This window comes from Achromobacter sp. ACM02 (genome assembly GCF_014851605.1).
Taxonomy (GTDB): Bacteria; Pseudomonadota; Gammaproteobacteria; order Burkholderiales; family Burkholderiaceae_B; genus Achromobacter; species Achromobacter aegrifaciens.
The window spans coordinates 454,640-512,310 of the sequence record NZ_JACUZY010000004.1 but is presented as its reverse complement, the minus strand read 5'-3'; the positions used below and the strand labels follow the sequence as shown (position 1 = coordinate 512,310).

Sequence of the window (57,671 nt, the reverse complement as noted above, 5' to 3'; positions counted from 1 at the left end):
AAGAGCAGTGCATGACGATGCCATCGCGATCGTAGGCCTTGGCGGGGCGCGGACGCTGCTCGCCGAAGTACAGCTCGCCGTAGACGTCGTCTTCGATCAACGCCACGTCGTGGCTTGCAAGCAACCGCACCAGCGCTTCCTTCTTGTCGTCGGGCATCAGGCTGCCCAGCGGGTTCTGGAAGGTGGTCATGAGCCAGCAGGCTTTGGGGCGGTGGCGCAGGATGGCCTGCTCCAGCGCCCGCAGGTCTATGCCTTCGCGCGGATGCGTGGCCACTTCGATGGCGTGCAGGTGGTTGCGCTCCAGCGATTGCAGCGCGGCGTAGAAGGTGGGGGATTCCACGATGACCGCGTCGCCGGGCTCGGTGACCGCCGCCAGGCTAAGGTTCAGCGCGTCCAGCGCGCCGTTGGTGATGATGATGTCGTCCACCGGCACCGACATGCCGTCGGCCAGGTAGCGCAGCGCGATGGCGCGGCGCAGCGCCGCGTCGCCCGGACTGAGGTCGTCGATCGAGCCCCAGGGGTCCAGGCGCTGCACCGTGGCCGCCATGAACTTCGCCAGGCGTCCGTAGGGCAGCAGCGACGGGTTGGGAAAGGCCGAGCCAAAGGGCAGCATGTCGCGGCGCAGGGTGGCGTTGAGCACCTGCAGCACGTTGTCGCTGACGTCCACCGGATGGCGTCCGGCGCTGGCGCTGGACAATCCGTCCAGCTCCGGCAGCGTGGCGTGCGGCGCGCGCAGCACGTAATAGCCGGAGCGGTCGCGCGCCCGGATCAGGCCGCGGGCTTCCAGCAGGTAGTAGGCCTTGAACACCGTCGACGGGCTGACCCCGCGGCTGGCGCTGGTCTGCCGTACCGAGGGCAGGCGGTCGCCCGCCTGCAGCAGGCCCGATCGGATCGAGGCGGTGATTTCTTCTGTCAGCCGTTCATAGCGCTTCATGGGCGGGTCCGTTTGTTTGGAGCGGGTTCAGGTCGACATGCCGATGGATCTCATCACCAGGCGCAGCGCATAGGCCGCCACGCCCAGGGCCGCGACACTGCATGCCCAGATCATCGCCAGCCAGAGCAGGCGGCTGCGCCATGAGGGCAGGGAGGATTGGGAGCCGTTCATCAGTGGAACTCCTCGCCAAGGCGCACCTTGCCCCGGAACACGTAGTACGACCAGGCGGTGTACATGAGAATAATCGGAATGATCGCCAGCGCTCCCACCAGCGCGAAGCCCAGGCTTTGCGGCGGCGCGGATGCGGTCCAGATGGACACGTCAGGCGGGATGATGGCGGGCCAGATGCTGATGCCCAGGCCGCTGTACCCCAGGAACAGCAGCGCCAGCGACAGCACGAAGGGGCCGGCGTTGGGCATGCCCTTGACGCGGCGGATGAGATCGAAGCCGGTCACGGCGACCAGCAGCGGCACGGGCAGGAACCAGAACATGTTGGGCAGGCTGAACCAGCGCTGCGCGATCTGCGGCTGCGCCAGCGGCGTCCAGACGCTGAGCGCCGCGATCACGGCCAGCAGCAGCAGCGTGAGCGGACGGGCGATGTCGCACATGTGGCGATGCAGGCGGCCTTCGGTCTTCATGATGAGCCAGGTGCAGCCGAGCAGCGCGTAAGCCACCACCAGCCCCGCCCCGGTGAAGAGCGAGAACGGGCTGATCCAGTCCCAGGCGCCGCCTTGATAGGCGCGGTCCACGACCGGGATGCCTTCGATGTAGGCGCCCAGCGTCACGCCCTGGAAGAACGTGGCGCACACGGAACCGAGCACAAAGGCGCGGTCCCACAGCGGGCGGTGATGCTCGTCCGCCTTGAAGCGGAATTCGAACGCCACGCCGCGGAAGATCAGGCCCAGCAGCATGAATACCAGCGGCAGGTGCAGCGCGCTCAGGATCACCGAGTAGGCCAGCGGGAACGCGGCCATCAGGCCGGCGCCGCCCAGCACCAGCCAGGTCTCGTTGCCGTCCCACACGGGCGCCACGGTGTTGACCATGACGTCGCGTTCCTCGCGATCGGAGATCAGCGGAAAGAGGATGCCGATGCCCAGATCGAAGCCATCCATGATCACGTACATCATCACCCCGAACAGGATGATGACGGCCCATACCAGTGCAAGGTCGATGCCCATGGCCTCAGACTCCCGAATGCTTGCGTTGCGCGGGCTCGATGCCCGCCAGGGTGGAGGCGGCCGACAGCGGCCGCGAGGGCTGGCGCGGTTCTCCCGGGCCGCCCGACAGCGGCGCGTGGCCGGGGGCGGGGCTGGGGCCCATGCGGATCAGGCGCAGCATGTACGAGACGCCGGCGCCGAACACCAGCAGGTACACCACCACGAACAGCGCCAGCGTCAGCGTCAGTTCGCCCAGTCCGTGCGGCGTGGCCGCGTCGGCGGTGCGCATGACGCCGTACACCACCCAGGGCTGGCGGCCGATTTCCGTCACGTACCAGCCGGCCAGGATGGCGATCAGCCCGGAAGGTCCCATCCACAGCGCAAACCGGTGCAACCAGCGCGATTCGTACAGCCGGCCACGCCAGCGCGACCACGCGGCCCAGAGGGCGAGCGCGATCATCAGCATGCCCAGGCCCGCCATCACGCGGAACGACCAGAACACGGCCGTGGCATTGGGACGGTCTTCGGGCGGATAGGACTTCAGACCCGGGAACTGGCCGTCCCAGCTATGCGTGAGGATCAGGCTGCCCAGGCGCGGAATGTTGACCGCGTAGCGCGTTTCCTCGCGCTCCATGTCGGGGATGCCGAACAGTGTCAGCGGCACGCCAGCGCCAGGCTCGTTTTCCCAATGGCCTTCGATGGCCGCGATCTTGGCGGGCTGGTGCTTGAGCGTGTTCAGGCCATGGAAGTCGCCCACCACGGCTTGCAGCGGGGCCACCAGCAGCAGCATGCCCATGGCCATCGCGAACATCTTCTTCACGGCGGGGCTGCGGTCGCCGCGCAACATGTGCCAGGCGCCGGATGCGCCCACCATCAGCGCGGTCGCCAGGAACGCGGCGATGCCCATGTGCGCCAGGCGGTAGGGGAAGGACGGATTGAAGATCACGGCCAGCCAGTCCGCGGGCACCACGCGGCCGTCCAGGATTTCGTAGCCGGCGGGCGTCTGCATCCAGCTGTTGGAGGCCAGGATCCAGGTGGCGGACACCAGCGTGCCCAGCGCCACCATCACGGTCGAGAAGAAATGCAGGCCCGGCCCGACGCGCGACCAGCCGAACAGCATCACGCCCAGGAAGCCGGCTTCCAGGAAGAAGGCGGTCAGCACTTCATAGGCCAGCAAGGGCCCGGTCACGCTGCCGGCGAAATCGGAGAAGAAGCTCCAGTTGGTGCCGAACTGATACGCCATCACGAGGCCGGACACCACGCCCATCCCGAAGTTGACGGCAAAGATCTTGGTCCAGAAATGGTAGAGGTCGCGGTAGACGGTGTTGCGCGTGCGCAGCCACAGGCCTTCCAGCACGGCGAGATAGCTGGCCAGGCCGATGGTGATGGCGGGGAAGATGATGTGAAACGAGATGGTGAAGCCGAACTGTATTCGGGCAAGCAATAGCGCGTCGCTATCCATGGCGGTATTCCTGACTTCTTCGCCAGCGCGCCTCAACCGCCACAAGACGGCGTGCGCTGACGGGTGTTTGACCTACACCGTGAAGTTAGAGCCGCAGCCTGGATCAGTACAGATTCAGAGAATGAATAAAAAAGCGGATCAGTTTGGATGGATTGCCGGAAGAAAATGCGCTTTTCATAGGGAAAGCATCTGTGCTGCAAGTCTTGCGAAGACGATGAAGTTACAAAAAAAGCAGCACAGAAAAGGCGGGTGCGTCCCCTGATACGCTGGTTTTGAGTGCGCAGCCCGCCAGGCCGGCGCCTAGGATGCGCAGGCGCGCGCCGCTTCGTCGATCAGGCCGGCCACCTCGGCGGCGCGCGACGCAAGCGATGCGTGGCTGGCGTCCAGCGTGATGGTCTTGCGGGTGTTCAGGCGCGCGGCCATGCGCGTCTGGTTTTCGGGGGCGATCATCCGGTCCTGGCTGGATATCTGGTACCAGGACGGCTTGCTGCGCCATGCGGGGACGGACACGGTTTCGCCGAAGGCGCTGGCCAGGGGCGCCTTTTGCGTGACGGCCATGACCAGGCCCTCGTCGGCGGACAGGTCCTGGCAGAAGCTCTCATGGAACTTGTCGGCGCGCAGCCAGAGGTAGCCGTCGCTGTCGGGCGCCAGGTTGGGCGCAGCCGCGGGCAGCATTTCCTGAGTGATGCCGCCCGGGCTTTCTCCCGCGTCCGGGGCGAAGGCGGCGATGTACACCAGGCCGGCCACGTTGGGCTGGTTGCCGGCTTCGGTAATGACCGCGCCGCCGTACGAATGGCCCACCAGCAGCACGGGGCCCTTCTGCTGCGCGATCATTTTGCGCGTGCGTTCGGCGTCGCCGGCCAGGGAGGCCAGCGGCATGTCGACGGCGTGCAGGTCTTGATAGCCCTTGCGCGCCAGTTCCAGGATGACGCGGCTCCAGTGGGCGGCGCCGCCCCAGAAACCGTGCACAAGAATGATGCTGGGTTTGCTGCTCATGATGCGGCTCCTTCCTCGGGATGGAGCAACGATCATGCGCCGGCCAGGACGGCGCCGCCACAACTATTTGCGGCGGCGCCAGTGCCGTTACAGCGGACGCGGGGCAGGCGTGACGGCGGCCGGACGCTGGGCGCGCTGGCTCAGCCACACGCTGGCGACCACGATCACCATGCCGGCGATCTGCGCGGCGCTCAGCTGCTGGCCCAGCATGCCCCAGCCCAGCAGCACGGCGGTGATGGGGCTGAGAAAGCCGAGCGAGGAGACCACCGCGGGCTCCAGCCGCGCCACGCCCCGGAACCAGAGCACATAGGTCAGCGCCGCGCCAATCAAACCCAGGTAGGCGATGCCGGCCACGTTAAGCGCCGTGAGCGGCGGCAGGGCGGGCTCGGCGGCGAAGGCCAGCGGCGCCAGCAGGATGCCGCCCGCCGTCAGCTGCCACGATGTGAAGGTGAGCGCGGATACCGGCGGCTGCCAGCGCCGGCTGAGTACCGTGCCCAGGGCCATCGAGGCGGCGCTGATCAATCCGGCCGCAATGCCTACCGGGTCCAGCGCGGCCTTGGGCGTCAGCACCAGCAGCGCCACTCCGCCCAGGCCGCCCAGCGCCGCCAGCACCGACAGGCCGCGTACGGGTGTGCCCAGCAGGCTGCGTGCCAGCAGTATCACCACCAGCGGCTGGACCGCGCCCAGCGTGGCGGCCACGCCGCCCGGCAGGCGGTAGGCCGCCACGAACAGCAGAGCCCAGAAAACGGAAAAGTTCAGCGCGCCCAGGATGAAGGCGCGCAGCCACCAGATGCCTTGCGGCAGTTGGCGCACGATCAGCAGCAGCAGGAAGCCGGCCGGCAGCGCGCGCAGCATGGCGACCGTCAGCGGATAGTCCTGCGGCAGCATCAGGGTGGTGACGACGTAGGTGCTGCCCCAGATGGCGGGCGCCAGGGCAGTCAACAGCAGATCGGAACCGCGGTTCATTGTCATGCTCCGGCTAGCTCAGGCAAGTTCAAGCACGTCGTGGACGGGGCGGCGCGGCTTCTGCGGCCAATTGCCGTCCTGCGCGTAGCCCATGGCGACCAGCATGACCGGCACCTCCTCCTGGCGCAAGCCGAAGGCCTGGGTCACGCCGGCGGCGTCAAAGCCGGTCATCGGGCTGGCGGCCAGGCCTTGGGCCTGTCCTGCCAGCATCAGGGTGGAGGCGCCGAAGGTGGCGCTGCGCACGGCCTCGTCGCGCTGCGTCTGCGGCGAGTCGGCATAGAGGCGGCTGGCCGCGGCTTCCCAGGATGGCACCATGGCCGCGGGCATGAAGCCCGCGTCCACGGACGGTTGCAGGCGGTCGGCCATCCAGGCGGCCTGGGGCAGCACGCCCAGCACGATGAAGGTCACCGCCGATTCGCTCACCTTGGGCTGGTTCCACGCCAACTCGCGCAGCCGGCGCTTGCCCTCCTGGCTGCGCACGGCGATGAAGCGCCAGTTCTGCAGATTGAAGGCGGTAGGCGCGCGGGTGGCCCAGGAGACCAGGGTACGGATGATGTCGTCGTCCACGTCGCGGGCGGGATCGAAGAAGTTGGCGGAAACGCGTTGCGCGATTGCGTCGGTCAGGGCGTGGTTCATGGCTGCCATCCTTGGGATTTGCTGAGATTGCCGGCTCGCCAGATGCGCGCCGTCTCCATGTCCACAGGCTAATTGAATCCTTGTTTGGCGATAATATCCAATTCAATGGCAATATCATTCACCAATAGTGAATAATGTATGGATCATCTGACGGCGCTGAGGGTGTTCAGGCAAGTGGTGGAGCGGGGCGGCTTCGCAGCCGCGTCGCGGCAGATGGGCCTGTCGCCCGCCGCGGTCAGCAAGAACATCGCCGAACTGGAAACCCACCTGGCGGCGCGCCTGCTCAACCGCACCACCCGCCGCATGAGCCTGACCGAAGCCGGCGCGCGCTACTACGAACAGGTGGCGCGCATCCTGGACGACCTGAGCGAAGCCGAGCAATCGCTGGGGCCCTTGCAGCAGGCGCCGTCGGGCACCTTGCGGGTCAGCGCGCCCATGTCGCTGAGCCTGGTCCGGCTGTCCGCCGCCATGCCGCGCTTCCTGGAGCGCTATCCGCAGGTATCGCTGGACCTCAACCTGGAGGACCGCCGCATCGACATCGTCAAGGAAGGCTACGACCTGGCTATCCGCGGCACCGACCGGCTGGAGGATTCCAGCCTGGTGGCGCGCAAGCTGATGACGCTGGACCACGTGCTCTGCGGCGCGCCGGCCTACTTCGAGCGCCATGGCGTGCCGGCCTCGCCGCTGGCGCTGCGCAACATGGAGCGCGTGCAGTTCACCTTGTCTGGCCACGCGGACGAATGGACCTTCAAGCGCGCGGGCGAGACCGAACGCGTGCCGGTGCGGGGCCGCTACAGGGTGAGTTCCAGCCTGGCGGTGCGCGATGCGCTGCGCGCCGGTTTTGGCGTCAGCCTGGTGCCGCGCGTGTACGTGCAGCAGGACCTGGACAGCGGCGCGCTGCAGGCGGTGCTGCAGGATTGGAAACCCGACGAGACCTACGTGTATGCGGTGTATCCCTCGCGCCGCCACATGGTGGCCAAGGTGCGCGCCTTCGTCGACTTCCTGCTGGAAGAACTGGGCGCGCCGCGGGAATGAGCCGCGGCGGCCCCTAGCCGCATCAATACATGTGCTGGCCGCCGTTCATGGCGACATTGCTACCGGTCATGAACGCCGCGGCATCGCTGCAGATGAAGGCGACCAGCGCGCCGATCTCTTCCGGGCGGCCGAGCCGGCCCAGCGGGATCTGCGGCAGGATCTTCTCCTTCAACACCTCTTCGGGCACGGCCTCCACCATGCGCGTCGCCAGGTAGCCCGGCGATACGGTGTTCACCGTCACGCCTTTCCTGGCCAGCTCCAGCGCCAGGGATTTGGTGAAGCCGTGGATGCCGGCCTTGGAGGCCGCATAGTTGGTCTGGCCAAACGACCCCTTGCTGCCGTTGACGGACGAGATGTTGACGATGCGGCCCCAGCCCCGGTCGGCCATGGCGCCGCATAGCGGCTGCGTCATGTTGAACATGGAGTCCAGGTTGCCGCGCAGCACGTCCGTCCAGTTTTCGTGACTCATCTTGCGCAGGCTGGCATCGCGGGTAATGCCGGCGTTATTGATCAGGATGTCGATCTGGCGGCCGTCTTCCTCCAGGCGCCGCGCCAGCGCCTGGCACGAGTCGTAATCGGCCACGTCCACCCTGTACATGGCGTAGCGGCGGCCCTGGGCCGCCTCCGCGTCCACCCACGCCCGCGCGGCGTCTTCGCTGGAGTGGTAGGTGATGATGACCTGGTGGCCGGCATCGTGCAGGGCGCGCGCGATGGCTTGTCCGAGGCAGCCGGCCCCGCCTGTGACGAGCGCAGTGCGTTCAGCCGTCATGATGGGATCCCGGTTGGCTTGCGTCGCGCATGGCCGAGCACGCCGACGCCATCTGGTTCGACAGCGTCTTCCAGATCTGCGCCATGGGGGTGTCTTCGATGCCCATGGCGCCGCCGGTGGCCTGCTTCAGCCAGCCTCGCATTGCTTCGCTCATGCCGGCGGCCAGGGTGGCCTGTTCTTCGAGCAGCGCGTGGGTGATGGCCTGGCTGGCTTCAAGCTGGCTTTGCCATTGCTTGCGCGTCATTTCGCCCAGCGCGGGCGCGATCTCTTGCCAGTTGCCGGATTGTTGCAAGGGCGCCAGTGCGGCCAGGTATTGTTCCGCGTTGCCGCCGGCCAGCCGGCGGCCCAGTTCAACCCAGCGCTGCTGGCTTTCCTGCGCAAGCTGCGCCATGCGCTGGCAATAGGCGGCATTGGCGCTGGCAAGGCCCTGAGGCGTGGAGGCAGTGGTTTTCTTCATCATCCGTCCTTTTAAGAGAGTGGTAAGGGGTAACGAACACACAGGCCTCAAGCCATCTGGCTGAGGGTCTTGCGAAAGCGCGCCAGCGAGAACGCGAACAGGACCGAGCCTATGAGCGCCAGCGCCAGGAAGGGTTGCCACACGACGCTCAAGCCCGCGCCGCGGTAGAGAATGGCCTGGCCGAGTTCCACGAAGTGGGTGGTGGGAGCGGCCAGCATGATGTCCTGCACGAACTGCGGCATGCTTTCGCGCGGCGTGGTGCCGCCCGACAGCATTTGCAGGGGCAGCAGCACTAGTACAAGCAACATGCCGAACTGCGGCATGCTGCGCGCAAGCGTGGCCATGAATATGCCCATAGAGGTCGTCGCGAACAGGTGCAGCGCCGCCCCGACCAGGAACAGCGCCACCGATCCTTCGATCGGCACTTGCAGCAAGCCGCGTACCACGAAAGTCAACGATAGCCCAGCAGATGCCAACACCACCAGCCCCATCGACCAGACCTTCGCGACCATGATCTCGGTCGGCGTCACCGGCATGACCAGCAGGTGCTCGATGGTGCCGTGCTCGCGTTCGCGGATCAGCGCGGCGCCGGTCAGGATGATGGACAGCATGGTGACGTTGTTGATGATCTCCATCAGCGCGCCGAACCAGGCCTGGGTCAGATTGGGGTTGAAGCGCATGCGCACCGCCAGCTCCACCGGCAGTTCGGTGGGCGCGCGGTAGCGTTTGACGAACTCGTTGATCTCGTCGCTGATTATCTGCTGGATGTAGCTGCTGCCCGTGAACGCCTGGCTCATGCGGGTCGCGTCCACGTTGAGCTGGATTTCAGCGGGCCGGCCGGCCAGCACGTCGCGCTGGAAATTGGGCGGGATGTTGACCGAGAAGGTGTAGCGCCCCGCGTCCATGCCGGCATCGGCCTCGGCCGAAGTCGTTACTTCCGGCGGTGTGAAGTGCGGGGGATAGAAGGCCGACGTGATGCGCGCGGACAGGGGCGAGACGTCCTCGTCGACCACGGCGATGGGAGCGTTGTGCAAGGTTTCCGGCACGGCCGTGGCGGCGGTGTAGATCATCAGCGTGAACGACACGAGGATCAGGATCAGCATCATCGGGTCGCGCGCCAGGCTCCACAGCTCCTTCACGCCCAGGCGGTAGATATTGGCCAGGTGCCGCATCTCAGGTCTCCTGTTTCTTCAACAGCAGCGCCGAGGCGCCCAGGATGACGGGAATGGCGATCAGCAGCGGCCAGAACGAGCCTTGCAGGTTGGAGAAGTCCAGGGCCTTGCTGAAGACGCCGCGGCTGATGGTCAGCATGTGCGTGGCGGGGTAGACCTGTCCGATCAGGCGGCCGGCGCCTTCCAGCGACGACACCGGGTTGAGCAGGCCGGCGAACTGCACCGCGGGCACCAGGGTGCCTATCATGGTGAAGAACAGCGCCGCGATCTGGCTGCGGGTGAACGTGGAGGCCAACAGGCCGATGGCGGTGGCCACCACGTTGTAGATCAGCGCGGCGGCAAGCAGGGTCAGGAAGCTGCCGGTGATGGGCACGCCGAACAGCGTCACGGCCAGCAGCGTCATCAGCAGGAAATTCAGCATGGCCAGCGCCACGTAGGGCGCCTGCTTGCCCAGCAGGAATTCCAGCCGTGTCACGGGCGTGACGTACAGATTGATGATGGAACCCAGCTCCTTTTCGCGCACCACCGCCAGCGCCGTCAGCATCGCCGGCATCATCAGGAGCAGCAGCGGGATCACGGCGGGCACCATGGCGGGGAGGCTGCGCACATCCGGGTTGTAGCGGAAGCGCGTCTCTATGCTGACCGGCAGGGTCGCGTCCGAGCCCAGGCGTTCGCGCGCCTGCTGCATCAGCCAGCCCTGGTGCATGCCCAGCACATAGCCGCGGATGGTCTCGGCGCGCTGCGGCATGGCGCCGTCGATCCAGACGCCGATCTGCGCGCCGTTGCCGCGCTCCGCGTCGCGCGCAAAGCCTTGCGGTATCTCGATGGCCAGCGACAGCTCGCCGCTGCGCATGCGCGCGTCCATCTCCTCGTAGCTGGAAATGGGCGGATGTTCGATGAAGTAGCGCGAGCCCGCCAGGTTCAGACTGTAGTTGTGGCTCAGGCCGGTCTGGTCGCGGTCCATGACCGCATAGCGCAGGTCCTCCACGTCCATGCTGATGCCAAAGCCCATCACGAACATCAGCAAGAGCGAACCGGCCAGGGCCAGCGTGGCGCGCACCGGGTCGCGGCGCAGTTCCAGCGATTCGCGCCACATGTAGCTCAGCATGCGCTGCAGGCTGAAGCCGCGGTGTTCCGGCGTTTCGGCGGAGGCGGACGCCAAGGGGGGAGCGGCTTGCGCGTCAGCGTCTTCTGGTTTGGTGCCGGCGCCCGCGTCGATCAGGTAGGCGATGAAGGCTTCCTCCAGCGTCTGCGCGCCGCGCATGCGCGTGATCTCGTCGGGCGACGCGCTGACCAGCACCTTGCCCGCATGCATCAGCGACATGCGGTCGCAGCGCTGGGCCTCGTTCATGAAGTGCGTGGAAATGAAGATGGTGACCTGGTCCTGGCGCGCCAGCGCGATCAGCAGGCGCCAGAAGTTGTCTCGCGCGACGGGGTCCACGCCCGAGGTCGGTTCATCCAGGATCAGCAGTTCGGGCTTGTGCACCATGGCCACCGCCAGCGACAGGCGCTGGCGCACGCCCATGGGCAGATTCTCGGGCAAGGTGTCCAGCACTTCGCCCAGGTCGAAGCGCTGCACCATCTCGTCCACGCGCGCCGGAATCTCGGCCTCCGGAACGTGGAACAGGCGCGCGTGCAGCACCAGGTTCTGCATTACGGTCAGCTCGCCATACAGCGAGAACGCCTGCGACATGTAGCCCACGCGGCGGCGGGTATCGATGTTGCGCGGATCGACCTCGGCGCCAAATAGCCAGGCCTGTCCTTCGCTTGCCGGCAGCAGGCCGGTCAGCATTTTCATGGTGGTGGACTTGCCGCAGCCGTTGGAACCCAGGAAACCGAAGATCTCGCCCTTGCGGATGCGGAAGTTGACGTGGTCCACGGCGACGAAATCGCCGAAGCGCATGGTCAGGTCGCGCGCCTCGATGGCGATCTCGGCGTCTTGGTCGATGGCCAGCGGCACGATCTCCACCGGCTTGTGGCCGCGCTTCTTTTCTTCCGGCAGCAAGGAGATGAAGGCGGCTTCCAGCGAGTCCGCGCCGGTGCGCTGCTGCAGTTCGGCGGGCGTGCCGGTGGCCAGCACACGGCCTTCGTCCATGGCGATCAGCCAGTCGAAGCGCTGCGCCTCGTCCATGTAGGCCGTGGCCACGATCACGCTCATGCCGCTGCGCTCGCGGCGGATCTCGTTGATCAGGTCCCAGAACTGCGCGCGCGCCAGCGGATCCACGCCGGTGGTGGGCTCGTCCAGGATCAGCAGGTCGGGGTCGTGGATCAGGGCGCAGCACAGACCCAGCTTCTGCTTCATGCCGCCGGACAGCTTGCCGGCCGGGCGCGACAGGAAGGCCGACATGCCGGTGCTGCGCGTCAGGCTGTCGATGCGGCGGCGGCGCTCGGCTTCGTCATGGCCGAACAGGCGGCCGAAGAACTGCAGGTTCTCTTCGACCGACAGGGTGGGATAGAGATTCTTGCCCAGGCCCTGCGGCATATAGGCGATGCGCGGGCACACGTCGTCGCGGTGCCGGCGGCTGGCCATGTCGCCATCCAGCACGTCCACCTTGCCTTCCTGCACCGCGCGCGAACCCGCGATCAGGGCCAGCAGGCTGGACTTGCCGACGCCGTCCGGGCCGATCAGCCCGACCATGCGGCCGGCGGGAATGTCCAGGGTGATGCCGTCCAGCGCCACCGTCTTGCCGTAGCGCAGGCTGACGCCGGACAGCGTCACCACGGGCGCGGTGTCCGGGGAGGTCATCAGGGCACCTTGACTTCAAGATTGGCGGGCCATTGCGCGTCGGCATCGAGCTTCAGCCAGGCCACGCCCGGCAGGCCCGTCTTGACCTGCTTCAAGTGCCGCTGCAGCAGCTCGGGGCTGATCTGGGCCTTGACGCGGAACATCAGCTTCTGCCGTTCGCTGGCGGTCTCCACCGTCTTGGGCGTGAACTGCGCGGTGCTGGCCACGAAGGAGACCTTGGCGGGGATGACGTATTGCGGCGCGGCGTCGAGGATGATGCGTACGTCCTGACCCAGCGCCACGCGGCCGGCCGCCTGCTCGGGCAGGAAGAACGTCATGTAGACATCGGCCAGGTCCACCATGTTCAGCACCTTGCCGCCCGCGCCCAGCACTTCGCCAGGCTGTGCCACGCGGTACTGCACACGGCCGTCGCGCGGGGCGCGCAGCTCGCTGTCGGCTATGTCGGCCTCGATGCGGGCGATGGTGGCCTGTGCGGCGGTGACGGCGGATTGCGCGCCGACCTCGGCGGCGCGCGCGGCGTCGATGGCGGCCTGCGCGGCCTTCACCTGCGCACGCGCGGCATGCACCGAGGCCTGTGCGCTGCGCACGCGGGCGCGGTCGTCGTCCAGTTCCTGGATGGACGAGGCGCCTTCCTTGGACAGCGTCTCAGAGCGGGCCAGGCGGCGGCGCGCGGCGTCCAGCTCGCTTTCGCGTTGCACCACCACGGCCTCTGCAGCCAGCTTGTCGCTCTCGCGTTGCGCGACCTGCGCGCTGGCGCTGGCCGCGCCGTTGACGGCCTGCTGATGCTGGGCGCGCGCTTCCTCGCGCTGCGCCTGCAAAGTGTCGATCTGCATGCGCGCCAGCGGCTGGCCCGCGGTGACGAAATCGCCTTCGACCGCCAGCACTTCCTGCACCCGGCCGGCCAGCTTGGCAGCCACGTCGATTTCGGTGGCTTCGATGCGGCCGTTGCCGCTGATGAATCCCTCGCCCGGGCCGCTGTCGGACAGCAACCGCCAGCCGTAGTAGCCGCCGGCGGCAACCGCCAGGGCGATCAGGACAGGGACCAGTTTTCGGGTGGGCAGGCGCATCGGGGATCCTTGATTATTGGTTTATAGGGGGGCTGGCGGTTGGCGCGGAGGCGGTCTGCGCCGCGGGCGGCGCTTGCGTGCCGCCGCCCAGCGCCGCATACAGCCGCACGCGGCTGGACAGCAGGGCGCGGCGCGTCTGCGCGAGCTTCTGCTGGGCCGCCAGCAGATCGCGCTGCGCGTCCAGCACCTCCAGATAGGGCGAGGCGCCATGGTCGTAGCGCAGTTGGGCGAGGCGGGCGCGTTCGCTCTGCGCCGCCACGGTGGCGCGCAGCACGTCCACCTGTTCCGCCAGCCAGTAGCGCGCGGACAGCGCGTCGGACACGTCCTTGAAGGCGGTCTGTATGGTCTGTTCGTAGGCGGCCACGGCCTGGTCGCGGCGCGCTTCGGTCAGGTCCAGGTTGGCCGAGCGCCGGCCGCCGTCGAAGATCGGCAGGCTGATGCTGGGCGCGAAGTTCCAGGCGCGGCTGCCGCCCGAGAACAGGCCGTCCAACTCGCTGCTGGCGGTGCCGAACGCGCCGGTCAGGGTGATGGTCGGCAGGAAGGCGGCGCGGGCCGCGCCGATGTTGGCGTTGGCGGCCTGGAGCTGATGTTCGGCGGCGACGATGTCGGGGCGGTTGACCAGCAGGTCCGAGGGCAGGCCCGCCGGCAACTCGCGCATGACGGCGTTGTCGTCCAGGCGCGTGGGCAGCTTGGGCAGGTTCAGCGGCGCGCCCGCCAGCAGCTCCAGCGCGCTGGCCTGGGCGGCGCGGGTCTGTTCCAGGTCCGCGCCCAGCGCCTTGGCCTGCTGCCACAGCGTTTCGACCTGGGTCAGGTCCAGTTTGGAGATTGCGCCTTCCTCGAAGCGGCGGCGGAAGATGCGCAGCGACTCTTCGCGCGAGGCGATGGTCTCGCGGGTCAGCGCCAGGCGCTCGTCCAGTTCGCGCAAGGACAGGTAGCTGTCCGCCACTTCGGCGACCAGGCTCAGCGTCGCGGCCCGCGCGGCCGCATCAGAGGCCAGGTAATTCTGCAAGGCGGCGTCCTTCAGGCTGCGCACGCGGCCCCAGAAGTCCAGCTCCCAGCTGGCCATGCCCAGGCCCACCTGGTATTGGCTGGAGACCAGCGGCTGTCCCGTGAGGTTCAGGTCGCCCGGTACACGGGCGCGGGAGCCATCCGCTTGCACGCCTATGGTGGGGAACTGGTCGGCGCGCTGGATGCCATACAACGCGCGCGCTTCTTCCACGCGCAGCAGGGCGCGGCGCAGGTCGCGGTTGTTGTCCAGAGCGGTGGATATCAGCGTCTGCAGCGCTGGATCGGGGAAGTAGGTCCGCCAGCCGATTTCGGCGGCGGCTGCGGCGTTGGCCGCGGTCGCTTCGGGCCCTGGGGCTGTATAGGCGGCAGGCACGGGCAGCGCGGGGCGTTCGTAGTCGGGCGCCATGGACACGCAACCGCTGGCCAGCAGCGTCAGCAGGGCTGCGGGAACGAGGCGCGTGGCGATCGTGGCCGGAAACGGGCGGAGTGTCATGCGGGGTCTCTCCAGCGCGGGGGCCGGGCGCGTCCCTGGGCAGGCTTGTGACGCCGCCTTCGGGGCGGACCCGATACCGGGTTCATGCTTGCAGATATTGTGCAGTGCGGCGGCTACGCATTCCTTGATCAGAATCAAAGTAGCGACTGACTGGTCGGTTTTTAATGAATTGCACATATACAGGGAGCAGAAGGATGGTCATGCAGCGCCGTCGTCTTCCTCCGGTGGTGCGGATCGGGCAGATTCTCGATGCCGCGCTCCAGGAGTTCTCGCAGGCGGGCTATGCCGGCGCCAGGATGGATGACATCGCGCTGCGGGCTGGCCTGTCCAAGGGTGGGCTCTATGCGCATTTCGACAGCAAGGAAGCGGTCTTCGAAGCCCTGCTGACGCGCCACCTCAGCCCCTCGCGGCTCGACATCGAGGCGGTGGTGGATGGCGCCCAGTCGCCGCGCCATCTGGCCGAACGCATCGTCAATCATCTCTACGTCAGCCTTGGAAACGCGGCCATGATCAGCACCATGCGGCTGCTGCTGGCCGAAAGCGGGCGCGTGCCCCACCTGGCCGCGCGCTGGCGGCAGGAGACCGCGCAGGCGCATCAAACCGACATCGCGCGGCTGCTGGAGCGCGCGCGCGACCGCGGCCTGTGCGCCGATTGCGTCGCGCTCAAGCATCCCTGGCTGCTGCTGTCGCCCATCGTTCATACCCTGGTCATGTCAGCGCTGATGGGACCTGACGAGCGCATCGACCTGCCCGAGCGGCGGCAGGCGCATGTGGCGCTGATCTGCGAGCTTCTGCGCCAGAGCCCTGCGTGACGGAGGGCCCCGGAGTTCCTTGACGCTGCGCCCGGCTTGGTGTCCTATCCAGAGTTGGTCGCGCGGCGGCCATGCACGACCTACGCGGCGAGGTGACATGGCGACATCGGGAGTGACTGGCGACACACCGTCCTGGCGTTATCTGCCAGTGGCCCTGGCTTTGGTGCTTCCCATCCTGGCCTGTGTTGGCTGGACATGGCTGCAAGCGCACAACGCACAGCGGCTCGAAGGCGAGACCGCCGCGCGCATCGTGCGCGCCCAGGCCGAGAGCATCCTCATCCAATCCCAGGACATGCTGGGGCGGGTGGCGGAACAGGCGGGCAAGCCTTGTGACGAGGTGCTGCCCATGCTGCAGCGCTGGGGCACCTTGAATCCGTATTTTCGTTCCCTGGTCCTGGTACGTAACCAGCGCGTCTACTGCTCATCGGCGGTAGGCGCCGTGGACGCCTCGCTCGACGATTTCAGCAAGTGGAAAATCAACATCGTGTCGGACCACTGGCAGATCTCGGTGGCCGGCACGCCCTTGGCGCCGGAGCGGCCGGCCATCCTCATAGGCAAGTCCGGCGCCGACGGCCATGGCGGCATCGTGGTGGTGGATGGCCGCTACGTGCAGGACCTGGTGAATGCCGTGGCCACCATGGACGACCTGCAGCTGGAATTGGTCGTGGGCAGGAACGGCGCGCCGATACGCAGCGATTCCTGGGGCGGCGCGGCGGCGCGCGCGGTGCCGCTGCGCGACGAGGACGATGCCACCGCGACGGGCCTGAGAGTCAACGTCCTGGCGCCGCCAGAGACCCTGGTGCGCGCGTGGTCGCGGTCCATGACGACGTATCTGCCGGTGGCGCTGCTGCTCGGGCTGGGCCTGGCCGTGGCCACGCACCGGCTGCAGGTCAGCAGGCGTTCGTTCAAGGAACGCCTGCGCCGCGCCATGCGGGCTGGCGAGTTCCTGGTGCACTACCAGCCCGTGTACGGGCAGGCCACGGGCCGCTGCGAGGGCGTGGAGGCGCTGATGCGCTGGGAGAGGCCGGGCATCGGGCCGGTGCGCCCGGACGTCTTCATCGCCGAGGCCGAGGCCGAAGGCATGATCATTCCGCTGACCCAGCATCTGCTCACGCTGATCGAACGTGACATGCGGACCTGGCCCACGCCGCCGGATTTCCACATCGGCGTGAACATCGCGGCCGAACACTTATCCAGCGTGGAGCTGCTGCCCGACGTCCAGGCCTTCGCGGCCAAGATCGCGGCGCGGCATCCGCTGGTGGTGCTGGAGATCACCGAGCGCAGCCTGATCATGGACAACGGGCAGGCACGGCGCAACATCGATGCCTTGCGCGCCCAGGGCCTGCGCGTGGCGATCGACGACTTCGGCACCGGCCACTGTTCGTTGTCGTACCTGCAGAAATTTCCGGTGGACTACCTGAAAGTCGACCAGGGCTTCGTGCAGGCCATCGGGCCCGCGGGCGAGGAAGCGCCAGTGCTGGACGCCATCATCACGCTGGCGCACCGTCTGGGGCTGTCGGTCGTGGCGGAAGGCGTGGAAACGCCATATCAGTTCGACTATCTGAAGGCGCGCGGCGTGGCGTTCATCCAGGGCTATCTGTTTGCGCGGCCGATGCCCTCGGCCGAGTTCGTGCGCTGGTACGCCGGGCATGAACCGCCCGGCGACGCGTAGTCTTCAGGCGGCTTTGCCGTTGGGGGCGGCCTTGGCGAAGAACAGGTCGGTGATGCTCTGGCTGTCCATGGGCTCGCCGTTGATGGCGCGGGCCAGCAGCTCGGCGCCCAGCAGTTGCACGGAGAACACCAGGTCGGGATTCACCCGGCGGATCTTCTCCAGGTGCTTGCTGGTGTTGACCAGCGCGACCGTCTTGGCGCCGTTTTCGCCGCAAGCTTCTTTCGCGGCCAGCACGATGAAGGCGTTCTCGGCGTCGTCGTCGCGCAGCGCCAGCACGTAGCGCGCGCGGGTCACGCCCGCGTTGTGCAGCACATCCACGCTGGACGGGTCGCCTTCGATCAGGTCCGTGGCCGCCGGATATTCCTGCGGCACGCCAGGAGGCACGATGACGGTGACTTCGTCGCCGCGGCGCCGCAGGCCGTCGTAAACGCTCATGGCCAGGGGCGTCGCGCCCGCGATGATGATGTGATTTTTGCGCATGGCGGTGGAGAACCTGCCTTTGACCAGCCGTTTCAGATTGCCGCCGATCACCGGCCCGGCGATCGCGCTGATGGAGGTGGCGAAGATGGTGATGCCCAGGATGATAATCGACGCGGTGAACAGCCGCGCGGTTCCGGTGTGCGGCGTGATGTCGCCATAACCGACCGTGGACATGGATACGATGGAGAAGTAGAGCGCGGTGGTGGCGTCTGTGATGGGCGGATTGAATTCGTTGCCCAGATAGAGCGTGCCGAAGACCGCGTAGATCAGCAGCGACAGCATGCTGACCAGGGCGAACAGCGAGCCGGCGGTCACGCTGGCGCGGTCGAAACGGCGCCAGTAGGCGATCAGCGCGATGACCAGGACCAGCGTATAGATGCCCAGGCCGGCGCGGCCGCTGTCTCCCATGATGGCGAAGGTGCCCACGCCGATCAGCAGCACCAGCGAGAACGCCCAGGCGATGCGCGCCTTGAGGATCAGTCCCAGCGCGATGACCTGCAGCCCCACGCCTAACACCAGGCGCGGTATCTCCAGCAGGCCCACCACGCGCATGACCTCATGCCAGTTGTCGATGGCGAGCCAGAATCCGTATTCGCGCGCCCGCACCTCGCGCAGCACCGGATGCATGAAGGCGTACCCGTCCAGCGCCACCAGGATGGCCAGGCACCAGTTGGGCGGAAACAGCGCCAGCAGCTTGCGCAAGCGGTGCTTGAGGGGAACGGGTAGTGTGGGCATGGCTTTGGCGGGAACGGATCCCAAGTCCTTTGGCGGCATTGTAGGGGGCGTGCCGCGCTATACCAGATATGTATGGAAGGCTATCAACAAAGAATTACTGCAAACCTGCCCGAGGTCCTAAACTTCGTGCATCAAGCGGCTATCCATGAGGAACGCCGCTGATAAGGGCGGGACGGCCGCTGTTTTAGCAAACGGACGAATCGCCTGGCGTTGATCACGTTGCAGCCTGTGCAGGGACTAGAGACCCCGCCCAGGTTCACGGTCTGACCGTACGTGAGCAGTATGAGGCACGAATGTTGGAATCGCGTGATCCAGGTAGTAGGCATCAGTGCCGGCTGATGACTCCAGGCTCACGTGTTGTTTTAGCGCGGCGTCTTACCTTTCGAGGCAGCGCCGCGTTTTTTTCGTCCTGGCCCGTTGCGGGCCGGACCTCAAATGGACGCGTTCGCGTCCGCCGTTTCTCGGCGCCAGTCGCCCTGGGCCTCCAGGCGGCTTTCTTCCCCAGATACCCGAAATTCCAGGTCCAGCGTGATGTCCGCTGCGAACATGTAGCCCCAGCCATGCACGGCGCGGATCGGCAGCGTCATCTCGTTGGCCGCCGCTTTGCGCCGCAAGCGGCTGATCATGACGTCCACGAAGCGGCGCCGCGAGATGCCGCTGTCGGCCTCGTCCGCGCCGTCCGCGTAGAAGGCGTCGCGGCTGACCTTGCGGTCGGGCGCGTTGACCAGCCGTGACAGGAAGTCGCGCTCGCCGGTGGTCAGCCCCAGCGTGCGGCCCGTGGGGCTGATCAGGGTCCAACCCTTGTTCGCAAGGCGCCAGGTGTCGTGCACGGATTCATCCGGCGTGTGTCCGTCGGATGCGGCGTCCGCGCCGTCCAGGCCCACGGCGCGGCGCACCAGCGCCTGCAGCGCCGCCGCCAGCTCCAGCCCGGATACGTCCGGCGGCAGGCAGGCATCCGCGCCGCAGAGCAGCGTACGGATGCGGCTTTCGGCATCGGCGAATGCGGCAATGGCGACGATGCCCAGGCCTCGGTCCACGGCGCGCAGCCGGACGGCGGCATTGTGGATGTCGGGCAGGGGCGCTTTCAGCACCACCAGCGGGCAGGGGCGGCGCGAGTATCTGTCGTAGACGTCGGCCAGGTCATGGCAGCGGCGCACGTTGAAACCCAGGTGCGAAAGGGCTTCGATGAGTCCGGCATGCCTGGCGTCGTCGTGGCCCAGAAATATGACATCCAGCGTGTTGTTCATTGATGCTTCCAATGAGGAGACAGGCCTGGGCGGCTGTGCCTGATGCCTAGGCGGGGCGCTGCGTGTCATACCCGTCTCCCTGTGCTGCGCGCCGAGGCGCGAGAGCGCCGGGCGGTGTTGTTCGGATGGGCGCGAGGCCGGGGGGATTGCCCCTGGTTTCGTGCTTACGCCGATGGCCGCCCATGCTTCGATGCTGCTTGGAAGTCACGCCCGTGTTTCATTTAAACACGGGCGTGTTTTTTTGTGAAGATACGTTTCTGTAGTTTCTGACAGTAACAGAAAGCGCAGGGGCAGCGCTATGGAAACGCTTGAAATACTGTTTGTTTTGGGAAGCGGGTGTTAACGCATTATGTATCGCCGATACATTATTTTCGATTTTGAATACGTGAAACGCCCTAAACTCGCCACGCTCTTGCCGCCGCGGCACGCTTGCATGACAGGGGCCGCAGCTGCGCGGCAATACCGATGTGGCAATGCAAGCCAATGATAGATATGGTCTTTTTGATGGCGCGCCGACGCGCTTCGAGGCGCCTGGAACAGGCTTGAAGCGCGCGCAGTCGGCTACGTGGCGCGATTTACGGATTAGCCCCGCAATTCGGGTGTAATCCGTTTATTTGGCGCCAGTATTGAGATGTTTTAATCAAATAAATAAATTCTTATTAATGTCTCAGGTTGATCGATTGGACACGTTTAGCCATCGTCTGCGCAACGCAAGAATGCTTCAGGGATGGACTCAAAAGGACTTGGCGGTCGCAAGCAACCTGTCGCAAAGCGCTATCGGCAACTACGAAAGCGGGCAGCGCCGGCGGCCATCCAGCGACGCGCTCATCAAGCTGACCCGCGCGCTATGCGTCAATCCCATGTGGCTCAGCACCGGCGAGGGGCCGATGCTGAACCCGGAGCCGGGCCTCATCCAGGCGGGCGCGGAGCGTGTGGCGCTCCCCGCCGCCTGGCCGTTCGAATCCATCTCCTATGCCACCTATGCGCGCCTGAGCTCCCAGGAAAAACGGCAGATCGAACAAGTGCTGGCCGCCTACATCAAGGCACGCGGCGAATAGACCCGAGGGGCTGCGCGGGCGCGCCTGCGGGGCGCCGCCGGGTGTCGGACGCAGGCGCGGGATCGCGGTCGTCGGTGCGCAGGCGGCTGCGCAGACGCTCGATGGGATCCGCAATCACGCTGTTGAGCAGGGCCGAGAATGCGATGGTGCTCGTGATCACCAGCGCCATGAAGAGCAGCGGCTGGTCCAGATGCGCTTCTTCAAGCAGCCACTTGAAGAACATGATCACCAGCGAATGGCAGATGTAGATCGGGTAGCTCAACTCGCCGATCGCCTTGTCGAGCCTGTGGCGCGACTGGAACAGGAAGGCCAGCGGCAGCAGCGCCCCGAACAGCAGCACGGCCAGGCCGTCGCGCACGGTCTGGTTCATGGCGATCGAGAAATGCAGCACACAGTAGACCGCCAGCACGGCCGTACCGATTTCCGGCAGGCGCTTGATCCGTTGCGTCCAGGCCTTATAGCGCGGCAACAGCACCTGGTGCGACAGCGAACCGAGCAGGAACAGGGCGAGTTCGGTCGGAAAGAACCGATACGTCCACGGGTCGCCCAAGCCTATGCCGGTGGCGATCAGCACGCCGCGCAACGCCAGCGATGCGGCCAGCAATGCGAGCAGCCGGCGCGGCGAATGCAGGATGAAGGGAGCGACCAGGTAGAAGCTCATCTCCACGCCCAGCGTCCAGGCCTGCGGCACCAGCAGCCCTTCGTAAAGCGGGACTTCGCTGTGCGCGAAGTTGCCAGTGAACTTGAGCGCGGAATGTTCGATGCCGAAGAACATCAGCCAGTCCTGGCCCATGATGAAAATGTTGGAGAGCACCAGGAACAGTTCGGCGCTGAAGGGCAGCGCGTCGTAGATGCGGAAGAATGCGCCGCCGCTCATCACGTGCGCGGCCAGCGTCAGCGCCGCAACGGCCAGATAGATCGGGAACAGCCGCAGGAAGCGGTTTGCATAGAACTTGCCCACCGCGCCTTGATAGTGGTCGGTGGCGGTGAGCACATAGGAAATCAGGAAGCCCGAAATGACGTAGAACAGCTGTACCGCGAGACGGCCGCCCACCAGATGATCGGTGGCGCCTGCGCCCAGATGGTCCAGCACCACCGACAATGCCAACAAGGTTCTCAAAAAGCCCATCGCCGTGTCTCCCCCGGATTGATCTTATTTTTGGCCCCCGTGAGGAGCCGGACACCTGCGCCTGCGGTCGTTGCGATCGGCTGCCGCGCCTTGCATGCCGGCCAGGCACGGATGACGATCTGTACTGATTCTGCGCGTCGATGTGTGCCGCCGCCATGGGGCGTTCGATGCAGCAAGGCCATGCAATTGGAGCGTGGCCATGCATTTGCCGTGCTGCTTTTGGATACCGCTTATGGGCTTAGAACACGCGTGCTGGACCGAAAGGGCGGTTACAGTCGAGGGATGTGTAATTGATGGAGTCCCGTACATGTCCAAGCTCTTGTCCACGCGTTGCCGCTTGATTGCTCCGGCACTGCTGGCCGCGGCCCTGGCCGGTTGCGCCGGATCGACTGGCGGCGCGCGCCCGCAAGGCGCAGCTGCGGCCAACGCCGCGAGCAGCGCGGATTCGCTGGCCCAGACCAGTTGGGAACTGGTGCGCTGGACGCAGGCGGGCGGCGCACTGCGCGACATTCCCCATGGCGACAACGGCGAACCGGTACGCCTGACCTTCCTGGCGCAAGGCAAGCAATATCGCGTCAATGGCTTTTCCGGCTGCAACCGCTACATGGGCACCTACAAGCTCGAAGGCGGCAAGCTCTACATCGACGCGCCCGCCGCCACGCGCATGGCCTGCCCCGCGCCGGAACGCGCCCGCCTCGAAGCGGACTATCTGCGCGGCCTGGCGTCCATCGATACGTTCACGCTGGACAACGGCGGCGCGCCGCGGCACCTGACCTTCAATCTGCGCGGCGGCGACGTGCTGGAGTTCGCGCGGCGCCAGGATCCGCCCACCCCCTGACGTAGCCAGCGGACCGCGTATCAAAGAGTGTTAAGCCGCGAAAACGGCGCCAGGCCGCGCCTACAATGGCGTGGTCCGGCCCGCCGCCTTGCGCGGGCGCTGCATTCCTTGCTTTTTCGGAGACCCTCATGCCCCTTCCCGCGTCTTTGCGCTGGCTGGCGCCTTGCCTGTTGTCCATCGGCCTGGCCGCCTGCTCGGCGCCGCCCAAGCGTGCCGCGGATGGCCAGGATCCGCGCTTTCAGCCCGCTTCCGCTTCCGACATGCTGGCGCAGACCAGCTGGGATCTGGCGCGCTGGACCTTGCCCGGCGGCGGCTTGCGGCAGATTCCGCATCCCTCTTCCAATTCGCGCCCGCTTACGGCGAGCTTCGTCCATGACCAGGGGGCGCCGCGCATTTCCGGTTTCTCCGGCTGCAACCAGTACAACGGCTCCTATACCGTTGCCAATGGCCTGCTGATCGTGCAGGGGCGCCCGGTGTCGACCATGATGGCCTGCGCGCCGCAGAACATGAAGCTGGAGCAGGATTTCCTGGCTGCGCTGACCAGCATCACCGCCACGTCGGTGGACAACGCCAACAATCCGCAGCGCATGACCTGGGTGCTCAGCTCTGGCGACAGGCTGGACTTCGGACGCCGCACCGATCCCATCGCAGGCGGCCAGCAGGGACCGACCAAGCTGGTCTACGTGAATTCGGAGCGCGTGCCTTGCACCGCCGGCGCGGGCCGCGCCATGTGCTACCAGGTGCGCGACAGCGCCGGACAGCCCTGGCAGCTCTGGTACGGCGAAATCACGGGGTTCAACTTCCAGCCTGGCGTGCGTTACCGCTTGCGCGTGGTCGAGGTCCGCAACCCGAATCCGCCGGCCGACGCGTCGACGTTGCAGTGGGTGCTGGACGCGGTGGTCGAGCAGGAAATCGTCAATCGTTGAGCCGGATCAAACGGAGCGGCGGGCGGGGAAAACCGCCCAGCGATTACTATTACGCCTTTCGCCGCCCGCTTTTTTCCGCTTTTCCATGACTTCCGTCGTCAATATCGCCGCTTACAAATTCGTTTCGCTGGATGCTCTGCCCGAGTTGCGCGCCCGCCTTCTGGACGAGGCAGGCCTGGCCGCGCTCAAGGGCACCATCCTGCTGGCCGAAGAGGGCATCAACCTGTTCCTGGCGGGTTCAGCGGATGGCATCGACGCGTTTCTGCGCACCCTGCGCGCCGATCCGCGCTTCGCCGACCTGGAAGTGAAGTTCAGCCATAGCGCGGCGGTGCCGTTCCGCAAGCTGTTGGTGAAGATCAAGCGCGAGATCATCCGCATGAATCATCCGGCGATCCGCCCGGAAGCGGGACGCGCGCCCGGCGTGGATGCGAAGACGCTGGCGCGCTGGCTCGAGGCCGGCATGGACGACGCCGGACGGCCCGTGGTCATGCTGGACACGCGCAACGCCTTCGAGGTCGACGAAGGCACCTTCAGGAACGCCATCGATTGGCGCATTGAACGCTTCACGCAATTTCCTGCGGCGGTGCAGGCGCACCGGGCCGAACTGGAAGGCAAGACCGTGGTCAGTTTCTGCACCGGCGGGATCCGCTGCGAAAAGGCCGCGATCTACATGAACGAGGCCGGCATCGAGCACGTCTACCAACTCGATGGCGGCATCCTCAAGTACTTCGAGGAAACCGGCGGTCCCGGCTATGACGGCAAATGCTTCGTCTTCGACGAACGCATTTCGCTGGACCCGGCGCTGGCGCCCAGCAAGGCCTGATGTACCGCGCTCAATAACAAAAAGCCCGCCGATTTGAACTGGCGGGCTTTTTGCATTCAGCGGGGGCGCGGGATCAGCGCACGCGCATGCCGGGCTTGGCGCCGGGGAACGGTTCCAGCACGTAGATGCCGGCGTCCACGGACTCATCCGCATGGCTGGCGGCCAGCACCATTCCTTCGGATACGCCGAACTTCATCTTGCGCGGAGCCAGGTTGGCCACCAGGACGGTCAGCTTGCCGATCAGGTCTTCCGGCTTGTAGGCCGACTTGATGCCCGAGAACACGTTGCGGTGACGGCCTTCGCCCGCGTCCAGCGTCAGGCGCAGCAGCTTGGTCGAGCCTTCCACGTGTTCGCAGTTGACGATCTGCGCGATGCGCAGATCGACGCGCGCGAAGTCGTCGATGGAGATGGTCTCGGCGATGGGCTCGCCGCCAGGCACCACCACGGGGGCGGCCGGCGGCTCGAACAGGTCTTCCAGCATCTGCGGTTCGACGCGCTGCATCAGGTGCTTGAAGGGCGCCACACGCTGCGGCAGCACCGAGGCATCGGCCCAGGTGAAAGGCGCCTGCGCGCCGAACAGTTCCAGCGCCACGCGTTCGGACAGCGCCGGCAGCACCGGCGCCAGCATCACGGACAAGGCCTTGAAGCCGGCTAGCGAGCGCGAGCAGATGTCCTGCAGGGCGGCCTTCTGAGCGTCATCGGCGGTGGCGATGCCCTTGGCCAGCACCCAGGGCTGGGCCGTGTCGAACGCCTGGTTGATGCGATCGGCGTAGGCCATGATTTCGCGGATGGCGCGGTTGTATTCGCGCGCCTCGAACGCGGCGCGGATGGACTCCGCCTGTTCGGCGTACTCCGCGGCCAGCGCCGAGGTGTCGCCCGAATAGCCGAGGACGCCATCGAAATGCTTGGTGATGAAGCTGGCGGCGCGGCTGGCGATGTTGACGTACTTGCCGATCAGGTCGCTGTTGACGCGGGCGATGAAGTCCTCGGGGTTGAAGTCCATGTCTTCGACCCGGGCGTTCAGCTTGGCGGCGATGTAGTAGCGCATCCATTCGGCGTTCATGCCGAGTTCCAGGTAACGCAGCGGCGAAATGCCGGTGCCGCGGCTCTTGGACATCTTTTCGCCGCTGACGGTGATGAAGCCGTGCACATTCACGGCGTCAGGCGTCTTGCGGCCGGCGAACTTCAGCATCGCGGGCCAGAACAGCGCGTGGAAATACACGATGTCCTTGCCGATGAAGTGGACCTGTTCGGTGGGGCCGGCAGGATCGAGCAGCGCATCGAAGTCCATGCCCTTGACCGCGCAATACGACTTCAGCGAGGCCAGGTAGCCCACGGGCGCGTCCAGCCAGACGTAGAAATACTTGCCCGGCGCGTCCGGGATCTCGATGCCGAAGTAGGGCGCGTCGCGGGAAATGTCCCAGTCGCCAAGCTTGGCCTCGCCATCGTCCGAACCCAGCCACTCGCGCGTCTTGGCCAGCATTTCAGGCTGCAGATGCTTGCCGCCGGCGGCGTTGGAGCCGGTGGTCCATTGCTGCAGGAATTCCACGCAGCGCGGATCGGACAGCTTGAAGAAGAAGTGGTCCGAGGACTTCAGCACCGGCGTGGCGCCGGTCAGGGCCGAGTACGGGTTGATCAGCTCGGTGGGCGCGTAGACCGCGCCGCAGACTTCGCAGGAATCGCCGTACTGGTCCTTGGCGTGGCACTTGGGGCATTCGCCCTTGATGTAGCGGTCGGCCAGGAACATGCCTTTGACCGGATCGTAGAACTGCTCGATGGAGCGGGTTTCGATCAGGTCCTGGGCCTTGAGCGCGCGGTAGATGTCCTGCGATAGCGCGACGTTCTCGGCCGAATCGGTCGAGTGCCAGTGGTCGAAGCGGATGTGGAAGCCGTTCAGGTACTGCGGGCGCTCGGCGGCGTAGCGCGCCACCAGGGCCTGCGGCGTGATGCCTTCCTTTTCCGCCTTCAGCATGATCGGCGCGCCGTGCGCGTCGTCCGCACCCACGAAGTGCACCGTGTGGCCCGCCATTCGCATCGAACGAACCCAGATATCGGCCTGGATGTACTCCATGATGTGGCCGATGTGGAAAGATCCGTTGGCGTAGGGCAGCGCTGTGGTGACAAAAAGGGTGCGAGACATGGTTGTCTTTGGAGGTTGAGGGAAAAAAGGGGTAGGCCGGCCATTTTAGGGCAAGCGCGCAGACTTGCCGGACAGCGGCCCGTCAATGGCTCAACCCGCCCTTCGCGGCAGGCGAATCAGGCGGGTTGCGAAAGAATGCGGGGATGGGCGCGAATACACGGCAATTCCGCCGCGCGGACGCACAAGCCCACGGTCCGCTTGCGCCGCGGGCGGCGCAAGCATGCTGGAAAGCCGCCGTCAGCGGATTTCGCGGGCTTCGACGTCGATCACGTCGCCGCGCGGCTGCGTGGCGAAGGGGGCGGTGGCGGACTGGAACGGTCCCGGGCGGGCGCCCTGGCGCTGGCTCCAATAGGCGCGTACGCCGAAAGGTTTGCCGCGCACCTTGGCGACCACGTACAGGATCGCCACGGCGATCGCCGTGGAAAGCATGAACACCAGCGCCATCGCCATGCCGATCAAGGCCAGGGCGGCGAATAGGACGGCACGAAAGAAGCGGATAAGTGTGTTGGTCATGAAGATCGGATGCAAAACGCAGGGAAAGGTTCCCGGGTATCCGCTATCCTTTAGGGGATGGCGGGCCGCAGAAGCCGCGCTGCCTACGGAACCATAGTGACATGAGTATAACGATAGAACAAATTCGCGCCGCGCTGCGCGCCGCGCAGGACCCGAATACCGGTATGGATTTGGGCGTTTCTGTAAAAGATCGTGACATCAAGCTGGAAGGCGGACGGGTTTCGCTGGCGCTCGAGCTGGGGTATCCGGCCGATGCCGCGCGCGCCCAGGTCCGCGATATCGCCGTGGCGGCGCTGGCCGCGGCCGGCGTGGCCGACGCCCAGGTCGAGGTGAGCTGGAAGGTCGCCGCCCATGCCGTGCAGAAAGGGCTGAAGCCCTTGCCCAATGTGCGCAACATTATTGCGGTAGCGTCCGGCAAGGGCGGCGTGGGCAAGAGCACCACGGCCGTGAACCTGGCCCTGGCCCTGGCGGCGGAAGGCGCCAAGGTGGGCGTGCTGGACGCCGACATCTACGGCCCCAGCGTGCCGACCATGCTGGGCATCTCGGGCCGTCCCGAAAGCCTGGACAACAAGAGCATGGAGCCGCTCACGGGCCACGGCCTGCAGGCCAACTCCATCGGCTTCCTGATCGACGCCGACTCGCCCGCCATCTGGCGCGGCCCAATGGTGACGCAGGCGCTGGAGCAACTGCTGCGCCAGACCAATTGGCGCGATCTTGATTACCTCATCGTCGACATGCCTCCCGGCACGGGCGACGTGGCGCTGACCCTGGCGCAGAAGGTGCCGGTGGTGGGCGCCGTCATCGTCACCACGCCGCAGGACGTGGCGCTGCTGGACGCGCGCAAGGGCTTGCGCATGTTCCAGAAGGTTGATGTGCCGATCCTGGGCGTGGTCGAGAACATGGCCATCCACATCTGCTCGCAATGCGGCCATGCCGAGCATATCTTCGGCGAGGGCGGCGGCCAGCGCATGGCGGAGCAATACCAGACGCCCTGGCTGGGCAGCCTGCCGCTGACGCTGGCGATCCGCGAGCAGACCGATGCCGGTTCGCCGACCGTGGTGTCGGATCCGGGCAGCGAAGCCGCGGCGCTGTATCGCGGCATCGCCCGCAAGCTGGCAGCTGGCGTGGCGGCGCTTCCCCGCGACATGGCCGGGAAGTTCCCGTCCATCGTCGTGCAGCAACCGACCTGACGCATGCGGTGGGCAGCCCGCGCCTTCTTGGCAGGACTTGTTGTGATGACGGGCGAGGCGTTGGCCAAGCGCCCGGAAATCATTGTGGACCCCGGCGGCGTGCCGCCGGCCGCCCTGCAGGCGATTACCGAAGCCGTCGATGCGATCGCGCGGCTGGCGGAAGACCAGGACGGCGGTGAAATCAACCGCCTGCGTCGGCGTGCGCGCGACGCGACGCTGGCGGCCCTGGCCACCCAGGGCTATTTCTCGCCCACGGTGAAGCTCGAAGCCGGCACCGATATCGGCGGAGAAACCTGGGACATCAGTATCGTTTCGGGCGAGCGCACCACCGTTACGTCCGTGGACCTGAGCTTCACCGGCCGCATCACCCGGCCCGAGTTCGCGGCGCGGGTGCAGAAACTGCGCGACGACTGGCAGCTCAAGACGGGCCAGCCCTTCATCAACAGCGACTGGAACAAGGCCAAGTCGAACCTGCTGGACGCGGTGTCCTCGCGTGACTTCATGCTGGCGCGCATGACCGCGTCGCAGGCGGAAATCGAGGCCGATACGGCATCGGCCGCCCTGCGCGTCACAATAGACAGCGGCCCCCAGGTGCGCATGGGCGAGCTCACCACGGAAGGCCTGAAACGGGTGCCAGAGAAGCTGGTGGAGCGCTATGTGCGCTACTCGCCGGGCGCCGCCTATGACCAGAACAAGCTGGACACCTGGCAGCAGGACCTGCAATCCACTGCGTTCTTCCGCGGCGCGTTCGTGTCGCTGGAGCAGCCGGGCCAGGCGCAGCCGACTCCTGCGCCCAATGCCGACCGCGCACGCGCGCCGGGCTCGACCGATCTGGCGGCTGCCACGCCGGCGGGAGATCCTTCCGTGTCCGGCGGCATGCCGCCGCCTGCGCCCGCCTACGACTCGAACGGCGAAGTGACCTTGCCGGTGCAGGTACGGGTGGTGGAAGCGCCGCCCAAGCGGTTCACCGGATCGATAGGCGTGGACGACGAGGCCGGCCTGCGCGTGGAGTCGCTGTACCGGCAGAACGTGGTCTTTGGCCAGCCGGTCACCCTGGAGACGGGCTTCAGCGTGGACCGGCTGCAGCAGCGCGCCTACGCGGACTTCCTGTTGCCGCCGAACCAGCGCGGCTACAAGGATTCCTTCGGGGTCCTGTACGACCAATCCGACATCCAGGGGCTGGACGTGACGCGTTACGCGCTGGGCGCTACGCGCCTGCAGGAGCGCAAGGGCGCGGGCGATAGCCGGGTCGAATACGAGACCCGCTGGGGCCTGCTGCTGGCGGAGGATCACGTGAAGATCGACGGCGGCGACCAGTACAAACTGCCGACCCTGACCGCCACGGCCGAATGGCTGCGCCGCGATGTCGATAACAAGTACGACCCGCGCGAAGGCAACCTGATCGCGGTGGGCGGCGGCGTGGGCGTGACGCTGGACTCCGGCGAACCCTACACCCGCGCCCGACTGCGGGCCCAGAAATGGTGGCCCATCGGCAAGCTGGACGTGCTGACCGTGCGCGGCGAAGTCGGCCGGGTCTGGTCCAACAGCAAGGTGCGGGTGCCGGACGATTTCGGTTTCCGCACCGGCGGCGCGCGTTCGATCCGCGGCTACAAGTACCAGAGCATAGGCGTGAAGCAAGACGACGCTGTGGTGGGCGCGCCCACGCTGCTGGTCGGCAGCATCGAGTACGACCACTATTTCAATGAGCGCTGGGGCATGGGCGTGTTCGTGGACGCGGGCGACGCCGCGGAATCGTTCGGCGACATGTCGATGGCGGTGGGCTACGGCGTAGGCGCCCGCGTGCGCACGCCGGCCGGGCCCTTGTTCCTGGACGTGGCCTACGGCCAGCGCGACCGCGACCTGCGCCTGCACTTTTCCTTGGGGATCGCGTTTTGAAGGCCTTGCGCAAATTCCTGCGCCATGTGCTGGTGTGGTGGTTGCCGGGCCTGGCCATGCTGGCCGTGCTGGCGGGCGGCTTCCTGTTCTGGCTGGTCGGTTCGCAGAACGGCACGCGGCTGCTCCTGACCACCGCCGCCCAGCAATTGAATGGCCAGGCGCTGGACGTGAGCGGCTCGCTGTTGCGCGGCGTCTCCGTGGGCAAGCTGGACCTGGACGTCAGCGGCACCCGCGTCGACATCACGGACCTGCACCTGGACGTGAACTGGCGCGCCCTGGGCGACCGTCTGCTGCACGTGCGCGATGTATCGGCGGGCTCGGTTTACATCGGCCTGACCGCAACGCCCGAGACGGCGCCTGCCGAGGACGACGGCGAGCCTTTCTCCTTGCCCGAACTGCCGGTGGACATCGCTATCGACCGGGTGGCGCTGGGCGACTTCCAGTTGGACCAGGACGGCGAACCCTTGCCCGTGACCCTGGGCAATCTGGACGCCACCTTCGCCGCGGGCAAGCAGGGCGCGCAGTTGCGCATCGCCAGCCTGCGGGTGGGCCACGAGGCTGCGCAGGCGGACATCTCCGGGCAGGCCGAACTGCAAGGCATGGCCGATCCCTGGCCGTTCGCCGCTCGCCTGGACGTGATCGCGCGCGGGACCGGCTCCGATTCCCCGCTGTGCGAAGCCGACAAGCTGAGTGGCGTGTATGAGCGTCAGGCGGGCGCTGCCAAGAAGCCCGAGCCCAAGCCTGGCGCCAAGGCCGACCCCAAGGATGAATCCAAAGCCGGGGCCAGGACAGATCCCAAGGCGACGCCTTCCGAGCCGCCCCGGCCCGCCTGCCAGGTGGTGCTGCGCGCCGATGCCGCCGGTTCCCTGGATGGTATCCAGGCCAAGCTGGAGGGCGAGGGCTCCGGCCTGCTGCTGGATCTGACCGCCGACCTTGCGCCGCGCACGGCGCTGGTGCTGCGCAGCGCCCGGGCGCAGGCGCAACTGCCTGACAAATCGACCCTGGCCGCGCAGCTAGACCTGCAATCCGATAGCACGCAAGGGACGGGTCGCGACCGCATCGCGGGCACGATAAGCGCCCAGCGCCTGGATTTGTCGCCCTGGCTGGGCAAGGATGTTCCGCCTGCGGTCCTGACCGTGCGCGGCGACGTGCAAGCCGACATCGAGAACCTGAGCCAGCTACGCCACGCCGCGGTCGATCTGCGCTTCGAAGAGGGCACGCGCTGGAACAAGCAGCCCCTGACTGGCGCGCTCAAGGCCCAGGTGGATATCGCCGCAGCGACCAATAGCGCGGAATCCGCCGCCGTGCCGAACGGTGCCGCCTCGCCCGAGGCCGATCCTCTGGCCGGGCTGCGCATCCACGGCCTGGACGTGGACCTGAAGCTGGGCCGCAACCGGGTCCAGGCCAGGGGCGAGCTGGACGCCAAGGACGGCGCGCTGTCGCTGGACGCCCAAGCGCCCCAGCTCGACGCGTTCTGGCCGGGCATCCCCGGCGGCGCGGAGTTGAAAGGCAAGCTGGCGGGCACGCTGGCTGCGCACCGCGGCGAGCTTGCTGCCGGCTACACGCCGCCCAAGCCGCGCGCGGGCGTGCTGGGCGAGGCGCCCGCCAAGGCCAACATCGTCTTTGCCGGTTCCTGGGGCAAGGGGCCAGCCGGCACGCCCGACGCAGCCCTGCCGGGATGGCGCGGCACGTTCTCGAGGCTGACGGCAGAGACCGCCGGCTTCACCGTGGCCGTGGACCGTCCGGTCACGCTGGCTTTCGTGCCTTCCGCCGTGGAACCGCAATGGCAGTGGCAGGTGGGGCAGACGGCGCTGAGCCTGACCCTGCCTGGCAAGGAGCGCGTGGTCCTGGCGCACCAGGGTTCGCGGGGGGGCGGCAAGCGTTGGGAAACGGCGGGCAAGGCCGACAACCTGGTGATCACGGCCGCCATGGCGCGCCAGGTGATAGGCGCCTTCGATCCCGAGGCCGCGGCCAAGCTGGGCAAGCGGCCCGGCCGCGTGAACGCGATGGTGCCCGAGGGCCAGCGCCGCATCGCGCTGGACGTCTTGTGGGACCTGAAGTTCGACGGCCGGCTGGGCGGCCGCGCGCGCATCGCGCGCCGCGAGGGCGACCTGCTGATACCGGGCGATCCTCCCATCCCGCTGGGACTGAAGGCGCTGGTGCTGGACCTGACCGCCACGCCGACCTCCGCCAACGCCAGCCGCCTGGACGCCAAGGTCAATCTGGCCACCGACAAGATGGGCCTCATCAACGGCACCGGCACCGCCGTGTTGGTGGTGGACGCCAAGGGCGGCATGGCGCTGGACCCGCGCCAGCCGCTGCGCGCCAAGCTGGACGCGGATATCGCCGACCTGGCCTGGGTTGGCCTGTTCGTGGGCGACTCGATGGAAGTCGGCGGCACGGTCAAGGCCAATCTGGAAGCCCAGGGCACCCTGGCGGGCAAATGGTCGGCCAGCGGCAGCATCCGCGGCGACAAGCTGCGCGTGGTGCGCATCGACGACGGCGTGCGGCTGATCGACGGCACCTTGTCCGCGCGCCTGGACGGCGACCGGGTGGTGCTGGAAAGCCTGCGCTTCCCGGCCTCGTTGCGGGTGATGCCGGCCGAATGGCGCACCAAGGAATGGATCACCACCAATCCCGAGGCAAAGGGCGGCTACGCCGAAGCCAAGGGGCAGTGGAATTTCATCGATGGCGGCGGCGATATCCGGCTGACCCTGTACCGCTTCCCGGCGCTGCAGCGTTCGGACCGCTACGCCATGGTGTCCGGGGTCATCGACGTGAAGGCGGCCATGCCGCGCATCGACATCGTGGGCGACCTGAAGGCGGACGCCGGCTGGTTCAGCCTGGAAATTCTGCAGGGCGTGCCGTCGCTGGACGATGACGTCAAGGTGCGCCGGCCCGGCGATGACCCTGGCACCGTCTCCACGCCGCTGCAGACCAGCATGAACCTGAAGTTCGACATGGGGCCGCGCTTCTACATCACCGGCATGGGACTGGACGCCGGCCTGCTGGGCTCCATTCAGATCATGCTGAACGATGGACGCCTGACCGGCGTGGGCGCGCTGCGCACCCGTGGCGGCGGCATCGAAGCCTACGGCCAGAAGCTGCGCCTGAGCCGCGGCACGCTGACCTTCCAGGGCCGTCTGGACAACCCCTTGCTGGATATCGAGGCGCTGCGCACGGGCGAACAGGTCGAGGCGGGCGTCAAGGTGGTCGGCACGGCGCAGCGGCCGCGCATCGACCTGGTGTCGTACCCGGACGTCAGCGACGTGGAAAAGCTGTCCTGGCTGCTGCTCGGCCGCGGCCCCGACGAAAGCGGCGGCGACGCGGCGCTGCTGATGTCGGTGGGTACCGCGCTGCTGGGCGGCGGGCAGCCGTTCTACAAGCAGTTCGGCCTGGACGACGTCAGCATCAAGACGGGCAACATCGGCAGCTCCGGCAGCATCCTGCCGGACCGCACGGTGGCTGGCGACGTCAACCGGGACAGCGACAGCCAGCTGGCGACGCAATTCCTGGTGGCCAGCAAGACCTTCGCCAACGGCATCACCCTGAGCGTGGAACAGGCGCTGGCGGGAAGCGATACCGTCGGCCGCGCCAGCTACAGGCTGGCGCGCGGCTTGTCGGTGGACCTGAAGGGCGGGGCGGTCAACGGCATCGCGCTGGTCTACCGGACCTTCTGGGGGAACTGAGGCGGAACCGGGCGGCACGGTCCCGCCCGGCCCCTCGCCGGTGGCGCATCCGCACTCGGGATAAAATGGCGTCCATTCCATTCCCTAGCACCATTCCCACCATGAGCATCAAAAGCGACCGCTGGATCCGCCGCCAGGCCGAAGCCGGCATGATCGAACCCTTCGAAGCAGGGCAGGTCCGCACGGCCAATGGCGGGCGTATCGTCAGCTACGGCACCAGCAGCTACGGCTACGACGTGCGCTGCGCGGACGAGTTCAAGATCTTCACCAACATCAATTCCACCATCGTCGATCCGAAGAACTTCGACGAAGGCTCGTTCGTGGATTTCAAGGGCGACGTCTGCATCATCCCGCCCAATTCCTTCGCGCTGGCCCGCACGGTCGAGTACTTCCGCATCCCGCGCAGCGTCCTGACGGTTTGCCTGGGCAAGAGCACCTATGCGCGCTGCGGCATCATCGTCAACGTCACGCCGCTGGAACCCGAATGGGAAGGCCACGTGACGCTGGAGTTCTCGAACACCACGCCGCTGCCGGCCAAGATCTACGCGGGCGAAGGCTGCGCGCAGATGCTGTTCCTGGAAAGCGACGAAGTCTGCGAGACCTCTTACCGCGATCGCGGCGGCAAGTACCAGGGCCAGCGCGGCGTGACCCTGCCGCGCACCTGAAGTCTCAGTCCGCGCGCCGCGGCGCCGGACGCAGGTAGTCGATATCCCACTCGCTTTCGCCCGTCTGCACGAACCCGTGCCGGCGGTAGAAGCGGTTGGAATCGCTGTCGCGCAGCGCGCCCAGGCTTACCGCCAGCCCCAGGCGGTCGGCCTCCTGCAGGATCTTGCGCATGACCTGTCCGCCCAGCCCCGAACCCTGCGCGGCGGGGCGGATGTACAGATGATCCAGGCGCAAGCCGTCACCCTCCGGGCGCAGCGCGTAAAACCCGATCCGCTGGCCATCTTGCTCGATGGACCAGGTGTGTTCCGGCCGGAATGTGCTGCGCAGCCGCGAGCGCGCGCGTTCAGGATCGAAGCGCCCCAGGCGCTCCAGGCTTTCGCGCATGGCTTCGATGCGCAGCGCCAGCAGGTCTTCGAAATCCGCTTCCGAGATCGGGGCGTATTGCAGCTGCGCCGTGGACAGCTCATCGTAGCCCCGGCCCAGGAACTGCAGGATGCAGATACCGTGACCGTAGGGATCGCTCAGGTGGGCGATGCGGCCCCAGGTGTGCGAGACGGCCGGGTCTTCCAGGCGCGCGCCAGCGGCCACCGCCTGTGCGACCGCGCGGTCCGCGTCCTCCACCACCACGTCCAGATGCACCGGCGTCCAGTGCCGCGCATAGTCGCGCGGCTGGCGCGTGGCGCCGGCGGCGGGCGTACCCGCCGCCTTTTCCAGCAGATAGATGGGCGCCTCGGCCCCTGCCATCTCGGCCACCGTCGGTCCTATCCGGCGTCGCAGTGTCAGGCCGAACGCGCGTTGATAGAAGTCGATGGCGTGTTCGAGATCGGGCACGTCGATGTTGACCAGGATGCGCATTGGGGGGCCGTCTGCTGAGTGAAGAAAAAAACATATCATGGCCGCGGCGCGCGGTGTTACTTGCAAATCCGCTAAAGAACATCGCCGCCGCGTCCGTAAATGACAGTACATGTGTTTGCCGATTTGGCGACGTCATCTCCGCAAGCGTAAAAAAGCCCCGACCCGTGCGTTACCCCCATATCCCCTGGCTGCCTTTGTTGTTCTATCCTGCGCTGCCGGTGGCCGCTGCGGTGGGGCTGCTGCTGTGGCGCGAATGGCCGCCGGCCTTGACGCAGATCGTGCCGTTCGTGCCTTGGGTGATGGCGCTGATCGGCGTTGCCGTGTGCCTGATGTACCAGCGCGCACAGACCATGGTGCTGATGCTCAGCGTGCTGGCCGCCACGGCGGCCTGGCCGGCGCTGGCCACGGAAGCGCCCTGGGCCGTCGGACCGGCGCTGGCGTGGTGGTCCCTGGCCTACACCATCAACGCCCTGTGGTCCGAGCGCTCCAGCATGTTGCTGGACCTGGCCGCCCGCATCGGCATGATCGCCGCCGGCGCGGCGGCGATTGCGCTGGCCGGCAAGGACGGCGTGAACGATCTGCTTGGCATGCTCTCCGTGCAGGGCAGGTTGGCCCACCTGAGCGTGCCGATCGAAGGATTGATCGCCTTGCTGGCCACGGGCCTGACGCTGACCCTGCTGTTGCTGCGCTATGGGCGTCCGCAGCAGGCGGGGCAGTGGCTAGGATTCGTGTGCATGGCGTGGGCCTTGCCGCGCGGGGCGGAGCATCCCGTCGAACTGGCGCTGATGTCTACCGCCGCGCTGACGGCCCTGTGCATCTCGCTGGCCCACGAAGGTTTCCACATGGCGTTTCGCGACGAGCTGACCGGCCTGCCGGGCCGGCGCGCGCTGAACGAGCGTCTGCAGCGCATGGGGCGCGTCTATACGCTGGCGATGGCCGACGTCGACAACTTCAAGGCTTTCAACGACACCCACGGGCATGACGTAGGCGACCAGGTCCTGCGCATGGTGGCGGCGCAGTTGCGGCGCGTGCCGGGCGGCGGCCGGGCCTACCGCTACGGCGGCGAGGAATTCACGCTGGTGTTCCCGGGCAAGACCGCGGCGGAAAGCATGCCGCACCTGGAAAGCGTCAGGCGCTCCATCGAGGCCTACCAGATGCGCCTGCGCGACAAGCCGGTGCGCCCCAAGGCCGACCAGATCGGCCTGCGCCGCCGCGGCGGGCGCGACGCGCGCAATGCGCGGCCGCTGCGGGTGACGGTCAGCATAGGCGTAGCCGAACGCAGCGACTCCCTGCGCGCGCCCGACGCGGTGATCAAGGCGGCGGATCAGGCGCTCTACAAAGCCAAGGACGAAGGCCGCAATCTGGTGCGGGCGTTCAGCACGCGGCGCCGGACTGGCGCGGCCTGATGCCGCGCCGCTACTTGCCGGCCAGCGGCAGCGCCATCAGCGCTTCGTCGTAGAGTTCGCCGTTCACGCATAGCGCTTCGCGCTCGCGCCCGTATTCGGCAAAGCCCAGGCTTAGATACAGCGCGGTGGCCGCCTGATTGTTGGCGGTCACGCTCAGCTGCACCTGGCGGATGCCGCGCATGCCCGAGGCATGGGCGATCGCCGCCTGCATCAGTTGCCGGGCCAGGCCCTGACCGCGCTGCGCCGGCGCCACGTACATGCTCCAGATGTGCGCTTTGTGGCGCATCTTCAGTTTGCGCTGGCGGCCCACGCCGACCATGCCGGCCAGGACCCCGCCGCAGAACGCGCCAAACATTGCGCTGTCGTCCGAAGGCTGGATCCAGCCGCGGATATCCTCCAATGTCAGCGTGTGTTCCTCTTCGTAACTCGATCCGAACGATTCAGGGGTTTCCACCAGGGCGTCCAGGCGCAATTGGCGCAGCGGCGCCGCGTCGGCGGGAACAAGGCGTCGGACGGTGATCGGGGACATGGTCGGCAAGTGTTGGGAATAGGGAACGTTCGGCGGTGGATTCGCCAGTATAGGGGGACGCGCTGCCTATAATGGTCCTAACGCCGCTTGCGGTTTTCACAAAGGAGCCAATGATGTTCGGTTTCCTCAAGACAAACCAGGACGCCAAGCGCGACGAAGTCCAGGAAGAGTTCGTGGCGCGCGTGGCGGGTGCTGCGCAGGACTTCGTCCAGGCAGCCGGCTCGGCTGGCGCCGTGCTGGATTACACGCCATCCAGCGTCCATGCGCTGGACGAAGCGCTGGAGGCCGCCCATCTCGGGACCTTGCCTCTCACTCCCATGCAGACCGTCGGCGCCGCCGCCTACCTCTACGAGGTGGGACGCCGCGCGTATGGCGGCCTCTACGAAGTGTGCGATGACGAGGACCCAGTGGTGCTGGTCTGCGGCGAGCCCGATTCCGAGGTCTGCTTCGGCGCCATCGCCAAGGTCGAAAGGCGCATCCGTTACGGCTCCGCCGAGGCCATCCCACCTTATTTCGAACAGTTCCTGATGGCCTTGCAGGCGGGCGAGGCCCGCACCATCCGATAGCGTCCCGGCGCTTCGGGCGCCCGGTTTGCTTCCCCGTGCGGCCCGGCTCTCTGTGCTGAAAACGTCCGCTTTTGGCGCGATGACAACGGCCGTCCGGGCCATTCCGGGATTTCCCTTAGGACTGTAAGAAAAACAGCCCTACAATTCGGCCATTCCCGCCGCCCTGGCGGGTGCTCGCGCCGTCTGTCATCAGGCGGATTTTTACTAGAAGTACACTCGCGCCGCGTTACGCGTCCGAACCCGCCTTGCCCCCAGGAGCGCCTGCATGAAATTCCGCTTCCCCATTTTCATCATCGACGAAGACTACCGTTCCGAGAACGCGTCCGGTCTGGGTATCCGCGCCTTGTCCGCGGCGATCGAGGCCGAGGGCGTCGAGGTGATCGGGGTGACCAGTTACGGCGACCTGAGCTCGTTCGCCCAGCAGCAGAGCCGGGCCAGCGCCTTCATCCTGTCGATCGACGACGAAGAGTTCGACGTGGATTCGCCCGAGGACGTGGCCAGCGCCATCAAGAACCTGCGCGCCTTCATCGGCGAGCTGCGTTTCCGCAATGCCGACATCCCCATCTACCTGTACGGCGAGACGCGCACGTCCGAGCACATCCCCAACGACATCCTGCGCGAGCTGCACGGCTTCATCCACATGTTCGAGGACACCCCCGAATTCGTGGCGCGCCACATCATCCGCGAAGCCCGCAGCTACGTCGACAGCCTGCCGCCGCCGTTCTTTCGTGAACTGGTCAAGTACGCGCAGGACGGCTCGTACTCCTGGCACTGCCCCGGCCACTCCGGCGGCGTGGCTTTCCTGAAGAGCCCGGTGGGCCAGATGTTCCACCAGTTCTTCGGCGAGAACATGCTGCGCGCAGACGTCTGCAACGCCGTGGACGAACTGGGCCAGCTGCTGGACCACACCGGTCCCGTGGCCGAATCCGAACTGAACGCCGCGCGCATCTTCCACGCCGACCACTGTTTCTTCGTGACCAACGGCACCTCCACCTCCAACAAGGTGGTGTGGCATGCCAACGTGGCCGCGGGCGACGTGGTGGTGGTGGACCGCAACTGCCACAAGTCGATCCTGCACGCCATCACGATGACGGGCGCGATTCCGGTGTTCCTGCGCCCCACGCGCAACCACCTGGGCATCATCGGTCCGATTCCGCTGGAAGAATTCCACCCGGACAACATCCGCAAGAAGATCGAGGCCAACCCCTTCGCGCGCGAAGCGGTGAACAAGAACCCGCGCATCCTGACGCTGACGCAGAGCACCTACGACGGCGTCATCTACAACGTCGAAATGATCAAGAAGCAGCTGGGCAGCTACGTCGACACGCTGCACTTCGACGAAGCCTGGCTGCCGCACGCGTCGTTCCACGAGTACTACCAGGACATGCACGCCATCGGCCAGGACCGTCCGCGCAGCCAGGACGCGATGGTGTTCGCCACCCACTCCACGCACAAGCTGCTGGCCGGCATTTCGCAGGCCTCGCAGATCATCGTGCAGGAGTCCGAGACCCGCAAGCTGGACCGCAACGTCTTCAACGAAGCCTACCTGATGCACACGTCCACCTCGCCCCAGTACGCGATCATCGCGTCCTGCGACGTGGCCGCCGCCATGATGGAGCCGCCGGGAGGCACCGCGCTGGTCGAGGAAAGCATCCGCGAAGCCCTGGACTTCCGTCGCGCCATGCGCAAGGTGGAATCCGAATTCGGCAAGAACGACTGGTGGTTCAAGGTTTGGGGGCCGAACCGCCTGGTTTCGGAAGGCATCGGCAACCGCGACGAATGGATCCTGGAGTCCAACGACCACTGGCATGGCTTCGGCGAAATGGCCGAAGGCTTCAACATGCTGGACCCGATCAAGGCCACCATCATCACCCCGGGGCTGGACATGTCGGGCAGCTTCGGCGAAACCGGCATTCCCGCCGCGCTGGTCTCCAAGTACCTGACCGAGCACGGCGTGGTGGTCGAGAAGACCGGCCTGTATTCGTTCTTCATCCTGTTCACCATCGGCATCACCAAGGGCCGCTGGAACACGCTGCTGACCGCCTTGCAGCAATTCAAGGACGACTACGACCGCAACCAGCCGCTGTGGCGCATCCTGCCGGAATTCTGCCGCGACCATCGCCGCTACGAGCGCATGGGCCTGCGCGACTTGTGCCAGGAGATCCACGAAGCCTATCGCGCGCGTGACGTGGCCCGCCTGACCACCGAGATGTACCTGAGCGACATGGTGCCGGCCCTCAAGCCGTCGGATGCCTTCGCCCGCATGGCGCACCGCGAGGTCGAGCGCGTCGACATCGACAAGCTCGAAGGCCGCGTCACCGGCGTGCTGCTGACCCCGTATCCTCCGGGCATCCCGCTCTTGATCCCGGGCGAACGCTTCAACCGCACCATCGTCCAGTACCTGCAGTTCGCGCGCGAGTTCAACCAGCGCTTCCCGGGCTTCGAAACCTACATCCACGGCCTGGCCGACGAAGTGGGTCCGGATGGCGAAAAGCGCTATTACGTCGACTGCCTGATCGAAGACTGATGTTCGATGTAGCAGTACTCGGCGCCGGCGCCGCGGGCATGATGTGTGCCGCGGTCGCCGGCCAGCGCGGCTTGCGCGTGGTGCTGGTCGACCACGCCGAGCGCCTGGCGGAGAAGATCCGCATTTCCGGTGGCGGCCGCTGCAACTTCACCAATATCGGCGCCGGCCCCGCCAACTTCCTCTCCGACAATCCGCATTTCTGCCGTTCGGCCTTGGCCGGTTACACGCCGCAGGATTTCCTGGCGCTGATGAAGCGCCACCACATCGCCTGGCATGAGAAGCATCGCGGCCAGCTGTTCTGCGACGATTCCAGCGAATCCATCATCGAAATGCTGCGCGCGGAGTGCGACGCGGGCAGGGTGCAGTGGCGCATGGGATGCTCGGTGGTCGAGATCGGCCATGGCGAGCAGGGTTACGAGCTGCACACCAGCCAGGGCACGATCCGCGCCGCGAAACTGGTGATCGCGACCGGCGGCATGGCCATTCCCCAACTGGGCGCCACCGATTTTGGCCTGAAGATCGCGCGGCAGTTCGGCCTGAAGGTCGTGGAACCGCGTCCCGCCCTGGTGCCGCTGACCTTCGATGCCGAGCAGTGGCGGTCCCTTTCCGAATTGTCCGGCGTGGCGCTGGAGGTCAATCTGCACACGGGGCAGGGCAAGGCGCGCGGCGAGTTCCTCGAGGACCTGCTCTTTACCCATCGCGGCCTGTCCGGACCTGCCATTCTGCAGATCTCCAGCTACTGGAAACCTGGCGAGCCCATCGTGATCGATCTGGCGCCTGGCCGCGACCTGGCGGAAGAACTGCTGGCGTCGAAGTCGGGCAACCGGCAGCAGCTGCATACCGTCCTGGCGGGCCTCTGGCCCAAGCGCCTGGCCGACCGCTGGCTGCACCTGGCGGAGCAGGGCGGCAAGCCGGGCCTGGCGGCGCTGCGCCTGGCCGACGCGCCGGACAAGACCTTGCGCACGCTGGCCCAGGACATCCATCAATGGAGCCTGGTGCCCAGCGGCACGGCCGGCTACAAGAAGGCCGAAGTCATGCGCGGCGGCGTGGACACGCGCGGGCTGGACCAGAAGTCCATGCAGGCCAAGACCGTCGCCGGCCTCTATTTCATCGGCGAAGCCGTGGACGTCACGGGTTGGCTGGGCGGCTACAACTTCCAGTGGGCCTGGGCTTCGGGCGTGGCCTGCGGCAAGGCGCTGTAGCGTCCTCTGGCGGGACAGGGCGCCGATAGGCCGACGCTATGGCAGGTATTGGAAGCCTGCCATTGTTATATCAAATAAAAATACTTATCATTTATGTTTTCGATATTGATCCAAACCCTGAATCGGGGGGCGGATCCAACGGAGACATGCATGGCCTACACCCTTCCGCCCCTGCCGTATGCCTACGACGCCCTGGAACCTCACATCGACGCGATGACGATGGAGATCCACTACAGCAAGCACCATCAGACCTACGTCAACAGCTTGAACGCCGCGCTGGAAGGCGCGGGCATCGTCACCAACGAGCCGGTCGAGTCCCTGGTGGCGCGGCTGGAGCAGTTGCCCGAAGCCATCCGCGGCGCCGTGCGCAACCATGGCGGCGGCCACGCCAACCACAGCCTGTTCTGGTCGGTCATGTCGCCCGAGGGCGGGGGTGAGCCGGACGGCGCATTGGCAGCGGCCATCGAGTCCGAACTGGGCGGGCAGGCCGCCTTCCGCGACGCGTTCACCAAGGCTGCGCTGACCCGCTTCGGCAGCGGTTGGGCCTGGCTCTCGGTCACGCCGGCCGGCAAGCTTGCGGTGGAAAGCAGCGCCAACCAGGACAGCCCCCTGATGCACGGCAACACGCCCATTCTGGGGCTGGACGTGTGGGAGCACGCCTATTACCTGAAGTACCAGAACCGCAGGCCCGAGTACATCGGCGCCTTTTACAATGTCGTGAATTGGCCTGAAGTGGCGCGCCGCTACGCGGCAGCCCAGCGCTGAGCGCATCTCTCGCAAGGAGGGCAGCGGCACATGAATACCTTCAGCCGTCATCGCGTGCGGCCGGCGGCCACCAGCATCAGCGTGTGGACCCTGGCCGTATTGGTGGCATGCCTGGGCCTGCACCAGTTGTGGGCCTATCTGGACGTGCGCGCGCCGCACGTGGCCGATGCCCTCCTGGGCGGGCTGGTGGCCGCGGGCGCTACTGCCCTGGGTACTTTGCCCATCCTGTTTGCCCGGACCATCCCCCAGAAAATGCAGGACAGCATGTTCGGCTTCGGCGCCGGCGTGATGCTGGCCGCCAGCGCCTTCTCGCTGGTGGCGCCTGGCATCGCCGCGGGCCGCGACCTGGGCTATGGCCCCTGGGGCGCCGGCTTGACGGTGGGCGCGGCCGTACTGCTGGGGGCGGCGGTGCTGCTGCTCATGGACCGTACCCTGCCGCACGAACATTTCATCAAGGGCCGGGAAGGCATCGAGGCGCACCGCCTGCGCCGCACTTGGCTGTTCGTCTTCGCCATCACCCTGCATAACCTGCCGGAAGGCCTGGCCATAGGCGTGGGCTACGCGGGCAACGACGCCATGCGCGGCACCGCGCTGGCCACCGGCATTGCGATCCAGGACATTCCCGAAGGGCTGGTGGTGGCGGTGGCGCTGCTGGCGGCGGGCTATCAGCGCGCCTTCGCGGTGGCGCTGGGCATGCTGTCCGGCCTGGTCGAGCCGCTGGGCGCGGTGCTCGGCGCCGCAGTGGTCGGCTGGTCCGAGCCGCTTCTGCCCTGGGGCCTGGGTTTTGCCGCAGGCGCCATGCTGTTCGTGATCAGCCACGAGATCATCCCCGAATCGCACCGCAAGGGGCATGAGGTCTACGCGACCTGCGGCCTGATGCTGGGTTTCGTGCTTATGATGCTGCTGGACACGGCGCTGGGCTGAGCCGCCGCGGGCATTCCCTGGCCGCGGCTTTCGTTGTATGCTTGCGCCGCTGTCACGCATGTTGCGGGAGAGAGCGGCCTGTACGTCCGGCCGCCGCCGAAGGCGCAATTCGCCCGGAATCGCTCAGGTAACCCATACCGCCCATGCTTGCCCTGTCCCGGTTTTCTCACCGTGCGGACGCGGCAAAACAGTACTCTGGAGAGACCTGGCGCCGACCCTGAACTAGGGACATAGCGAGCAGCCCAGGCGCCGAAGGTGCAAACCCGCCATGCGGGGCAACTCTCAGGCAAAAGGACAGAGGGGCGGAAGATTCAGCCGTTGTACAAGCGCACCCCGCTTGGCACCACTGGCATTCCGTAACCCTGGCAACACTGCCGCCCCGGAGTTTCCGCGCATGTCCGCAACCCTCAAACGCACCCCGCTGGCCGAAGAACACATCGCCTCTGGCGCCCGCATGGTCGACTTCGGCGGCTGGGACATGCCGCTGGCCTACGGTTCGCAGCTGGAAGAGCACCACGCCGTGCGCCAGGACGCCGGCATGTTCGATGTGTCGCACATGCTGAACGTCGACGTGGCCGGTCCCGACGCGTTCGCCTTCCTGCAGCGCCTGGTCGCCAACGACGTGTCCAAGCTGACCGTGCCCGGCAAGGCGTTGTACAGCTGCATGCTGAACCCGCAAGGCGGCGTGATCGACGACCTGATCATCTATTTCTTCGCCGCCGACGAATGGCGCGTCGTGGTCAACGCAGGCACGGCCGACAAGGACGTCGCCTGGATGCAGCGCGTCAAGCAGGCTGGCCAGTTCGACGTTGCCATCACGCCGCGCCGCGATCTGGCCATGGTGGCCGTGCAAGGCCCCAACGCCCGCGCCAAGGTCTGGGCCGCGCGCCCGGCCTGGCAGGCCGCCAGCGAGCCGCTGACCCCCTTCGTGGCCGCCCGCGTGGGCGACGACACCCTGGTGGCCCGTACCGGCTACACCGGCGAGGACGGCTTTGAAATCGTGCTGCCGGCCGCCGAAGTCGTGCAGCTGTGGCGCGACCTGGTCGCCCAGGGCGTGCGTCCCTGCGGCCTGGGCGCGCGTGACACGCTGCGTCTGGAAGCCGGCATGAATCTGTACGGCCAGGACATGGACGAGCTGACCCAGCCCGATCAGGCCGGCCTGACCTGGACCGTGTCCCTGAAGAACGCCGAGCGCCGCTTCATCGGCCGCGACGCGCTGGAACAATTCGCCACCCCCGCCACCTTCATCGGCCTGAAGCTGCAAGAGCGCGGCGTGATGCGCGCGCACATGGCTGTGCGCACCAAGGAAGGCACGGGCGAACTCACCAGCGGCACCATGTCGCCTACGCTGGGCGTGTCGATCGGCTTTGCCCGTCTGCCTCAAGGCGTCAAGGCGGGCGACACGGTCGAGGTCGACATCCGCGGTAAGTGGGTGCCCGCCCTGGCCTGCAAATTGCCGTTCGTGCGTAACGGCAAAGCGGTCGAACACTCGTAAACTCGAAGCTTCGCGCGAGCCGCCGACCCCTGGGGTGACGGCCGCCCGCGCGAGGCGCGCAACACCATTCATCTACCCGCATTCCCTCAGGAGTTCCCATGAGTCTGCCCACCGATCGCAAGTACACCGAGTCCCATGAATGGGTCAAAGCCGAAGGCGATGTGTTCGTCGTCGGCATCACCGATACCGCCCAGGATCAATTGGGCGACCTGGTCTTCGTTGGCGACGTGAAGGTCGGCGCCAAGCTGAACGCCGGTGAAACCGCTGGCGTGGTCGAATCGGTCAAGGCCGCTTCGGACATCTACGCTCCCGTGGCCGGTGAGATCGTCGCGTTCAACGAAGAGCTGGAAAACAATCCCAACCTGATCAACGAATCGGCCTTCACCGCCTGGATCTTCAAGATCAAGCCGGTCAACGCCGCCGACGCCGACAAGCTGCTCGACGCCGCCGGCTACGAAGCCGTCGCCAACGGCTAAGCCAGCCTGGCTGGAACGGGCGCAGGGCACCCGCCACGCGCCTGTTCCGCAAGATGCAATACCGTCCGTCCTCCGACGACACCCGCTATCCCGAGACCTCTCCATGTCGCGCGCCCTAGACACCCACACCGACTTCATTCCCCGCCACATCGGCCCTTCCGACGCCGACCAGGCCGCCATGCTTGCCGTCATCGGCAGCGCCAGCCTGGACGCCCTGATCGAAGAAGTCGTGCCGCCCAAGATCCGCAGCCAGGCCCCGCTCGCGCTGCCCGCCTCGCGCAGCGAAACCGACGTGCTGGCCGAACTGAAGCAGATCGCCGGCCGCAACAAGGTCTACCGCAGCTATATCGGCCAGGGGTACTACGGCACGCAGACGCCCAACGTGGTGTTGCGCAACATTCTTGAGAATCCCGCCTGGTACACGGCCTACACGCCTTACCAGCCCGAGATCTCGCAGGGCCGCCTCGAAGCCCTGCTGAACTACCAGACCATGGTCGCGGACCTGACCGGGCTGGACATCTCCAACGCCTCGCTGCTGGACGAAAGCACCGCCGCCGCCGAAGCCATGACGCTGGCGCGTCGCAGCGCCAAGTCGAAGAGCCCGGTGTTCTTCATTTCGCGCCACGTGCATCCCCAGACCATCGAAGTCGTGCGCACGCGCGCCGAAGGCCTGGACATCGAGATCACCATCGGCGACGAGGCCGAAGGCCTGCCCGAGTGCTTCGGCGTGCTGCTGCAGTACCCGCACAGCACCGGCTCCGTCGCCGACTACCGCAAGCTGGCCGAAGCCGCGCATGCGCAAGGCGCCATCGTGGCCGTCGCGACTGACCTGCTGGCGCTGGCCCTGCTGGCCGCGCCCGGAGAATGGGGCGCGGATATCGCCATCGGTTCGGCCCAGCGCTTTGGCGTGCCGTTCGGTTTCGGCGGCCCGCATGCCGGCTTCATGGCCTGCAAGGACGCCTTCAAGCGCAACATGGCTGGCCGCCTGGTCGGTGTGTCCAAGGACGCGCAGGGCAACCCGGCCATGCGCCTGGCGCTGCAGACGCGCGAACAGCACATCCGCCGCGAAAAGGCCACTTCCAACATCTGCACCGCGCAAGTGCTGCTGGCCGTGATGGCTGGCATGTATGCCGTGTGGCACGGTCCGGCCGGCATCCGCCGCATCGCCGAGCGCGTGCAGCGCAGCACCGCCATCCTGCGCGCCGAGCTGGTCAAGCTGGGCGTGAAGGTCGTCAACGACACCTTCTTCGACACGCTGCTGCTGGAAACCGGGGCGGCCACGCCCGCCATCCTGACCGCCGCCGATTGCGCGCACATCAACCTGCGCCGCGTCGATGGCGCCCGCCTGGCGGTGTCGCTGGACGAGACCGTGACCGCGGCTGACCTGCAGGCGCTGGTCAACGTCTTCGCCGCCGGCCTGGAACGCGACGACGTCGAACTCGACATCGACGCGCTGGACGCGGCCGCCGCCAGCGGCATTCCCGCCGGCGTGGCGCGCGAAAGCGCGATCCTGACGCACCCGGTGTTCTCCAGCGTGCAGTCGGAAACCGACATGCTGCGCTACCTGCGCAAGCTGGCCGACAAGGATCTGGCGCTGGACCGCACCATGATTCCGCTGGGCTCGTGCACCATGAAGCTCAACGCGACCGCCGAGATGATCCCCATCACCTGGCCCGAGTTCGCGCTGATCCACCCGTTCGCGCCGGCTTCGCAAAGCCAGGGCTACAACGAACTGATCGACCGCCTGTCGGCCGCGCTGTGCGAGATCACCGGCTACGACAACATCAGCCTGCAGCCCAACTCGGGCGCGCAGGGCGAGTACGCAGGCCTCCTGGCCATCCGCGGCTACCATCAGGCCAACGGCCAGCATCAGCGCAACATCTGCCTGATCCCGTCGTCGGCGCACGGCACCAACCCGGCCTCGGCGCAACTGGCCGGCATGGACGTGGTGGTGGTGGCGTCGGACGCCAACGGCAACGTCGATCTGGCCGACCTGCGCGCCAAGATCGAACAGGTCGGCGACAAGCTGGCCGCTTTGATGATCACGTATCCGTCGACCCACGGCGTGTTCGAGGAAGCCGTCACCGAGATCTGCGATCTGGTGCACCAGGCCGGCGGCCAGGTCTACCTGGACGGCGCCAACATGAACGCGATGGTGGGCGTGGCCCAGCCGGGCAAGTTCGGTTCGGACGTGTCCCACCTGAACCTGCACAAGACCTTCTGCATTCCGCACGGCGGCGGCGGCCCCGGCGTGGGCCCCGTGGCGGTGCGCGCGCACCTGGCTCCGTACCTGCCGGGCGTGGTGAACGAGCAGGGCAAGCTGCCTGGCGACGCCAAGGTCGGCCCGGTGTCGGCCGCGCCGTTCGGTTCCGCGGGCATCCTGCCGATTCCGTTCGTGTACATCTCGCTGATGGGCGCCGACGGCCTGCGCCGCGCCACCGAAGTCGCCATCCTGAACGCCAATTACATCGCCACCCGCCTGCGTGACCACTATCCGGTCCTGTACGCGGGCCGCAACGGCCGCGTGGCGCACGAGTGCATCCTCGATGTGCGTCCGCTCAAGGAAACCAGCGGCATCAGCGCCGAAGACATCGCCAAGCGCCTGATGGACTACGGCTTCCATGCGCCCACCATGAGCTTCCCGGTGGCCGGCACGCTGATGGTCGAGCCGACCGAATCGGAAGGCGTTGCCGAACTGGACCGCTTCATCGACGCGATGATCTCGATCCGCGAAGAAATCGCCCAGGTCGAGCGCGGCGAGCGCGATGCCGAGGACAACGTCCTGAAGAACGCGCCGCACACCGCGCAGATGCTGCTGGCCGAGGAATGGCTGCACGCGTACCCGCGCCAGCAGGCCGCCTACCCGGTGGCCTCGCTGCGCGACGCCAAGTACTGGCCGCCGGTTGCCCGCGTGGACAACGCCTATGGCGACCGCAACCTGGTGTGCGCCTGCTTGCCGATCGAAGCCTACGCATAAATGCGGGCCGGGAGGCCCGGCGCGAGCCGGGCCCAAGGCAAAAAAAATCCCCCATCCGAAAGATGGGGGATTTTTTTGTCTTGCGTCAGCCGAGGTTTACTTCGCCGGCGCGGCCTTGCTGGCCACCGAGAAGTCTTCCGCGATGCTGAAGAATGTGTTGAGCATGATCTGCAGGTTTTCCTTGCCGATGCCGCCTTCCGAGTTCATGTCCATCTGCAGCACGGCCCGGTTCTTGTCGTCCAGGTAGGCGCGGGTCCAGCGGTATTCCTGGTTCCAGGCGTTGATGGCCTTGAGCGAGACCGGCTTCTTGCTGCTGTAGGTCGCGGTCACGACGAGGTCATGGCACTTCTCGGTGAAGTCGTTGCACAGGAAGTCGACGCGCAGCTCGCTGGCGCCGGTGTCGCGGGGATCCAGGATCAGGACGGGACCTTCGTCGCCGTCTTGCTTGCGGGGGTTGTAGACCATGTCGTCCAGCATGGTCGTCACGGTGTCCAGGTCGAAGTCCTGCATGTAGCCGGCCACGGACGCGGTGTCGGAGGGCGCGGCAAGTTCCGCGCCTTCGGCCGGTTCGCCTTCCTCTTCCATGCCGTCCATGTCATCCATGTCGTCGTCCATTCCGGTCGCGCCCAGCAGGCCCGAGAACAGTTCGTCGGCGGGGATCTTCTGGCCGTTCAGGTCGCCCATGCCATCGGCGTAGTGGAACTTGCCGATGATGTTGTCGCCGTCGTTCTTGCCGACGTTGAGCATTTCAGCCATGCCGGACATCGAGCGCATCTGGTCGTCGGCTTCCTCGGCCGCCTTTTCCGCGGTCAAGCCTTGCTTCTTGACGGCGTACTGGACGATCAGTTCGCGCACCATGGGCTTGGAGATGACCAGCGTCGCATCGATCTGCTTGATGGCCTTGACCATGATCTCCTGCGGCGTCAGGTCCTTGACGTTGGGCGGATTGGTCAGGTCCAGCGCGAAGGTCAGCTTGCTTTCGCCCTTGTCGGTCTTCCAGCTGATCGGGTCGATGCTGAACGTGGGGTTGCCGTTGAGCAGCTTGCCGGCGTTTTCCAGCACGGCGTCGAACTGCTCGTCCTTCAGGCCTTCGTCGCTGGCGCCCAGCATGTACTGGCGCACGATCTGGTTGTAGGTGTCCGACAGCTGCTTGATGGCGGCGCCGTCCAGCTTGGCGAGCTTGATCACGGCCTGGCCGTTGCCCAGCGCCACGTCGTTGAGCGTGATGGTGCCGGTCTGGTAAGTGGCTTCGACGTTGACGTTCTTGTCGTCTTCGGCCAGCTTGACGCCGTAGCCCAGATTGTCCACCGAGACCTTGATGTCGTCGCCGGCGCGGGTCACGTCGAGGCGCTTGAGCTTGACGCTGGAATCTCCGATGGAGAGGCCGAACTTGCCCATGCGGCTGTCGACGTCCATGGTCAGGCCGGACATCAGCATCTTGACGGGATCATCCGACTTTTCGCCGTCCACCGACAGCGTTTCGACCAGGGCGTGCGCCGTGACGGCCTGCAGCGCGCGGTCGAAGGTGCCGTTGATCGCCATGCCGCTGAAATTGACGGCGTTGCCTTCGTGCGTGATCTGCACGGGGGCAATATTGGCGGTGGAGGTGGCGAAGCCGCCGAAACTGATGACCGTGTCGGCGCTCAGGGGCGCGACGCCCTTGGTCAGCTCGAACAGTTCCTTGATGTTGTCGGTCTTGGCGAGCTCGGCGTGCGTGAACGCCAGCTTGGGCGCGATGGCGCCGCGCGCCAGGGCGCTCTTGGGGAAGGGGCCGTGTTCGATGGACGCATCGAACTCGATCATGCCCTTGGGCATGTCTTCGGCGACCTTGTCGCCCTTGACCAGCGACACGCCGTAGCGCGCCTGCGTCGAGAACAGGCCACGCTCGTACTTCAGCTGATCGATGCGCAGACCGAACAGGGGCGTGATCTTGGCCAGCTTTTCATTGGCTTCCGCCAGGTGGCGCTGCGAGCTTTCCTCGATGCGCTTGCCGGTGTACCACGTGGCCCCGACCCAGCTTCCCGCTCCCACTATGACCACGCCCAGGGTGATCGCTACGCTCTTTTTCATCGTTCTGCTTGTATCGTTGATTATCGAGTCATATCCGGTGAACGGCGGCTGCTTCTGGCCGCCGGACGCCGTTACTGACGCCCGCCATCGGAATACGCGTATTCATCGGCCTGTAAGGCCCGCGGCGAGTATACCGAGGCCGATGGTCATCTGAGGGCGCTCGCCGTTACAGAAGATTTCAAAATGAAAGCCGGCGCAGTTGCGCCGGCTTTCCGGGGTACAGCGACGGCGGTCCGGTTTACATCGGATCTAGGGGATAGATGGGGCGGCGCACGTGCTTGAAATCAAGCTGGCCGTAGTCCGAGGTGGTCACCCCCACGCCGGTGCATTCGATGACCTGCGTTGCCATGTCGGAAAAGCCCGCGCGCCAATGCACGCGGCTCTTGAGCACGACATAGCGTTTTTGCAGCGGATCGATGCCGGCCGACAGCAGGCAGTTGATGTCGAACGGCTCCTGGTGACGGGACACCACCACGATTTCCACGCGGCCTGTGTCGATCACGACTGTCAGGCCGGTGTCGTTGCGCACGCCGCGGTACATGGGGCCGCGGTTCAGGTAGACGCCGTCGAACACCAGCTTGACGCGGCCGGTAACCTCCAGCGGCTCGCTGGGCTCCTTGATGGCGGGCATGGCGAGCTTGCCGCCGAGCTGGATCGTGATCGTCTGGCCCACGCCTGCCGCAGCCGCGTCGAGTGCGGCCTGCGGGTCGCAAATGGCATAGAAGACCACGTTCTCCAGTTCCTGGCGCAGCACCTCGGCCAGCACGGCGGTGGTGTCCATGGTGCCGCCGGAACCGGTATTGTCGTAATGGTCCAGCAGCACGACCGGGCCTTGTTCGATGGCCTTGGCGCGGGCTATGGTGGGCGCCAGCGGCTCCGGGTGGAATACCCAGTCGGCGCGGCCGTTCCAGGCCTGGTCCAGCAGTTCGTCGCGGTGGCGCTGCGCCTGGGCCAGGTTGCCGTCGGTACAGACCACGGCACTCAGGCCGGCTTCGCGGATGTCGGCGTGGGGGAATCCCACGAAGACGGAGGCGGCCAGGACGCCGCCGGCTTCCAGTTCCTTGCAGCGTTCCTGCAGCGGCTTGTTGGGCGCCGCGTGGGTGCCTTGGCACATGATGTGCGGCAGCATGGGCTTGTTGGCCCAGGACATGACAGGCTTGATCTCGCCCTTCAGGGTGCGCGCGATCACGTTCGCGGCGCGCAGGCCGGCCGCGCGGATGTCCACGTGCGGATAGGTATGGAAGCCGGTGATGACCGTGGCATGCTTGACGATGTCGTCGTAGATATTGGCGTGCATGTCCAGCGTCACCGCCACGGGCGTGTGCGGATCGATCTCGCGCAGGCGGCGCAGCAGGTCGCCCTCGGCGTCCTCCACGCCTTCGGCGACCATGGCGCCGTGCAGGTCGAGCAGGATGGCGTCGTAGCCGCCGCGCTGGACCTCGTCCAGGACCAGCTTGCATAGCCGTTCATGGGTTTCGGCGCTGGCGGGGCCGCTGGGCCAGGATTCGGCCGCCACGGGCACGACCATCTCGGCGCCTTCGCGGCGCGCCACTTCGATATAGCCGCCCAGCCCGCTGTCGGTGTTCTCGTAGGCCTTGATGGCGCGGTCGCCGGCCAGGACCTCCGGGTTGCCGCGAAAGAAGCGCTCAAGCGGGGTAGGCACGGGCGAAAACGTATTCGTCTCGTGCTTGATCATTGCCAAAAGCCAACGCATGGGAATTCCTGTGGGTTTGCTGTTGAGGATCGGTCAGGCCGCCCGGGGCGGCTGGGGCCAGGGGTGTTGTTCGGGTCGCATGGCTTCCCAGGCGCGCGCCATGCGCAGCACCCCCAGGTCGTCAAAGCGCGCGCCGGCGATCTGCAGGCCGATGGGCAGGCCGGCCTTGGTGTAGCCGCAATTGACGGACGCCGCCGGCTGTTCGCTCATGTTGTACGGGAGCGTGAATCCGATGTGGTGCATGGTGGTCGCGACCTCGTTGGTGGGCGACGGCCATTCGGCGTTGTAGGCGACCACCGGGGCCACGGGCGAGAGCACGTAGTCGTAGGGCGCGCAGGCCGCGACCGTCTTGGCGCGCACGTTCATGGTCTCGTAGTAGCTGCGGAATACGGCTTCGCCGGACTGGCCGCCGCCGCTTTCCGCCCAGGTGCGGATGAAGGGCAGGATCTTGTCGCGGCGGGCCTGCGGCAAGGCCGACAGATCGATGGCCGAGCGCGTGCGCCAGAAGCGGTCCACGCCCTCCAGCATGTCGGGCGTCATCCAGGGCTGCATCGGCGTCACGATGGCGCCGGCGGCCTCGAAGGCGCGGGCAGCGGCCTCGACCGCGGCGCGGATTTCCGGGTCCAGGGGCAGGCCGCAGCCCGCATCCATGAGCAAGCCGATGCGCAGGCCGCGCAGGTCGAGTTCCAGGTCCAGCCAGTCGAAGTCCTGGTAGGGCAGGCTCATGTGGTCGCGCGCGTCGGGCTGCGACAGCACGCCCATCATGAGCGCCGAGTCGGCGACGGTGCGCGTCATGGGGCCGGCGCAGCGGCCCATGAACGGCGGGTCGATGGGAATGCGGCCCAGGCTGGGCTTGAGCGTGGCAATGCCGCACCAGGCCGCCGGCAGACGCACGGAACCGCCGATGTCGGTGCCGATATGCAGCGGGCCGTAGCCTGCGGCTGCCGCGGCGCCCGCGCCGGCGCTGGAGCCTCCGGGGTTCTTGGAAAGGTCCCAGGGATTGCGGGTCAGTTCATGGAAGCTGGACAGTCCCGAGGACAGCATGCCGAAGTCGGGCATGGTGGTCTTGCCCAGCAGCACGGCGCCCGCCTCGCGCATGCGGGCGGCCGGCGGTGCATCGGCGGCGGCAGGCTTCAATTCCGTTGCTGCCGTGCCCAGCGGCACCGGCACGCCGCGCGTGGCGATGTTTTCCTTGATGGTGGCGGGCACGCCGTCCAGCGTGTGCCCGCCGGTCGCCAGCGGTTCGCCCTTCATCCAGCGAGCCTCGGAGGCGCGGGCCTGCGCCAGCGCGCCGTCCGCATCCAGCGCGTAGGTGGCCTTCAGCTGGGGTTCCCAGCGGGCGATATGCTCCAGCACCGAGCGGGTGACTTCGACGGGCGAGAGCGTCTTGTCGCGGTAGGCCTGGAGCAGCTCCACGGCGGACAGTTCATGCGGTTGCGGCATTTCGGTTCCAGTGTGTGTACAGGCTGCGAGTTTCAGGGCGCGGCCGCGTGGCCCAGGCCGGCGGCGACCGGCCGGAAGTTGCGGAAGTCCCAGTCGCGTCCGGGGGCGGCGTCGATCAGGGCCCGCGTGTATTCGTGGCGCGGTTCGGTCAGCACGGTTTCGGCGGAGCCGGTTTCGACGACCTTGCCTCGCTGCATGACCATGATGGTGTCGCAGATCTGTGCCGCCACGCGCAGGTCGTGGGTGATGAACAGCACGCCCACGCCGGTGCGCTGGCGCACCTGTTCCAGCAGTTCCAGCACCTGCGCCTGCACCGACACGTCCAATGCGGACACGGCTTCGTCGGCCACCAGGACCTCGGGGTCCATGACCAGGGCGCGCGCGATGCAGATGCGCTGGCGCTGGCCGCCGGAGAACTGGTGCGGGTAGCGGTTCATTGCGTCCGGACTCAGGCCCACCACGCTCAGCGTTTCGCCGGCGCGCTTCAATGCCTGCTCGCGGGCAACGCCGAAGTTCAAGAGGCCTTCGATGATGGACTCACCGACGGTGCGTCGCGGATTCAGCGAACGGTACGGATCCTGGAACACGATCTGGATGCGGCGGCGCACCGGGCGCAGCGCCGAGCCGGACAGGGTGCTGAGGTCTTCGCCGCCCATCATCATGTGGCCGGCGGTGGGTTCGATCAGGCGCACGATGCAGCGCGCCACGGTCGACTTGCCTGAACCGGACTCGCCCACGATGCCCAGGATCTCGCCCTTGCGCAGCGTCAGGTTGACGTCGGCGGCCGCGATCACGTTGCGCGCGGCCTGGCGCGAGAACAGCGAACTCTTGGTGCCGTAGGTGCGGCCCAGGCCCTTGACGTGCAGCACCGGCATGCCGGCCGGCGCCTCGCGGCGCGAGGGCACCAGGCTGGGTACGGACGACACCAGGCGACGGGTATAGGACTGCTTGGGCTCGGCCAGGATCTCGTTGCGCGTGCCGCTTTCAATCAGGTCGCCGCGGTTCATCACCACGATGCGGTCGGAGATCTCGGCCACCACGCCGAAGTCGTGGGTGATGAACAGCACCGCGGTCTGGTGCTTGACCTGCAGTTCCTTGATGAGCGCCAGAATCTGCTTCTGCGTGGTGACGTCCAGCGCCGTGGTCGGCTCGTCCGCGATCAGCAGCTTGGGCTCCAGGATCAGCGCCATGGCGATCACGATGCGCTGGCGCTGGCCGCCCGACAACTGGTGCGGATAGGCTTCGAAGATGCGTTCGACGTCTGGCAGGTGCACCGACCGGAACATGTCCAGCACCTTGGCGCGGCGCTCCGCGGCCGACATCTGCTTGCGGTGCAGGCGCAGCACTTCGTCGACCTGCTTGCCCACGGTGTGCACGGGGTTCAGCGCGGTCATGGGTTCCTGGAACACCATGGCCATGCGCGTGGCGCGCATCTCGCGCAGGCGGCGCTGCGTGGCCGTGACCACGTCTTCGCCTTCCACGCGGATCGAACCCGCGCTGACGCCCAGCACGCCGGGAGGCAGCAGGCCCATGACGGCCAGCGAGGTGACGGATTTGCCGGAGCCGGATTCGCCGACCACGCACACGGTTTCGCCGGCATGCACGTCCAGGCTCAGGTTGCGCACGACGCGGTTGCCGGCGCCGGCGACTTCCACCGAGAGGTTGCGGATGGCCAGGATGGCGGTCGAAGTATCGCCCGCGGGAGGAGTGGGGGAATAGGTCATCGGCATCAGATCCTGCGCACCATTTTCGGGTCCAGCGCGTCGCGCAAGGCGTCGCCCAGGATGTTCACGCTGAGCACGGTCAGCGACAGGAACAGGCCGGGGAACAGGATCAGGCCGGGCAGCATGCGGAAGTACATGCGTCCTTCGGACATGATGTTGCCCCAGGAGGCGATCTCGGGCGGGATGCCCGCGCCCAGGAAGCTCAGGATGGCTTCGGTGAGCATGGCGGACGCGAACACATAGGTGCCCTGTACCGTCAGCGGCGCGATGGTGCTGGGCACCATGTGGCGCCACAGCAGCAGCGGCAGCGGCGTGCCCAGGGCCAGCGCGGCTTCGACATAGGGTTCGCCGCGCACGGTCAGGATCTGGCCGCGCACCAGCCGCACCACGCGCGGAATTTCGGGGATGGTGATGGCGACCAGAACGGTCGTGATGCTGGCGCCAGTGACCGATACCAGGGCGATCGCCAGCAGGATGCCGGGGATGGCCATGATGGCGTCCATGGTGCGCATGATCAGCCCGTCCAGTGAACGGAACCAGCCCGCGATCACGCCGATGACCAGGCCGATGGCGACGCTGACCAGCGCCGCGCCCAGGCCCGCGATCAGCGAGACGCGCGCGCCGTAGGCCACGCGCGACCAGACGTCGCGGCCGAAGGCGTCGGTGCCCAGCAGGTAATCGGAGAAGGGCGGCTTCAGGCGCGCGCCGGGGTTGATCGAGGTGGGGTCGACGGTACCCAGCAGCGGTGCGAACAGCGCGATGGCGACGACGGCCACCAGCACGATCAGCGCCAGCATCACGGGCCAGCTTTTGAGGCCCTGGCGGATCTGGCGCCAGGCGGTGGCTTGGGGCGTGCCGCCGCCGGGGAGATCTGCGGCCGCTTGCGCGGCGGCATCGGTTGGCGTTTGCATGGTGTTAGTACCTGATCCGAGGGTCGAACACCGTGTAGGCGCAATCGACAACAAGATTGATGAACACGTAGACGAACGCGAAGAAGAGCGTCAGGCCCTGGATGACGGGGTAATCGCGCGCGAGCACGGCTTCCACCACCAGCCGGCCCAGGCCGGGGATGTTGAACACCGATTCGGTCACGACCACGCCGCTGATCAGCAGCGCGATGCCCAGGCCCACCACCGTGGCGATGGGCACGGCGGCGTTGCGCAGGGCGTGGCCCAGCAGCACGCCGGTTTCGCCCAGGCCCTTGGAGCGCGCCGTGCGGATGAAGTCCTCGCCCATGACCTCGATGACGCTGGTGCGCGTGATGCGCGCGATCAGCGCCACGTAGACCGTGGACAGGGCCAACGACGGCAGGATGAGGCGGTGCAGGTACGGCCAGAAGCCCTTGGCCAGCGGCGCGTAGCCCTGCACGTTGAACCAGCCCAGCTTGATGGCGAAGAGCCAGATCAGCAGGTAGCCCGTGACGAAGACCGGCACCGAGAATCCCAGCACCGAGAAGCCCATCACGGCGCGGTCCAGCAGCTTGCCTTGGCGCCATGCAGCCAGCACGCCCAGCGGAATGGCGACGAGCAGGGTGAACACCAGGGTCAGCACCGCCAGGCTGAGCGACGGTTCCAGGCGCTGGCCGATCAGCTTGGTGACCGGCACGCCCGACATGAGCGAAGTGCCCAGGTCGCCTTGCAGGAGCTTGCCGCCCCAGATGAAGAACTGCTTGATGACCGGCTGGTCCAGGCCCATCGTCTGGCGTATCTGGACGATGCGCTCGGGCGTGGCGCCGTCGCCCGCCATGATGATGGCCGGATCTCCCGGGCTGAAACGCAATATCGCGAAGACCACCACCGCGACCATCACCAGAACGGGGATGGTCGCGAGGAGCCGGCGTGAGACAAATGCCAGCATGTATTTCCCCCTGAACTACTTGCCCATCAAGGGGCTTTCTTGACGTTCCAGAACGCGAACACCGGCGCGTGCACCAGGCCCGAGAGCTTGGTCGAGTAGACGGTGGGCACGGACATCTGGCCCAGCGGCACGTACAGGCCTTCATCGATGCCGATGCGCTGCACTTCCTCGGCGATCTTCTTCTGTTCCGCGGGGTCGGAGGTCAGCGCCATCTTGGTGCGCAGCTCTTCGATCTGGGGGAAGTCGGGCCAGCCGAACCAGGCGTTGTCGCCGTTGGCCGCGGCCGGGGCGGAACGGACCGGGTCCATCACGTCGGTGGCGTACCAGTTGGTGTTGTGGATGTTCCAGCCGCCTTCCGCGGGAGCAGCCTTCGAGGCGCGCCGCGTTGCGACGCTTTGCCAGTCCATCGCGGCCAGGTTGACGTTGAAG

General features: G+C 66.7%; 47 protein-coding genes and 2 riboswitches (2 of these 49 running past the window's edge). Of the genes, 20 read left to right on the top strand and 27 right to left on the bottom strand.

The genetic code is table 11. The annotated features are described in order from the left end of the window. The 7 genes from IB258_RS14880 to IB258_RS14850 all read right to left on the bottom strand — a co-directional run. Nucleotides 1-934, bottom strand: partial view of a PLP-dependent aminotransferase family protein gene (locus IB258_RS14880; protein WP_054452025.1) — the 5' portion only. The gene continues 479 nt to the left of window position 1, outside the view; the window shows 934 of its 1,413 coding nt (coding positions 1-934); the start codon lies at nucleotides 932-934; the stop codon falls past the left edge of the window. Between the two features lie 27 nt (nucleotides 935-961). Beyond that, the gene (locus IB258_RS14875) at nucleotides 962-1,105 is read right to left on the bottom strand and encodes a DUF2474 domain-containing protein (RefSeq protein WP_082400805.1); all 144 of its coding nucleotides are present in this window, start codon (nucleotides 1,103-1,105) and stop codon (nucleotides 962-964) included. Beyond that, a complete protein-coding gene (cydB, locus tag IB258_RS14870; RefSeq protein WP_125470129.1) occupies nucleotides 1,105-2,112 on the bottom strand; it encodes a cytochrome d ubiquinol oxidase subunit II in 1,008 nt (335 codons plus the stop codon). Before cydB ends, IB258_RS14875 begins: the two co-directional genes overlap by 1 nt. A gap of 4 nt (nucleotides 2,113-2,116) precedes the next feature. Further along, nucleotides 2,117-3,553 carry a cytochrome ubiquinol oxidase subunit I gene (locus tag IB258_RS14865; protein WP_192352780.1) on the bottom strand — a complete coding sequence of 479 codons (1,437 nt, stop codon included), beginning with the start codon at nucleotides 3,551-3,553 and terminating at the stop codon, nucleotides 2,117-2,119. 300 nt (nucleotides 3,554-3,853) lie between these two features. Then, entirely contained in the window at nucleotides 3,854-4,549 is a 696-nt protein-coding gene (locus tag IB258_RS14860; RefSeq protein WP_119450340.1) for an alpha/beta hydrolase, read from the bottom strand. Nucleotides 4,550-4,636: 87 nt separating this feature from the next. Beyond that, the gene (locus IB258_RS14855; RefSeq protein ID WP_175161304.1) at nucleotides 4,637-5,515 is read right to left on the bottom strand and encodes an EamA family transporter; all 879 of its coding nucleotides are present in this window, start codon (nucleotides 5,513-5,515) and stop codon (nucleotides 4,637-4,639) included. Nucleotides 5,516-5,533: 18 nt separating this feature from the next. Continuing rightward, on the bottom strand, nucleotides 5,534-6,151 hold the full coding sequence (locus IB258_RS14850) for a nitroreductase family protein (RefSeq protein WP_192352779.1): 618 nt from the start codon (nucleotides 6,149-6,151) through the stop codon (nucleotides 5,534-5,536). A 138-nt stretch (nucleotides 6,152-6,289) separates the two neighbouring features. On the opposite strand from IB258_RS14850, the gene IB258_RS14845 reads away from it, so the two are divergent. Beyond that, nucleotides 6,290-7,186, top strand: a complete 897-nt coding sequence (locus IB258_RS14845) for a LysR family transcriptional regulator (RefSeq protein WP_175180580.1) — start codon at nucleotides 6,290-6,292, stop codon at nucleotides 7,184-7,186. 22 nt (nucleotides 7,187-7,208) lie between these two features. On the opposite strand, the gene phbB is transcribed toward IB258_RS14845, so the two are convergent. The 6 genes from phbB to IB258_RS14815 are packed head-to-tail and all read right to left on the bottom strand — an operon-like array spanning nucleotide 7,209 to nucleotide 14,898. Next, the gene (gene phbB / locus IB258_RS14840) at nucleotides 7,209-7,955 is read right to left on the bottom strand and encodes an acetoacetyl-CoA reductase (protein WP_175161306.1); all 747 of its coding nucleotides are present in this window, start codon (nucleotides 7,953-7,955) and stop codon (nucleotides 7,209-7,211) included. Beyond that, entirely contained in the window at nucleotides 7,945-8,412 is a 468-nt protein-coding gene (locus tag IB258_RS14835) for a hypothetical protein (protein WP_082400836.1), read from the bottom strand. The genes phbB and IB258_RS14835 overlap by 11 nt, the downstream gene beginning before the upstream one ends. A gap of 47 nt (nucleotides 8,413-8,459) precedes the next feature. Further along, nucleotides 8,460-9,584, bottom strand: coding sequence for an ABC transporter permease (locus IB258_RS14830; protein ID WP_059371289.1), 1,125 nt, complete (start codon nucleotides 9,582-9,584; stop codon nucleotides 8,460-8,462). Nucleotide 9,585: 1 nt separating this feature from the next. Then, entirely contained in the window at nucleotides 9,586-12,330 is a 2,745-nt protein-coding gene (rbbA, locus tag IB258_RS14825; protein ID WP_119450336.1) for a ribosome-associated ATPase/putative transporter RbbA, read from the bottom strand. Then, entirely contained in the window at nucleotides 12,330-13,397 is a 1,068-nt protein-coding gene (locus IB258_RS14820) for an HlyD family secretion protein (RefSeq protein WP_192352778.1), read from the bottom strand. Before IB258_RS14820 ends, rbbA begins: the two co-directional genes overlap by 1 nt. A gap of 13 nt (nucleotides 13,398-13,410) precedes the next feature. Continuing rightward, nucleotides 13,411-14,898, bottom strand: coding sequence for an efflux transporter outer membrane subunit (locus IB258_RS14815; RefSeq protein ID WP_192352777.1), 1,488 nt, complete (start codon nucleotides 14,896-14,898; stop codon nucleotides 13,411-13,413). A gap of 194 nt (nucleotides 14,899-15,092) precedes the next feature. On the opposite strand from IB258_RS14815, the gene IB258_RS14810 reads away from it, so the two are divergent. Together IB258_RS14810 and IB258_RS14805 are read left to right on the top strand one after the other, a co-directional pair. Next, entirely contained in the window at nucleotides 15,093-15,710 is a 618-nt protein-coding gene (locus IB258_RS14810) for a TetR/AcrR family transcriptional regulator (RefSeq protein ID WP_054452012.1), read from the top strand. Between the two features lie 97 nt (nucleotides 15,711-15,807). Continuing rightward, nucleotides 15,808-17,382, top strand: a complete 1,575-nt coding sequence (locus IB258_RS14805) for a cyclic diguanylate phosphodiesterase (RefSeq protein WP_054452011.1) — start codon at nucleotides 15,808-15,810, stop codon at nucleotides 17,380-17,382. A 3-nt stretch (nucleotides 17,383-17,385) separates the two neighbouring features. On the opposite strand, the gene kch is transcribed toward IB258_RS14805, so the two are convergent. Then, nucleotides 17,386-18,597, bottom strand: coding sequence for a voltage-gated potassium channel protein (gene kch / locus IB258_RS14800; RefSeq protein WP_054452010.1), 1,212 nt, complete (start codon nucleotides 18,595-18,597; stop codon nucleotides 17,386-17,388). 431 nt (nucleotides 18,598-19,028) lie between these two features. After that, complete coding sequence (locus IB258_RS14795) at nucleotides 19,029-19,844, bottom strand: winged helix-turn-helix domain-containing protein (protein ID WP_125470122.1); 816 nt, start codon at nucleotides 19,842-19,844, stop codon at nucleotides 19,029-19,031. 662 nt (nucleotides 19,845-20,506) lie between these two features. Here IB258_RS14795 and IB258_RS14790 point away from each other — a divergent pair. After that, nucleotides 20,507-20,902, top strand: a complete 396-nt coding sequence (locus tag IB258_RS14790) for a helix-turn-helix domain-containing protein (protein WP_192352869.1) — start codon at nucleotides 20,507-20,509, stop codon at nucleotides 20,900-20,902. Here IB258_RS14790 and IB258_RS14785 read toward each other — a convergent pair. Then, entirely contained in the window at nucleotides 20,883-22,031 is a 1,149-nt protein-coding gene (locus IB258_RS14785) for an acyltransferase (RefSeq protein ID WP_119450331.1), read from the bottom strand. The two genes, IB258_RS14790 and IB258_RS14785, sit on opposite strands and share 20 nt — an antisense overlap. Before the next feature lie 307 nt (nucleotides 22,032-22,338). On the opposite strand from IB258_RS14785, the gene IB258_RS14780 reads away from it, so the two are divergent. From IB258_RS14780 to IB258_RS14770, 3 genes are all read left to right on the top strand, one after another. Then, nucleotides 22,339-22,869, top strand: a complete 531-nt coding sequence (locus IB258_RS14780; protein WP_054452006.1) for an META domain-containing protein — start codon at nucleotides 22,339-22,341, stop codon at nucleotides 22,867-22,869. Nucleotides 22,870-22,997: 128 nt separating this feature from the next. Then, a complete protein-coding gene (locus IB258_RS14775; protein WP_054452005.1) occupies nucleotides 22,998-23,795 on the top strand; it encodes an META and DUF4377 domain-containing protein in 798 nt (265 codons plus the stop codon). 85 nt (nucleotides 23,796-23,880) lie between these two features. Beyond that, on the top strand, nucleotides 23,881-24,618 hold the full coding sequence (locus IB258_RS14770; RefSeq protein WP_054452004.1) for a sulfurtransferase: 738 nt from the start codon (nucleotides 23,881-23,883) through the stop codon (nucleotides 24,616-24,618). 73 nt (nucleotides 24,619-24,691) lie between these two features. On the opposite strand, the gene metG is transcribed toward IB258_RS14770, so the two are convergent. Together metG and IB258_RS14760 are read right to left on the bottom strand one after the other, a co-directional pair. Then, a complete protein-coding gene (gene metG, locus IB258_RS14765) occupies nucleotides 24,692-26,758 on the bottom strand; it encodes a methionine--tRNA ligase (protein WP_054452003.1) in 2,067 nt (688 codons plus the stop codon). 237 nt (nucleotides 26,759-26,995) lie between these two features. After that, complete coding sequence (locus IB258_RS14760; RefSeq protein ID WP_006226181.1) at nucleotides 26,996-27,271, bottom strand: hypothetical protein; 276 nt, start codon at nucleotides 27,269-27,271, stop codon at nucleotides 26,996-26,998. Between the two features lie 101 nt (nucleotides 27,272-27,372). Here IB258_RS14760 and apbC point away from each other — a divergent pair, with 101 nt between their 5' ends. From apbC to dcd, 4 genes are all read left to right on the top strand, one after another. Further along, nucleotides 27,373-28,461, top strand: coding sequence for an iron-sulfur cluster carrier protein ApbC (gene apbC, locus IB258_RS14755; RefSeq protein WP_192352776.1), 1,089 nt, complete (start codon nucleotides 27,373-27,375; stop codon nucleotides 28,459-28,461). Between the two features lie 3 nt (nucleotides 28,462-28,464). Further along, the gene (locus IB258_RS14750) at nucleotides 28,465-30,357 is read left to right on the top strand and encodes an autotransporter assembly complex family protein (RefSeq protein ID WP_192352775.1); all 1,893 of its coding nucleotides are present in this window, start codon (nucleotides 28,465-28,467) and stop codon (nucleotides 30,355-30,357) included. Then, nucleotides 30,354-34,046: a translocation/assembly module TamB domain-containing protein gene (locus IB258_RS14745; protein ID WP_370539832.1), complete on the top strand. Its 3,693-nt coding sequence runs from the start codon at nucleotides 30,354-30,356 to the stop codon at nucleotides 34,044-34,046. The genes IB258_RS14750 and IB258_RS14745 overlap by 4 nt, the downstream gene beginning before the upstream one ends. Nucleotides 34,047-34,147: 101 nt before the next feature. Further along, nucleotides 34,148-34,711, top strand: a complete 564-nt coding sequence (gene dcd, locus IB258_RS14740; protein ID WP_041654363.1) for a dCTP deaminase — start codon at nucleotides 34,148-34,150, stop codon at nucleotides 34,709-34,711. Nucleotides 34,712-34,715: 4 nt separating this feature from the next. Here the strand turns inward: dcd and IB258_RS14735 are convergent, their stop codons facing one another. Then, nucleotides 34,716-35,567, bottom strand: a complete 852-nt coding sequence (locus IB258_RS14735; protein WP_192329370.1) for a GNAT family N-acetyltransferase — start codon at nucleotides 35,565-35,567, stop codon at nucleotides 34,716-34,718. Nucleotides 35,568-35,731: 164 nt separating this feature from the next. On the opposite strand from IB258_RS14735, the gene IB258_RS14730 reads away from it, so the two are divergent. Further along, nucleotides 35,732-36,973, top strand: a complete 1,242-nt coding sequence (locus IB258_RS14730; protein ID WP_175161315.1) for a diguanylate cyclase — start codon at nucleotides 35,732-35,734, stop codon at nucleotides 36,971-36,973. A gap of 10 nt (nucleotides 36,974-36,983) precedes the next feature. Here the strand turns inward: IB258_RS14730 and IB258_RS14725 are convergent, their stop codons facing one another. Next, entirely contained in the window at nucleotides 36,984-37,502 is a 519-nt protein-coding gene (locus IB258_RS14725; protein WP_054452319.1) for a GNAT family N-acetyltransferase, read from the bottom strand. A gap of 113 nt (nucleotides 37,503-37,615) precedes the next feature. Here IB258_RS14725 and IB258_RS14720 point away from each other — a divergent pair, with 113 nt between their 5' ends. From IB258_RS14720 to gcvP, 8 genes are all read left to right on the top strand, one after another. Continuing rightward, on the top strand, nucleotides 37,616-38,068 hold the full coding sequence (locus IB258_RS14720) for a hypothetical protein (protein WP_054451998.1): 453 nt from the start codon (nucleotides 37,616-37,618) through the stop codon (nucleotides 38,066-38,068). 265 nt (nucleotides 38,069-38,333) lie between these two features. Continuing rightward, the gene (locus IB258_RS14715; RefSeq protein WP_054451997.1) at nucleotides 38,334-40,595 is read left to right on the top strand and encodes an arginine/lysine/ornithine decarboxylase; all 2,262 of its coding nucleotides are present in this window, start codon (nucleotides 38,334-38,336) and stop codon (nucleotides 40,593-40,595) included. Then, nucleotides 40,595-41,797, top strand: a complete 1,203-nt coding sequence (locus IB258_RS14710; protein ID WP_192352774.1) for an NAD(P)/FAD-dependent oxidoreductase — start codon at nucleotides 40,595-40,597, stop codon at nucleotides 41,795-41,797. Before IB258_RS14715 ends, IB258_RS14710 begins: the two co-directional genes overlap by 1 nt. A gap of 150 nt (nucleotides 41,798-41,947) precedes the next feature. Next, on the top strand, nucleotides 41,948-42,562 hold the full coding sequence (locus tag IB258_RS14705; protein WP_088154256.1) for a superoxide dismutase: 615 nt from the start codon (nucleotides 41,948-41,950) through the stop codon (nucleotides 42,560-42,562). A 30-nt stretch (nucleotides 42,563-42,592) separates the two neighbouring features. Then, nucleotides 42,593-43,486: a ZIP family metal transporter gene (locus tag IB258_RS14700; RefSeq protein ID WP_054451994.1), complete on the top strand. Its 894-nt coding sequence runs from the start codon at nucleotides 42,593-42,595 to the stop codon at nucleotides 43,484-43,486. A 54-nt stretch (nucleotides 43,487-43,540) separates the two neighbouring features. Then, nucleotides 43,541-43,636: riboswitch (glycine riboswitch) on the top strand. Nucleotides 43,637-43,671: 35 nt separating this feature from the next. Beyond that, nucleotides 43,672-43,794: riboswitch (glycine riboswitch) on the top strand. Between the two features lie 86 nt (nucleotides 43,795-43,880). Then, nucleotides 43,881-44,981, top strand: coding sequence for a glycine cleavage system aminomethyltransferase GcvT (gcvT, locus tag IB258_RS14695; protein ID WP_054451993.1), 1,101 nt, complete (start codon nucleotides 43,881-43,883; stop codon nucleotides 44,979-44,981). 98 nt (nucleotides 44,982-45,079) lie between these two features. After that, nucleotides 45,080-45,457 carry a glycine cleavage system protein GcvH gene (gene gcvH, locus IB258_RS14690; RefSeq protein WP_042795177.1) on the top strand — a complete coding sequence of 126 codons (378 nt, stop codon included), beginning with the start codon at nucleotides 45,080-45,082 and terminating at the stop codon, nucleotides 45,455-45,457. Nucleotides 45,458-45,560: 103 nt separating this feature from the next. Beyond that, the gene (gene gcvP / locus IB258_RS14685; protein ID WP_054451992.1) at nucleotides 45,561-48,434 is read left to right on the top strand and encodes an aminomethyl-transferring glycine dehydrogenase; all 2,874 of its coding nucleotides are present in this window, start codon (nucleotides 45,561-45,563) and stop codon (nucleotides 48,432-48,434) included. Nucleotides 48,435-48,530: 96 nt separating this feature from the next. Here the strand turns inward: gcvP and IB258_RS14680 are convergent, their stop codons facing one another. The 7 genes from IB258_RS14680 to IB258_RS14650 form a co-directional block, all read right to left on the bottom strand. Beyond that, nucleotides 48,531-50,504 carry a DUF945 family protein gene (locus IB258_RS14680; protein WP_175180589.1) on the bottom strand — a complete coding sequence of 658 codons (1,974 nt, stop codon included), beginning with the start codon at nucleotides 50,502-50,504 and terminating at the stop codon, nucleotides 48,531-48,533. Nucleotides 50,505-50,742: 238 nt separating this feature from the next. Then, nucleotides 50,743-52,218 carry a M81 family metallopeptidase gene (locus IB258_RS14675; protein ID WP_119450320.1) on the bottom strand — a complete coding sequence of 492 codons (1,476 nt, stop codon included), beginning with the start codon at nucleotides 52,216-52,218 and terminating at the stop codon, nucleotides 50,743-50,745. Nucleotides 52,219-52,251: 33 nt separating this feature from the next. Continuing rightward, nucleotides 52,252-53,661, bottom strand: coding sequence for an amidase (locus tag IB258_RS14670; RefSeq protein ID WP_054451989.1), 1,410 nt, complete (start codon nucleotides 53,659-53,661; stop codon nucleotides 52,252-52,254). A gap of 32 nt (nucleotides 53,662-53,693) precedes the next feature. Beyond that, nucleotides 53,694-55,385, bottom strand: coding sequence for an ABC transporter ATP-binding protein (locus IB258_RS14665; RefSeq protein WP_054451988.1), 1,692 nt, complete (start codon nucleotides 55,383-55,385; stop codon nucleotides 53,694-53,696). Nucleotides 55,386-55,390: 5 nt separating this feature from the next. After that, complete coding sequence (locus IB258_RS14660; RefSeq protein ID WP_054451987.1) at nucleotides 55,391-56,296, bottom strand: ABC transporter permease; 906 nt, start codon at nucleotides 56,294-56,296, stop codon at nucleotides 55,391-55,393. 4 nt (nucleotides 56,297-56,300) lie between these two features. After that, the gene (locus tag IB258_RS14655) at nucleotides 56,301-57,242 is read right to left on the bottom strand and encodes an ABC transporter permease (protein WP_054451986.1); all 942 of its coding nucleotides are present in this window, start codon (nucleotides 57,240-57,242) and stop codon (nucleotides 56,301-56,303) included. 26 nt (nucleotides 57,243-57,268) lie between these two features. After that, nucleotides 57,269-57,671: the 3' portion of an ABC transporter substrate-binding protein gene (locus IB258_RS14650; protein WP_054451985.1), read on the bottom strand. The gene runs 1,163 nt beyond the window's last position; only the last 403 of its 1,566 coding nucleotides appear in the window; the start codon falls outside the window, past its right edge; its stop codon occupies nucleotides 57,269-57,271.

Coding starts and splice junctions, on each gene's coding strand:
- IB258_RS14875 (WP_082400805.1), bottom strand. CDS start 1,105: ATGAACGGCTCCCAATCCTCCCTGCCCTCATGGCGCAGCCGCCTGCTC.
- cydB (WP_125470129.1), bottom strand. CDS start 2,112: ATGGGCATCGACCTTGCACTGGTATGGGCCGTCATCATCCTGTTCGGG.
- IB258_RS14865 (WP_192352780.1), bottom strand. CDS start 3,553: ATGGATAGCGACGCGCTATTGCTTGCCCGAATACAGTTCGGCTTCACC.
- IB258_RS14860 (WP_119450340.1), bottom strand. CDS start 4,549: ATGAGCAGCAAACCCAGCATCATTCTTGTGCACGGTTTCTGGGGCGGC.
- IB258_RS14855 (WP_175161304.1), bottom strand. CDS start 5,515: ATGAACCGCGGTTCCGATCTGCTGTTGACTGCCCTGGCGCCCGCCATC.
- IB258_RS14850 (WP_192352779.1), bottom strand. CDS start 6,151: ATGAACCACGCCCTGACCGACGCAATCGCGCAACGCGTTTCCGCCAAC.
- IB258_RS14845 (WP_175180580.1), top strand. CDS start 6,290: ATGGATCATCTGACGGCGCTGAGGGTGTTCAGGCAAGTGGTGGAGCGG.
- phbB (WP_175161306.1), bottom strand. CDS start 7,955: ATGACGGCTGAACGCACTGCGCTCGTCACAGGCGGGGCCGGCTGCCTC.
- IB258_RS14835 (WP_082400836.1), bottom strand. CDS start 8,412: ATGAAGAAAACCACTGCCTCCACGCCTCAGGGCCTTGCCAGCGCCAAT.
- IB258_RS14830 (WP_059371289.1), bottom strand. CDS start 9,584: ATGCGGCACCTGGCCAATATCTACCGCCTGGGCGTGAAGGAGCTGTGG.
- rbbA (WP_119450336.1), bottom strand. CDS start 12,330: ATGACCTCCCCGGACACCGCGCCCGTGGTGACGCTGTCCGGCGTCAGC.
- IB258_RS14820 (WP_192352778.1), bottom strand. CDS start 13,397: ATGCGCCTGCCCACCCGAAAACTGGTCCCTGTCCTGATCGCCCTGGCG.
- IB258_RS14815 (WP_192352777.1), bottom strand. CDS start 14,898: ATGACACTCCGCCCGTTTCCGGCCACGATCGCCACGCGCCTCGTTCCC.
- IB258_RS14810 (WP_054452012.1), top strand. CDS start 15,093: ATGGTCATGCAGCGCCGTCGTCTTCCTCCGGTGGTGCGGATCGGGCAG.
- IB258_RS14805 (WP_054452011.1), top strand. CDS start 15,808: ATGGCGACATCGGGAGTGACTGGCGACACACCGTCCTGGCGTTATCTG.
- kch (WP_054452010.1), bottom strand. CDS start 18,597: ATGCCCACACTACCCGTTCCCCTCAAGCACCGCTTGCGCAAGCTGCTG.
- IB258_RS14795 (WP_125470122.1), bottom strand. CDS start 19,844: ATGAACAACACGCTGGATGTCATATTTCTGGGCCACGACGACGCCAGG.
- IB258_RS14790 (WP_192352869.1), top strand. CDS start 20,507: ATGTCTCAGGTTGATCGATTGGACACGTTTAGCCATCGTCTGCGCAAC.
- IB258_RS14785 (WP_119450331.1), bottom strand. CDS start 22,031: ATGGGCTTTTTGAGAACCTTGTTGGCATTGTCGGTGGTGCTGGACCAT.
- IB258_RS14780 (WP_054452006.1), top strand. CDS start 22,339: ATGTCCAAGCTCTTGTCCACGCGTTGCCGCTTGATTGCTCCGGCACTG.
- IB258_RS14775 (WP_054452005.1), top strand. CDS start 22,998: ATGCCCCTTCCCGCGTCTTTGCGCTGGCTGGCGCCTTGCCTGTTGTCC.
- IB258_RS14770 (WP_054452004.1), top strand. CDS start 23,881: ATGACTTCCGTCGTCAATATCGCCGCTTACAAATTCGTTTCGCTGGAT.
- metG (WP_054452003.1), bottom strand. CDS start 26,758: ATGTCTCGCACCCTTTTTGTCACCACAGCGCTGCCCTACGCCAACGGA.
- IB258_RS14760 (WP_006226181.1), bottom strand. CDS start 27,271: ATGACCAACACACTTATCCGCTTCTTTCGTGCCGTCCTATTCGCCGCC.
- apbC (WP_192352776.1), top strand. CDS start 27,373: ATGAGTATAACGATAGAACAAATTCGCGCCGCGCTGCGCGCCGCGCAG.
- IB258_RS14750 (WP_192352775.1), top strand. CDS start 28,465: ATGCGGTGGGCAGCCCGCGCCTTCTTGGCAGGACTTGTTGTGATGACG.
- dcd (WP_041654363.1), top strand. CDS start 34,148: ATGAGCATCAAAAGCGACCGCTGGATCCGCCGCCAGGCCGAAGCCGGC.
- IB258_RS14735 (WP_192329370.1), bottom strand. CDS start 35,567: ATGCGCATCCTGGTCAACATCGACGTGCCCGATCTCGAACACGCCATC.
- IB258_RS14725 (WP_054452319.1), bottom strand. CDS start 37,502: ATGTCCCCGATCACCGTCCGACGCCTTGTTCCCGCCGACGCGGCGCCG.
- IB258_RS14720 (WP_054451998.1), top strand. CDS start 37,616: ATGTTCGGTTTCCTCAAGACAAACCAGGACGCCAAGCGCGACGAAGTC.
- IB258_RS14715 (WP_054451997.1), top strand. CDS start 38,334: ATGAAATTCCGCTTCCCCATTTTCATCATCGACGAAGACTACCGTTCC.
- IB258_RS14710 (WP_192352774.1), top strand. CDS start 40,595: ATGTTCGATGTAGCAGTACTCGGCGCCGGCGCCGCGGGCATGATGTGT.
- IB258_RS14705 (WP_088154256.1), top strand. CDS start 41,948: ATGGCCTACACCCTTCCGCCCCTGCCGTATGCCTACGACGCCCTGGAA.
- IB258_RS14700 (WP_054451994.1), top strand. CDS start 42,593: ATGAATACCTTCAGCCGTCATCGCGTGCGGCCGGCGGCCACCAGCATC.
- gcvT (WP_054451993.1), top strand. CDS start 43,881: ATGTCCGCAACCCTCAAACGCACCCCGCTGGCCGAAGAACACATCGCC.
- gcvH (WP_042795177.1), top strand. CDS start 45,080: ATGAGTCTGCCCACCGATCGCAAGTACACCGAGTCCCATGAATGGGTC.
- gcvP (WP_054451992.1), top strand. CDS start 45,561: ATGTCGCGCGCCCTAGACACCCACACCGACTTCATTCCCCGCCACATC.
- IB258_RS14680 (WP_175180589.1), bottom strand. CDS start 50,504: ATGAAAAAGAGCGTAGCGATCACCCTGGGCGTGGTCATAGTGGGAGCG.
- IB258_RS14675 (WP_119450320.1), bottom strand. CDS start 52,218: ATGCGTTGGCTTTTGGCAATGATCAAGCACGAGACGAATACGTTTTCG.
- IB258_RS14670 (WP_054451989.1), bottom strand. CDS start 53,661: ATGCCGCAACCGCATGAACTGTCCGCCGTGGAGCTGCTCCAGGCCTAC.
- IB258_RS14665 (WP_054451988.1), bottom strand. CDS start 55,385: ATGACCTATTCCCCCACTCCTCCCGCGGGCGATACTTCGACCGCCATC.
- IB258_RS14660 (WP_054451987.1), bottom strand. CDS start 56,296: ATGCAAACGCCAACCGATGCCGCCGCGCAAGCGGCCGCAGATCTCCCC.
- IB258_RS14655 (WP_054451986.1), bottom strand. CDS start 57,242: ATGCTGGCATTTGTCTCACGCCGGCTCCTCGCGACCATCCCCGTTCTG.